The 57671-nt window shown below is 32.1% G+C and carries 57 protein-coding genes and 1 tRNA gene (1 of these 58 running past the window's edge); 26 read left to right on the forward strand and 32 right to left on the reverse strand.

The window, feature by feature from the left end; translation table 11 throughout:
• Nucleotides 1-330 precede the first annotated feature (330 nt).
• The 6 genes from IAI56_RS00625 to IAI56_RS00650 form a co-directional block, all read right to left on the reverse strand.
• Nucleotides 331-837: a DUF2480 family protein gene (locus IAI56_RS00625; protein ID WP_187656033.1), complete on the reverse strand. Its 507-nt coding sequence runs from the start codon at nucleotides 835-837 to the stop codon at nucleotides 331-333.
• A 68-nt stretch (nucleotides 838-905) separates the two neighbouring features.
• The gene (locus IAI56_RS00630) at nucleotides 906-1229 is read right to left on the reverse strand and encodes an SUF system Fe-S cluster assembly protein (RefSeq protein WP_187656034.1); all 324 of its coding nucleotides are present in this window, start codon (nucleotides 1227-1229) and stop codon (nucleotides 906-908) included.
• On the reverse strand, nucleotides 1230-1877 hold the full coding sequence (locus IAI56_RS00635; RefSeq protein ID WP_187656035.1) for a hypothetical protein: 648 nt from the start codon (nucleotides 1875-1877) through the stop codon (nucleotides 1230-1232).
• A 74-nt stretch (nucleotides 1878-1951) separates the two neighbouring features.
• On the reverse strand, nucleotides 1952-2374 hold the full coding sequence (locus tag IAI56_RS00640; RefSeq protein WP_187656036.1) for a SufE family protein: 423 nt from the start codon (nucleotides 2372-2374) through the stop codon (nucleotides 1952-1954).
• A complete protein-coding gene (locus IAI56_RS00645; RefSeq protein WP_187656037.1) occupies nucleotides 2371-2811 on the reverse strand; it encodes a hypothetical protein in 441 nt (146 codons plus the stop codon). Before IAI56_RS00645 ends, IAI56_RS00640 begins: the two co-directional genes overlap by 4 nt.
• Nucleotides 2812-2821: 10 nt before the next feature.
• Nucleotides 2822-4036, reverse strand: coding sequence for an aminotransferase class V-fold PLP-dependent enzyme (locus IAI56_RS00650; RefSeq protein ID WP_187656038.1), 1215 nt, complete (start codon nucleotides 4034-4036; stop codon nucleotides 2822-2824).
• A 256-nt stretch (nucleotides 4037-4292) separates the two neighbouring features.
• Here IAI56_RS00650 and IAI56_RS00655 point away from each other — a divergent pair, with 256 nt between their 5' ends.
• A complete protein-coding gene (locus tag IAI56_RS00655; RefSeq protein ID WP_187656039.1) occupies nucleotides 4293-5651 on the forward strand; it encodes a serine hydrolase domain-containing protein in 1359 nt (452 codons plus the stop codon).
• Between the two features lie 73 nt (nucleotides 5652-5724).
• Here the strand turns inward: IAI56_RS00655 and sufD are convergent, their stop codons facing one another.
• The 4 genes from sufD to IAI56_RS00675 all read right to left on the reverse strand — a co-directional run bounded on the left by sufD (nucleotide 5725) and on the right by IAI56_RS00675 (nucleotide 9693).
• Nucleotides 5725-7041: a Fe-S cluster assembly protein SufD gene (sufD, locus tag IAI56_RS00660; protein ID WP_187656040.1), complete on the reverse strand. Its 1317-nt coding sequence runs from the start codon at nucleotides 7039-7041 to the stop codon at nucleotides 5725-5727.
• A 68-nt stretch (nucleotides 7042-7109) separates the two neighbouring features.
• Nucleotides 7110-7859, reverse strand: a complete 750-nt coding sequence (sufC, locus tag IAI56_RS00665; RefSeq protein WP_187656041.1) for a Fe-S cluster assembly ATPase SufC — start codon at nucleotides 7857-7859, stop codon at nucleotides 7110-7112.
• A 51-nt stretch (nucleotides 7860-7910) separates the two neighbouring features.
• A complete protein-coding gene (gene sufB, locus IAI56_RS00670; protein WP_187656042.1) occupies nucleotides 7911-9359 on the reverse strand; it encodes a Fe-S cluster assembly protein SufB in 1449 nt (482 codons plus the stop codon).
• A 4-nt stretch (nucleotides 9360-9363) separates the two neighbouring features.
• Nucleotides 9364-9693: a HesB/IscA family protein gene (locus IAI56_RS00675; protein ID WP_133532390.1), complete on the reverse strand. Its 330-nt coding sequence runs from the start codon at nucleotides 9691-9693 to the stop codon at nucleotides 9364-9366.
• 141 nt (nucleotides 9694-9834) lie between these two features.
• Between IAI56_RS00675 and IAI56_RS00680 the strand changes: the two genes are divergently transcribed.
• Both IAI56_RS00680 and IAI56_RS00685 read left to right on the forward strand, forming a co-directional pair.
• On the forward strand, nucleotides 9835-10689 hold the full coding sequence (locus IAI56_RS00680; RefSeq protein ID WP_187656043.1) for an MBL fold metallo-hydrolase: 855 nt from the start codon (nucleotides 9835-9837) through the stop codon (nucleotides 10687-10689).
• 220 nt (nucleotides 10690-10909) lie between these two features.
• On the forward strand, nucleotides 10910-12493 hold the full coding sequence (locus IAI56_RS00685; protein ID WP_187656044.1) for a S8 family peptidase: 1584 nt from the start codon (nucleotides 10910-10912) through the stop codon (nucleotides 12491-12493).
• A 175-nt stretch (nucleotides 12494-12668) separates the two neighbouring features.
• On the opposite strand, the gene IAI56_RS00690 is transcribed toward IAI56_RS00685, so the two are convergent.
• From IAI56_RS00690 to IAI56_RS00700, 3 genes are read right to left on the reverse strand one after another with little or no spacing between them, the layout of a single operon-like run.
• A complete protein-coding gene (locus IAI56_RS00690; RefSeq protein ID WP_187656045.1) occupies nucleotides 12669-13118 on the reverse strand; it encodes a hypothetical protein in 450 nt (149 codons plus the stop codon).
• Nucleotides 13118-14167, reverse strand: a complete 1050-nt coding sequence (locus IAI56_RS00695; RefSeq protein ID WP_187656046.1) for a hypothetical protein — start codon at nucleotides 14165-14167, stop codon at nucleotides 13118-13120. Before IAI56_RS00695 ends, IAI56_RS00690 begins: the two co-directional genes overlap by 1 nt.
• Nucleotides 14168-14205: 38 nt before the next feature.
• Nucleotides 14206-14436 carry a hypothetical protein gene (locus IAI56_RS00700; protein ID WP_187656047.1) on the reverse strand — a complete coding sequence of 77 codons (231 nt, stop codon included), beginning with the start codon at nucleotides 14434-14436 and terminating at the stop codon, nucleotides 14206-14208.
• 109 nt (nucleotides 14437-14545) lie between these two features.
• Here IAI56_RS00700 and IAI56_RS00705 point away from each other — a divergent pair, with 109 nt between their 5' ends.
• From IAI56_RS00705 to IAI56_RS00730, 6 genes are all read left to right on the forward strand, one after another.
• Complete coding sequence (locus IAI56_RS00705; RefSeq protein ID WP_187656048.1) at nucleotides 14546-14896, forward strand: helix-turn-helix domain-containing protein; 351 nt, start codon at nucleotides 14546-14548, stop codon at nucleotides 14894-14896.
• 13 nt (nucleotides 14897-14909) lie between these two features.
• Nucleotides 14910-16772: a M1 family metallopeptidase gene (locus IAI56_RS00710; protein ID WP_187656049.1), complete on the forward strand. Its 1863-nt coding sequence runs from the start codon at nucleotides 14910-14912 to the stop codon at nucleotides 16770-16772.
• Nucleotides 16773-16850: 78 nt separating this feature from the next.
• Complete coding sequence (locus IAI56_RS00715) at nucleotides 16851-17264, forward strand: hypothetical protein (protein ID WP_187656050.1); 414 nt, start codon at nucleotides 16851-16853, stop codon at nucleotides 17262-17264.
• Nucleotides 17265-17266: 2 nt separating this feature from the next.
• Nucleotides 17267-17650, forward strand: coding sequence for a ribonuclease P protein component (gene rnpA, locus IAI56_RS00720; RefSeq protein WP_187656051.1), 384 nt, complete (start codon nucleotides 17267-17269; stop codon nucleotides 17648-17650).
• 45 nt (nucleotides 17651-17695) lie between these two features.
• Nucleotides 17696-19333 (forward strand): S41 family peptidase, encoded by a 1638-nt coding sequence (locus IAI56_RS00725; protein WP_187656052.1) that lies wholly within the window; start codon nucleotides 17696-17698, stop codon nucleotides 19331-19333.
• Between the two features lie 2 nt (nucleotides 19334-19335).
• Complete coding sequence (locus tag IAI56_RS00730; RefSeq protein WP_187656053.1) at nucleotides 19336-20148, forward strand: OmpA family protein; 813 nt, start codon at nucleotides 19336-19338, stop codon at nucleotides 20146-20148.
• Here the strand turns inward: IAI56_RS00730 and IAI56_RS00735 are convergent.
• The 4 genes from IAI56_RS00735 to IAI56_RS00750 form a co-directional block, all read right to left on the reverse strand.
• A complete protein-coding gene (locus IAI56_RS00735; protein WP_187656054.1) occupies nucleotides 20145-20591 on the reverse strand; it encodes a GNAT family N-acetyltransferase in 447 nt (148 codons plus the stop codon). The two genes, IAI56_RS00730 and IAI56_RS00735, sit on opposite strands and share 4 nt — an antisense overlap.
• Before the next feature lie 2 nt (nucleotides 20592-20593).
• Nucleotides 20594-21568, reverse strand: coding sequence for a DUF4837 family protein (locus tag IAI56_RS00740; protein ID WP_187656055.1), 975 nt, complete (start codon nucleotides 21566-21568; stop codon nucleotides 20594-20596).
• 40 nt (nucleotides 21569-21608) lie between these two features.
• On the reverse strand, nucleotides 21609-23888 hold the full coding sequence (locus IAI56_RS00745) for a LysM peptidoglycan-binding domain-containing protein (protein ID WP_187656056.1): 2280 nt from the start codon (nucleotides 23886-23888) through the stop codon (nucleotides 21609-21611).
• A gap of 88 nt (nucleotides 23889-23976) precedes the next feature.
• Nucleotides 23977-25164, reverse strand: a complete 1188-nt coding sequence (locus tag IAI56_RS00750; RefSeq protein WP_187656057.1) for a phosphoglycerate kinase — start codon at nucleotides 25162-25164, stop codon at nucleotides 23977-23979.
• 214 nt (nucleotides 25165-25378) lie between these two features.
• Between IAI56_RS00750 and IAI56_RS00755 the strand changes: the two genes are divergently transcribed.
• From IAI56_RS00755 to IAI56_RS00770, 4 genes are all read left to right on the forward strand, one after another.
• A complete protein-coding gene (locus IAI56_RS00755) occupies nucleotides 25379-26527 on the forward strand; it encodes a DNA polymerase III subunit (protein ID WP_187656058.1) in 1149 nt (382 codons plus the stop codon).
• A 4-nt stretch (nucleotides 26528-26531) separates the two neighbouring features.
• Nucleotides 26532-26915, forward strand: a complete 384-nt coding sequence (locus IAI56_RS00760) for a DoxX family protein (RefSeq protein ID WP_187656059.1) — start codon at nucleotides 26532-26534, stop codon at nucleotides 26913-26915.
• A gap of 66 nt (nucleotides 26916-26981) precedes the next feature.
• On the forward strand, nucleotides 26982-27221 hold the full coding sequence (locus IAI56_RS00765) for a hypothetical protein (RefSeq protein ID WP_187656060.1): 240 nt from the start codon (nucleotides 26982-26984) through the stop codon (nucleotides 27219-27221).
• Nucleotides 27218-27511, forward strand: coding sequence for a type II toxin-antitoxin system RelE/ParE family toxin (locus IAI56_RS00770; protein ID WP_187656061.1), 294 nt, complete (start codon nucleotides 27218-27220; stop codon nucleotides 27509-27511). The genes IAI56_RS00765 and IAI56_RS00770 overlap by 4 nt, the downstream gene beginning before the upstream one ends.
• Here the strand turns inward: IAI56_RS00770 and IAI56_RS00775 are convergent, their stop codons facing one another.
• The 6 genes from IAI56_RS00775 to IAI56_RS00800 form a co-directional block, all read right to left on the reverse strand.
• A complete protein-coding gene (locus IAI56_RS00775; protein ID WP_187656062.1) occupies nucleotides 27512-29770 on the reverse strand; it encodes a helix-turn-helix domain-containing protein in 2259 nt (752 codons plus the stop codon).
• A 103-nt stretch (nucleotides 29771-29873) separates the two neighbouring features.
• Nucleotides 29874-30461 carry an OmpH/Skp family outer membrane protein gene (locus tag IAI56_RS00780; protein WP_187656063.1) on the reverse strand — a complete coding sequence of 196 codons (588 nt, stop codon included), beginning with the start codon at nucleotides 30459-30461 and terminating at the stop codon, nucleotides 29874-29876.
• Nucleotides 30462-30707: 246 nt separating this feature from the next.
• The gene (locus IAI56_RS00785; RefSeq protein ID WP_187656064.1) at nucleotides 30708-31553 is read right to left on the reverse strand and encodes a class I SAM-dependent methyltransferase; all 846 of its coding nucleotides are present in this window, start codon (nucleotides 31551-31553) and stop codon (nucleotides 30708-30710) included.
• A 132-nt stretch (nucleotides 31554-31685) separates the two neighbouring features.
• A complete protein-coding gene (gene mnmG, locus IAI56_RS00790; protein ID WP_187656065.1) occupies nucleotides 31686-33554 on the reverse strand; it encodes a tRNA uridine-5-carboxymethylaminomethyl(34) synthesis enzyme MnmG in 1869 nt (622 codons plus the stop codon).
• 253 nt (nucleotides 33555-33807) lie between these two features.
• Entirely contained in the window at nucleotides 33808-34227 is a 420-nt protein-coding gene (gene ybeY, locus IAI56_RS00795) for an rRNA maturation RNase YbeY (RefSeq protein ID WP_187656066.1), read from the reverse strand.
• Nucleotides 34220-37645: a coiled-coil domain-containing protein gene (locus IAI56_RS00800; protein ID WP_187656067.1), complete on the reverse strand. Its 3426-nt coding sequence runs from the start codon at nucleotides 37643-37645 to the stop codon at nucleotides 34220-34222. The genes ybeY and IAI56_RS00800 overlap by 8 nt, the downstream gene beginning before the upstream one ends.
• Before the next feature lie 168 nt (nucleotides 37646-37813).
• Here IAI56_RS00800 and gltX point away from each other — a divergent pair, with 168 nt between their 5' ends.
• Nucleotides 37814-39325 (forward strand): glutamate--tRNA ligase, encoded by a 1512-nt coding sequence (gltX, locus tag IAI56_RS00805; RefSeq protein ID WP_187656068.1) that lies wholly within the window; start codon nucleotides 37814-37816, stop codon nucleotides 39323-39325.
• Nucleotides 39326-39398: 73 nt separating this feature from the next.
• Here gltX and IAI56_RS00810 read toward each other — a convergent pair whose 3' ends face one another.
• The gene (locus IAI56_RS00810) at nucleotides 39399-40043 is read right to left on the reverse strand and encodes a PorT family protein (protein ID WP_187656069.1); all 645 of its coding nucleotides are present in this window, start codon (nucleotides 40041-40043) and stop codon (nucleotides 39399-39401) included.
• 79 nt (nucleotides 40044-40122) lie between these two features.
• Here IAI56_RS00810 and IAI56_RS00815 point away from each other — a divergent pair, with 79 nt between their 5' ends.
• Nucleotides 40123-41106 carry an SPFH domain-containing protein gene (locus IAI56_RS00815; RefSeq protein WP_187656070.1) on the forward strand — a complete coding sequence of 328 codons (984 nt, stop codon included), beginning with the start codon at nucleotides 40123-40125 and terminating at the stop codon, nucleotides 41104-41106.
• Between the two features lie 28 nt (nucleotides 41107-41134).
• Here the strand turns inward: IAI56_RS00815 and IAI56_RS00820 are convergent, their stop codons facing one another.
• The 4 genes from IAI56_RS00820 to IAI56_RS00835 all read right to left on the reverse strand — a co-directional run bounded on the left by IAI56_RS00820 (nucleotide 41135) and on the right by IAI56_RS00835 (nucleotide 44043).
• Nucleotides 41135-41389 carry a DUF6327 family protein gene (locus tag IAI56_RS00820; protein WP_133532353.1) on the reverse strand — a complete coding sequence of 85 codons (255 nt, stop codon included), beginning with the start codon at nucleotides 41387-41389 and terminating at the stop codon, nucleotides 41135-41137.
• A 3-nt stretch (nucleotides 41390-41392) separates the two neighbouring features.
• Nucleotides 41393-41743 carry a competence protein gene (locus tag IAI56_RS00825; RefSeq protein WP_133532352.1) on the reverse strand — a complete coding sequence of 117 codons (351 nt, stop codon included), beginning with the start codon at nucleotides 41741-41743 and terminating at the stop codon, nucleotides 41393-41395.
• Nucleotides 41743-42072, reverse strand: coding sequence for a YtxH domain-containing protein (locus tag IAI56_RS00830; RefSeq protein WP_187656071.1), 330 nt, complete (start codon nucleotides 42070-42072; stop codon nucleotides 41743-41745). Before IAI56_RS00830 ends, IAI56_RS00825 begins: the two co-directional genes overlap by 1 nt.
• 285 nt (nucleotides 42073-42357) lie before the next feature.
• Nucleotides 42358-44043 (reverse strand): glutamine--tRNA ligase/YqeY domain fusion protein, encoded by a 1686-nt coding sequence (locus IAI56_RS00835; RefSeq protein WP_187656072.1) that lies wholly within the window; start codon nucleotides 44041-44043, stop codon nucleotides 42358-42360.
• A 116-nt stretch (nucleotides 44044-44159) separates the two neighbouring features.
• Here IAI56_RS00835 and folB point away from each other — a divergent pair, with 116 nt between their 5' ends.
• Nucleotides 44160-44519: a dihydroneopterin aldolase gene (folB, locus tag IAI56_RS00840; protein ID WP_133532349.1), complete on the forward strand. Its 360-nt coding sequence runs from the start codon at nucleotides 44160-44162 to the stop codon at nucleotides 44517-44519.
• A 54-nt stretch (nucleotides 44520-44573) separates the two neighbouring features.
• Nucleotides 44574-44644: transfer RNA gene (locus IAI56_RS00845), tRNA-Cys, on the forward strand.
• 63 nt (nucleotides 44645-44707) lie between these two features.
• On the opposite strand, the gene IAI56_RS00850 is transcribed toward IAI56_RS00845, so the two are convergent.
• The 3 genes from IAI56_RS00850 to rnr form a co-directional block, all read right to left on the reverse strand.
• Nucleotides 44708-45394 (reverse strand): LysE family translocator, encoded by a 687-nt coding sequence (locus IAI56_RS00850; protein WP_187656149.1) that lies wholly within the window; start codon nucleotides 45392-45394, stop codon nucleotides 44708-44710.
• Between the two features lie 111 nt (nucleotides 45395-45505).
• Nucleotides 45506-46171 carry a head GIN domain-containing protein gene (locus IAI56_RS00855; RefSeq protein ID WP_187656073.1) on the reverse strand — a complete coding sequence of 222 codons (666 nt, stop codon included), beginning with the start codon at nucleotides 46169-46171 and terminating at the stop codon, nucleotides 45506-45508.
• Nucleotides 46172-46225: 54 nt separating this feature from the next.
• Nucleotides 46226-48406, reverse strand: a complete 2181-nt coding sequence (gene rnr / locus IAI56_RS00860) for a ribonuclease R (RefSeq protein ID WP_187656074.1) — start codon at nucleotides 48404-48406, stop codon at nucleotides 46226-46228.
• 111 nt (nucleotides 48407-48517) lie between these two features.
• Between rnr and IAI56_RS00865 the strand changes: the two genes are divergently transcribed.
• The 4 genes from IAI56_RS00865 to IAI56_RS00880 all read left to right on the forward strand — a co-directional run bounded on the left by IAI56_RS00865 (nucleotide 48518) and on the right by IAI56_RS00880 (nucleotide 52343).
• Nucleotides 48518-48751 carry a DUF2007 domain-containing protein gene (locus tag IAI56_RS00865; protein WP_187656075.1) on the forward strand — a complete coding sequence of 78 codons (234 nt, stop codon included), beginning with the start codon at nucleotides 48518-48520 and terminating at the stop codon, nucleotides 48749-48751.
• A gap of 659 nt (nucleotides 48752-49410) precedes the next feature.
• Nucleotides 49411-49842: a ribose 5-phosphate isomerase B gene (gene rpiB / locus IAI56_RS00870; protein WP_187656076.1), complete on the forward strand. Its 432-nt coding sequence runs from the start codon at nucleotides 49411-49413 to the stop codon at nucleotides 49840-49842.
• Nucleotides 49843-50184 (forward strand): hypothetical protein, encoded by a 342-nt coding sequence (locus IAI56_RS00875; RefSeq protein ID WP_187656077.1) that lies wholly within the window; start codon nucleotides 49843-49845, stop codon nucleotides 50182-50184. It begins immediately after the preceding gene.
• 32 nt (nucleotides 50185-50216) lie between these two features.
• Nucleotides 50217-52343, forward strand: a complete 2127-nt coding sequence (locus IAI56_RS00880; protein WP_187656078.1) for a Tex family protein — start codon at nucleotides 50217-50219, stop codon at nucleotides 52341-52343.
• 75 nt (nucleotides 52344-52418) lie between these two features.
• Here IAI56_RS00880 and tatA read toward each other — a convergent pair whose 3' ends face one another.
• The gene (gene tatA / locus IAI56_RS00885; protein ID WP_169524505.1) at nucleotides 52419-52601 is read right to left on the reverse strand and encodes a twin-arginine translocase TatA/TatE family subunit; all 183 of its coding nucleotides are present in this window, start codon (nucleotides 52599-52601) and stop codon (nucleotides 52419-52421) included.
• A 160-nt stretch (nucleotides 52602-52761) separates the two neighbouring features.
• Here tatA and IAI56_RS00890 point away from each other — a divergent pair, with 160 nt between their 5' ends.
• From IAI56_RS00890 to IAI56_RS00910, 5 genes are all read left to right on the forward strand, one after another.
• Complete coding sequence (locus tag IAI56_RS00890; protein WP_187656079.1) at nucleotides 52762-53631, forward strand: M23 family metallopeptidase; 870 nt, start codon at nucleotides 52762-52764, stop codon at nucleotides 53629-53631.
• Between the two features lies 1 nt (nucleotide 53632).
• A complete protein-coding gene (locus IAI56_RS00895; protein WP_187656080.1) occupies nucleotides 53633-53998 on the forward strand; it encodes an SdpI family protein in 366 nt (121 codons plus the stop codon).
• A 4-nt stretch (nucleotides 53999-54002) separates the two neighbouring features.
• Nucleotides 54003-55487, forward strand: a complete 1485-nt coding sequence (locus tag IAI56_RS00900; protein ID WP_187656081.1) for a GH3 auxin-responsive promoter family protein — start codon at nucleotides 54003-54005, stop codon at nucleotides 55485-55487.
• Nucleotides 55488-55643: 156 nt separating this feature from the next.
• Entirely contained in the window at nucleotides 55644-56519 is an 876-nt protein-coding gene (locus IAI56_RS00905) for a carboxypeptidase-like regulatory domain-containing protein (protein ID WP_187656082.1), read from the forward strand.
• A gap of 42 nt (nucleotides 56520-56561) precedes the next feature.
• Nucleotides 56562-57671: the 5' portion of a DUF6909 family protein gene (locus IAI56_RS00910; protein WP_187656083.1), read on the forward strand. Its footprint extends 582 nt past the window's final position; the window shows 1110 of its 1692 coding nt (coding positions 1-1110); it begins with the start codon at nucleotides 56562-56564; its stop codon lies beyond the right edge, outside the window.

Here is a 57671-nt window from a genome sequence, read left to right on the forward strand (position 1 = left end):
GTAGCAAACAAAAATGTTATTGAAAGTAAAATTTTCTTCATTTTGTTAGATTTTAAATTTTCGGGTGCAAAGGTAACAATACATTTGGCTTGACCAAAATATTATTAAAATCTAACTTTCTAGCAACTAATTATTTAACATGATTTCGATTTTAGTTTTTTAAAATCAATGATTTTAAAAAACTAAAATAAATAGTTCCATTTTACAAAAAATTAAAAGTAAAAAACTAAAACCATTAAGAAATTAAGTTTCATTAAGTATTGTTGTGCTTAATTACCTTAACTTCTTAATGGTTTATAAAATCAATTAAAATTTTATGTTGAAAAGGAGTTATTTAGCTTTTTTGAATAATGGAACTGCCGAACAAGCTTCGCCATACATCACACTTTTAGCTACTTTTTGAAGTTCTTGAATAGCAAAGATATAAGCGCTTTCTGGAACAGGTTTTTTGGAACAACCTTTCAAGATAATGGGTTTGTCTTGATATTGCGTGTAATCAATTTTAGATAAAATCTCTTGATATAATGAAGTTTCCAAATCATTTATTGTTCCTAAAACCACTTTTTGGGCAAACGAAGAAACATGAGTTGTTACTAAAATACTTGCCCAAGCAGGCAAAATAGCATCGGTAGAACAATGAATGGCAACTAAATGATTTTGATATTGCGACCAATCGTGATTTTTCAATGCTTCGCGAAAGTCTTTTTCTTTAAGTAAAAAACCTTCATAAAGCCATTGGGAAATATCAATTTGTGTTCGAATTCCGATTGGATAATAATCTTCCAAATCGAAAACTTCGAGCGATGAATTGGCAACTTTATTGATGATTTCGTCCATTTTTTAGTTTTCAGTCGCAGTTTCCAGTCGCAGTTATCTGAATACTGTGACTGGAAACTGAATACTAATTAAAGCATTCCTAATTCTAATTTTGCTTCTTCACTCATTAAATCTTTGCTCCACGGTGGATCGAAAGTAATTTCTACTTCGCAGGATTTAACGGTGTCGATTTTTTGGATTTTTTCTTCTACTTCACGAGGTAACGTTTCGGCAACTGGACAATTAGGCGAAGTTAAAGTCATCAATACTTTTACATCGTTGTCTTCGTTAATCATTACATCATAGATTAATCCAAGTTCGTAGATGTCTACAGGAATTTCCGGATCATAAATGCCTTTTAAAACCTTTACTACATTTTCTCCTAAATTTATTTCGTCTTTAAATTCTTCCATTTATTTATAATAAACTGATTTTAGTTCAATTGTAACATCAATATTTTTTATTTTTTCTATTCCAAACTCATTATTAACAAATAATATTGGAGACACGAATTTAGGCAATCTTTTGTTAAAGAAAACCAAGTTTTTAATTATAAAATCTCCATATGAACTTGAATAAAAACCATGATTTTGACTTTCAATAAATTCAATTTTTTTTGAAATTTTACTAAATTCATGTTCGTAACTCACTCTAGGATAAGTTATTTTCTCAATTTTTTTTACAAAATCGAATTCTTGCCTATATCCAAAATTATAAAATCGTTCTCTAAAATATTTCTTGAAAATCAATTTTGTTTCATCATCACCTCTAACAACATTAAAAATTGTTTTCTTACTTACTACATAATGTATCGCATTTATAGTTTCATTGGAATGATAAATGATACTCTTTAGCTTTTTTCTATTATTATTTCCAAATCCTTTATGTGGAGAAAACCCACAAATAACTGTGGAGTCTGATGGATGTTTTTTCAAAATGTATTTTGTATCCGGAAAGTCTATTTGAAACAATAAAGTATCCGCAAAAACTCCTTCATCATTAATTATATAATTTGACTTTTGTTCATAAACAAAATGGATTTCTTGAACATCTTTTGGCATTTTTTCATAAACCAACTGTGAAAAACAATTCCAAAAAGAAAAAAAAATCATTACACTTAAAAACCTCTTATATTTCATATTTTTTTTACACTAAATGCTAAAGCATACATTTTTATTTGTTTTATCATTGAAACCAAACCGTTGGCGCGAGTTGGTGATAAATGTTCTTTTAATCCAATTTCGTCAATAAAATCAGTATTGGCATCCAAAATATCCGAAGCTTTTTGATTGGAAAAAGCACGAATTAAAATCGCAATTATTCCTTTGGTTAAAATCGCATCACTATCGGCAGTAAAAACTACTTTATCATCATTTTGCTCACCATGAACCCAAACTTTTGACTGGCAACCTTTAATGATGTTATCTTCAGTTTTATATTGTTCGTCAATTAATGGCAATGATTTTCCGAGTTCGATGATGTATTCATAGCGTTGCATCCAATCATCAAACATTGAAAATTCATCAACAATTTCGTCTTGTATTTCTTTTATTGTCATTCTTTTTCGTCGGTTAATGCCACAATTTTATTTACTAAACCTTCAATTTCAGCTGGTGGAAAACCATGATCAAAATCTACCGTTTCAAAGTTTTTATCCTGATAACGAACTTTCAAATCAGCAATTGCTGCACCATCATAATGGCGTTTTTGTGTTGGATCTTTTAAATCAGGAAAAGTTTCCAAATTTGTTTTTTCAAACAATGCAATCAACTCTTTCCAATCACTATCTGATATTTTCGTCTGAGTTTGTGTCATAGAATCTGGCGTTCTTCCTTTGGAAACGGTTGCCGTTTGATTGTTTACGATAATCTTCAAATGAAAACCACGTGTATGTGCTGAATATTGCAAAACTGCATTATTAATGTCATTTTGAGCTTCGTTACTGCAACTTTTTCCAAGGAAAATAGTTAGTAAAATCATTCCTATTGCTTTCATATTCTTAGTTTTAAGACAACATCATTTTCGCTTTTTTCACCGCTTCTACAAAAGTATCAATTTCTTCTTTAGTATTATAAAAAGCAAAACTCGCTCTTATTGTTCCAGGAATTTGATAAAAATCCATAATCGGTTGCGCACAATGATGTCCTGTTCGTACTGCTATTCCTAGTTTGTCAATAATTGTACCAATGTCATACGGATGAATTCCTTCTATATTAAACGAAATTACCGATGTTTTTTCTTTAGCCGTTCCGAAGATTTTCAGACCTTCAATTTCTAATAGTCTTTTTGTTCCGTATTCTAATAATTCGTGTTCGTAGGCTTGAATGTTTTCAAAACCAATTTCATTCAAATAATCAATTGCGGTTCCAAGCACAATTCCTCCAGCGATATTTGGTGTTCCTGCTTCAAATTTATGTGGCAAATCGGCATACGTAGTTTTCTCAAACGAAACTGTAGCAATCATTTCACCGCCACCTTGATATGGAGGTAATTTTCTAAGCCATTCTTCTTTTCCGTATAAAATGCCAACACCTGTTGGTCCGCAAATTTTATGTCCGGAAAACACATAAAAATCACAATCCAATTCTTGAACATCTGGTTTTAAATGTGGTACAGCTTGTGCGCCATCGATTAAAACTGCCGCGCCAACTTCATGTGCTTTATCAATAATATATTTTATCGGGTTTAAAGTTCCCAATGCATTCGAAATATGGTTTACAGTAACCACTTTAGTTTTATCCGAAAGTAATTTATCAAATTCTGAAATAATCAATTCACCTTCATCATTCATTGGAATTACTACCAATTTTGCACCCGTTTTTTCACAAAGCATTTGCCAAGGCACAATATTACTATGATGTTCTAATGCCGAAACCAAAACCTCATCACCAACTTTTAAAATCGATGCAAAACCATTAGCAATCGCATTAATAGAGTGTGTCGTTCCAGATGTAAAAATTACTTCATATGGGAATTTAGCGTTAATATGATTTTGAATTTTACCACGAGAAACTTCATAAGCATCAGTAGCTAATTGACTTAAGGTATGAACGCCACGATGAATATTGGCATTTATTTCTTCGTAATATTTTGTAATGGCATCAATAACCACTTTTGGTTTTTGCGAAGTAGCACCGTTATCAAAGTAAACAAGTTGTTTCCCATTCACTTTTTGAGTAAGTATGGGAAAGTCGGCTCTTATTTTTTGTATATCTAACATGAATTATTTAGAAAAAATCTAAATACAAAAGTACACATTTTGAAATGGTTTTTTATCAAACGTTTGTTAATAATTGTTGAATGTTTTTACAAACCATATAAGTCATATAAGTTCATTTAAGTTAAAGCATATTTATGTAATAATCTATTACTATTTTTCAATTTGAGTACAGCGAAATAAAATTACCAAATTCTTATATGTGCTTAAATACCTTATATGTTTCAATTTTTATAACTTGCATCAAAATCTATTTATCATGAAAAAATTCTTCAAAATATTCGCTGTTTTAGTCCTATTACTTTTAGTTTATCTTCGAATAGAAATTTATCCACAACTTGACTTAATATCTGGTTTCTCTGCTAAAAGTGTTGCTTCTGGACATTTTTTAGACAATCGTTCCTTGGAAACCATCCAACAAGGTGATAATGACATTGATAAAATAGACTGGGCAACCAACGAAATTAATGATACAGAACGATTTGTGACTTCAAAAGTTTACGGATTTAAAGAGCGAAAAGCCATTTATCGTGAAGGTTTGGGTGCAACTTTAATTAATGATGATTTTGATATTTCAAAACCTTATAATGTTCCGAAAAGAAACAAATTACAGAACGATTTACCTTTTCCTTATGGAAACAACGAACCCAAAGACACCGTTTTTTCAAATGTAAATTACGAAAAATTAAACGCTGCTGTTGCTAATGCTTTTGATAAAAAAGGCATAAAAGACAAGCGAACACGTTCAGTGATTGTGATTTATAAAGACAAAATTATTGCTGAAAAATACGATACAGGTTTCAACAAAAACTCAAGAATTTTAGGTTGGTCAATGACTAAAAGTTTGACTGCAACCTATTTTGGAATTCTTCAAAAACAAGGCAAAATCGATATTTCAAAACCAGCTCCAATTGCCGAATGGAAAAATGACGAGCGCAAGAACATCACTATCAACGATTTACTTCACATGAATTCTGGTTTAGAATGGGAAGAGAATTATTCTAAAATATGTGATGCTACCAAGATGCTTTTTATTGAAGAAGACATGACGCAATCTCAAATCAACAAACCATTGGTTGGAAAACCGAATGAAACCTGGAATTACTCATCTGGAACAACTAATTTATTGAGTGGAATTTTGCGAAAACAGTTTAAAACTCATCAAGAATATCTGGATTTTTGGTACAGTAGTTTGTTTGATAAAATAGGTATGAATTCTGCTTTGGTAGAAACCGATATGGCTGGAAATTTTGTTGGTTCGTCTTATGGTTGGGCAACTACAAGAGATTGGGCAAAATTTGGATTACTCTATTTACACAAAGGCAATTGGAACGGCGAACAAATCTTTGATGAAAGTTGGGCAAAATACGTGTCAACACCAACGAATACTTCAAATGGACAATATGGAGCACAATTTTGGTTAAATGTTGGTAAAAAATTCCCAAATGTTCCTAATGACATGTATTATGCAAGCGGTTATCAAGGGCAAATGGTTGCGATTTTCCCAAGTCACGATTTAGTAATTGTTAGAATGGGTTTAAAAGAAGACCCTGAATTTGATTTTAATGGTTTGTTGAGTGGAGTTGTTTCTAGCTTAACCGCAAAGAGCGCAAAGTAAAAAATCGCAAAGAGCGCAAAGTTTTTTAATCATTGCGCTCTTTGCGAATTCTTTGTGTGTTTGCGGTTAAACCCTACAAATCAAACCCTAAATTAACACCCAATTTATTAGCAATAATCTTAGTAATTCGTTGTTTTAATTCAGGTATTTTTATGCTTTCTATTACACTATTTGAAAACGCATACATCAATAGTGCTTTAGCTTCTTTCTTTGGAATACCGCGTTGTTGCATGTAGAACATGGCGCTTTCGTCTAGCTGACCAATTGTGCATCCGTGTGAACATTTTACATCATCGGCGAAAATTTCTAATTGTGGTTTGGCGTTTATTGTAGCTTTATCACCAATTAAAATATTGTTGTTTTGCTGAAAAGCATCTGTTTTTTGAGCTTCTTTTTCTACGTAAATTTTTCCGTTGAAAACTCCTGTTGAGCTGTCGGCAAGAATGGTTTTGTAGTTTTGATGGCTTTCACAATTTGGCGTTGCGTGATTTACAAGTGTGTAATGATCAACGTGTTGCTTGTCGCCAATAATGGTAATTCCTTTCAAAGTAGAATCAATTCTCTCTCCAAAATGATAGAAATTCAAGTTATTTCTGGTGATGTTTCCACCAAAAGAAAACGTGTGAACCGAAACTCTACTTTCTTGTTTTTGAGAAATATAGGTGTTATCAATTAGGTTTGCTGTTAGCAAATCGTTTTGAATTTTGTAATAATCAACGATAGCACGTTTTTGAGCAAAAATCTCAGTAACTGCATTTGTCAACACGGGATTTTCATTCAACGATTGATGTCTTTCAATGATTTGAACATGAGCATTTTCACCTACAATTACCAAATTTCGAGGTTGCACCATCAAAGCATTTTCAACTCCTGTCGAGAAATAAATAATTTCAATTGGTTTTTCAACCACTTTACTTTTCGGAACATTAATGTACGCACCTTCATTTGCGAAAGCGGTATTCAACGTAGTTAAAGTCTCGTCTTTACTAGCAATTTTATTGAAATACTCGTCAATAACCATTTTGTATTTTGGTTTGGTCAATGCCGATGACATTAAGCAAACATCCAATCCATCATGTGTAGTTGATGATAAAAACGAAGAGAATTTTCCATCCACAAAAATCACTTTATAGGTGTCAATTTCGTGAAGGAAATACTTCTTAACCTCAGCAAATTCAATAGCATTTTCGTGTTTTGGAAAAACGGTGAAGTCATTTTTTAAGATGGCGTTCAACGAAGTATATTTCCATGCTTCCTCTTTTTTGGTTGGGAAACCTTTATTTTCAAAGTTTTTTATAGCCGAAGTACGCACATCATGCAACTGCGAAGTCACATCGATTTGTTCTTCAAATGCCATGAAAGACGATACTAATTTTTCTTTTAAATCCATTTTTTCAGTATTCAGTCGCAGTATTCAGTCGCAGTTTCTGTAAACTGTGACTGAGACTGTAAACTCTTCTAGTTCAATTCAGTTTTAATCCAATCGTATCCTTTTTCTTCTAATTCGTAAGCCAACTCTTTTCCGCCTGATTTTACGATTTTTCCGTCCATTAAAACGTGAACAAAATCTGGAATAATATAATCTAACAAACGTTGGTAATGCGTGATTACTAACACTGCGTTGTTTTCGTTTTTCAATTTATTAACGCCATTAGCTACGATACGAAGTGCATCAATATCCAAACCTGAATCGGTTTCGTCTAGAATAGCGATTTTTGGTTCTAACATCGCCATTTGGAAAATCTCATTGCGTTTCTTTTCTCCGCCTGAAAAACCTTCGTTTAGCGAACGTGATAAAAACTTACGATCAATTTCTAATAATTCCGATTTTTCACGGATTAATTTCAGCATTTCGTTGGCTGGCATTTCTTCTTTTCCGTTGGCTTTTCTACTTTCGTTGATTGCCGTTTTCATGAAATTGGTAACTGAAACTCCTGGAATTTCAACTGGATATTGGAACGACAAGAAAACACCTTTGTGAGCGCGTTCTTCTGGTGCTAATTCTGAAATATCTTCACCTTCTAAAAGGATTTCGCCTTCAGAAACTTCATAATTTTCATTTCCTGCAATGATAGAAGAAAGTGTTGATTTTCCAGCACCATTTGGTCCCATAATTGCGTGAACTTCTCCTGCGTTTATCTCAAGATTAATTCCTTTTAATATTTCTTTGTCTTCAACTGAAGCGTGTAAGTTGCTAATTTTTAACATTTTATTCTTTTATTTTAAAACCATTTAGGGAATATAAGTTCATTTAAGTTTTTATCCTACCGAACCTTCTAACGAAATTTCCAATAATTTTTGTGCTTCAACAGCAAATTCCATTGGTAATTTATTTAAAACTTCTTTACTGAAACCGTTTACAATCAACGCAATAGCTTTTTCGGTTGGAATGCCTCGTTGGTTACAATAGAAAACTTGGTCTTCACCGATTTTAGAAGTCGTTGCTTCGTGTTCGATTTTGGCTGATGAATTTTTGCTTTCGATATACGGAAAAGTATGCGCACCGCAATTATTTCCCATTAAAAGTGAATCACATTGGGAGAAGTTTCTAGCATTATCTGCATTTGCACTAATTCTAACTAAACCTCTGTAACTGTTTTGTGATTTTCCTGCCGAAATTCCTTTAGAAATAATAGTCGATTTAGTATTCTTACCCAAATGAACCATTTTAGTTCCAGTATCCGCTTGTTGGAAATTATTGGTTACGGCAATCGAATAAAATTCGCCTATCGAATTATCTCCTTTTAAAACCACTGATGGATATTTCCAAGTAACGGCCGAACCTGTTTCTACTTGTGTCCATGAGATTTTTGCGTTTTTTTCGCAGATTCCTCTTTTGGTAACGAAGTTAAAAACACCACCTTTTCCTTCTTTATTTCCTGGATACCAGTTTTGAACTGTTGAATATTTTATTTCGGCATTATCTAAAGCAATAAGTTCTACAACAGCTGCGTGCAATTGATTTTCGTCACGACTTGGAGCTGTACAACCTTCAAGATACGATACGTAACTTCCTTCGTCGGCAATAAGAAGTGTTCTTTCAAATTGACCTGTTCCTGCTTGATTGATACGGAAATACGTTGATAATTCCATTGGACATTTCACACCTTTTGGAATATAACAGAAACTTCCGTCAGAGAAAACAGCCGAATTTAAAGCTGCATAAAAATTATCTCTTTGTGGTACAACCGTTCCTAAATATTTCTGAACTAATTCTGGATATTCACGAATTGCTTCAGAAATACTCATGAAAATAATACCTTTTTCAGCCAATGTTTTCTTGAAAGTAGTTGCTACCGAAACCGAATCGACTACAATATCCATAGCGATATTGTTCATCTTTTTTTGCTCATCGATAGAAATTCCGAGTTTTTTGTACATCGCCAAAAGTTCAGGATCAACATCGTCAAGAGTTTTGTTTGGATCGGCTTTTTTTGGCGCAGAATAATACGAAATCGCCTGAAAATCGGGTTTTTCATAATTAACATTTGCCCATTCTGGTTCCACCATTTCTTGCCAAGCACGAAAAGCTTCAATACGCCAATCGGTCATCCATTGCGGTTCATCTTTCTTTTTAGAAATCGCACGAACAATGTCTTCGTTTAACCCAATAGGAAACGTTTCCGAGTCTAATTCGGTATAAAATCCGTATTCGTATTCTTTGTTTTCTAATTCGACTTTTAAGTCGTCTTCAGTATATTTTGCCATAGTTTTATAACGAAAAGCTTTCTCCACAACCACAAGTTCTGCTTGCGTTTGGATTATTAAAAACAAATCCTTTTCCGTTTAATCCGCCAGAAAATTCTAAAATTGTTCCTGCTAAATACAAAAACGATTTCTTTTCTACGGCTATTTTCACATTATTATCTTCAAAAACTTTATCGTTTTCTCCTATTTCTTTGTCAAATTTTAATTCATATGACAAACCTGAGCAACCGCCACTTTTTACGCCAACACGAACATAATCGGTAGCCGCATTGAAACCGTCTTCTTCCATCATAGAAACGATTTTTTTACTTGCTGATTCAGAAACTTGTATCATGGTCTATTTTGATTTTGTCTAAATTAACTGCAAAGATACTTCATGTTGGCTATTTTGCAACATAATCTAACATTTTTATAACGAATGACTAAATAGAAAAAATTGATTTTATTCTATAAATTTGTAAAAAATAGTTACAAAATGAAAATCTACCCTATAGAAACCGGCAATTTCAAGCTTGACGGCGGAGCGATGTTTGGCGTTGTGCCAAAAACCATTTGGAATAAAACCAATCCAGCAGACGAAAATAATCTTATTGATATTGCAGCACGTTGCATGCTGATAGAAGACGGAAACCGATTAATCTTGATTGATACCGGAATGGGAAACAAACAATCAGAGAAATTTTTTGGTTATTATTCGCTATGGGGAAATGACTCTCTTGATAAATCTTTGGCAAAATATGGTTTTCACCGTGATGATGTAACTGATGTTTTTATGACGCATTTGCATTTTGACCATTGTGGCGGAAGTGTAAATTGGAACAAAGACAAAACTGGATATGAAGTCGCTTTTAAAAATGCGAAATTTTGGACTAATGAAAACCATTGGGATTGGGCAACAAAACCAAATGCTCGTGAAAAAGCATCATTCCTTTCAGAAAATATTCTTCCAATGCAAGAAAGCGGTCAATTGAACTTCATTAAAAGACCAAATGACGATTTTGGAATTTGTGATTTAGGATTTGATATTTTTTATGTTGATGGTCATACCGAAAAAATGATGATTCCGCATATTCAATATCAAGATAAAACGATTGTTTTTTGCGCGGATTTAATTCCAACTGCTGGACATTTACCTTTGCCTTATGTTATGGGTTATGACACGCGACCTTTATTAACAATGCCCGAAAAATCAAAATTTTTAACTGCTGCTGCTGAAAACAACTACTTTCTTTGGCTGGAACACGACGCTCACAATCCCATAATTACGGTAGAAATGACTGAAAAAGGTGTTCGATTGAAAGAACGATTTGAAATTCAGGAAATTTTGTAAAAGTGATTAAAAAGCAGTTTATATAAAACCAGTTTGTATTTATTCCCATAAAAGCATTTCTAAAATTCACTAAAATCAAAAGAGATAAATTATCTGATGTGGTAGCTTTATCATATTTTTGATTAATTCGCAATATTTGATACTAAAATATTGTTAATGCTTTTATTTGTTGGTGGAAAAGAAATTATTTTTACAACCATTCAATAAATTTTTTAAAAAAATGAAAGTTATACTTTATTCGCTTATTGCCAGTTTTTCGATATCAGTAGTTGCACAGGATGGAACGACTCGATATACCAAAAAAAAGCCTTTAACTGAAGCTGAACTTCAACGTTGGAGTCATCTCGATTTAGAAAAAGATTCCATTCCTGGAATGAGTGTTGATAAAGCATATGCCGAACTTTTGAAAGACAAAAAAGGACAAAAAATTATTGTTGCCGTAATCGACTCAGGAACTGACATAGATCATCCCGATTTAAAAGGTGCCATTTGGACCAATCCAAAAGAAATTGCCGGCAATAAGAAAGATGACGACAAAAACGGTTATATCGATGATATTCATGGTTGGAATTTTCTAGGCGATTCGTATAATGAAACTCTAGAAATGACTAGAATTTTGAAAAAAGGCGATGATGGTTCAGAAAAATATAAAAAAGCATTAGCCGATCATACCGCTGAATACAAGAAAATAATGAGCTACAAACAACCAGTTGACATGTTGTATGAAGCCGACAAAACCATTCGCGAAGAATTAAAAAAAGAAGATTATACGCTAGAAGAATTGAAAAATGTAGCTTCGGTAAAATATAAATTGTACCAAAGTAAAATGATGATGTTGTCTTATGCAGCTGATTATGGAGAAAAATTCAGAGAAGAATTAACTTCATTTAAAAACCATGTCTATGACAAGTTAAATTACAACTTGAACAAAGAGTTTGACGGAAGAAAAGTAGTTGGCGATAATCCAGAAGATTTCAACGACAGAAAATACGGAAACAACAAAGTTTACGGTTCCAATAAAGAAAACACCGAACACGGAACGCATGTTGCTGGAATTATTGCTCAAAAAAGAAATAACAATATTGGCGGCGATGGCGTTGCAAATAATGTAGAAATCATGGCAATTCGTGCTGTTCCAAATGGCGATGAATATGACAAAGACATTGCATTAGCCATTCGTTATGCTGTTGATAACGGTGCAAAAGTCATTAATGGGAGTTTTGGTAAAGATTTTTCGCCTCATGCCGAATGGGTTTGGGAAGCATTGAAATATGCCGAAAGTAAAGATGTTTTGTTTGTTCATGCCGCTGGAAATGATGGAAAAGATATTGATGTAGAAGAAAATTTCCCAACAGATACCAAAGATAAAAACACCGAAATCGTTTCTAATTTTCTGCAAATTGGAGCTTTAAACTATGAATATGGCGAAAAAATTATCGCAGATTTTTCAAATTATGGGACTAAAAATGTAGATGTTTTTGCGCCTGGAGTTAAAATTTATGCCACTTTGCCCAACGGAAAATACAAATACTTGCAAGGAACATCAATGGCTTCTCCAAATGCAGCTGGTGTTGCGGCGTTAATTCGTTCACATTACCCAAATTTGAAAGCTTCGCAAGTAAAAGAAATCATCATGCAATCGGGTACACCAATAGACATGATGGTAAAAGTAGGAGAAAATGGTGAAAGCCGAAAATTTTCGCAAGCATCCGTTTCTGGAAAAATTGTCAATGCATATAATGCTCTAAAAATGGCAGAACAAATTTCAAGTCAATCAACTATCAAACCTAAAATCAAATCCTAGTTATTGTAATGAAAAACAAAGTAACTTTAACTTTTCTTTTTGGAACTATACTTTGTTTTAGTCAATCAAAAAGTTATTGGCAACAAAAAGTGGTTTATAAAATGGAGGTTTAAAAACAAATAAAAAACTATTAAATATAAAAATGGAACAAAAATTATGAAGTTTTAAAATTTAACTAATTGATTTTTTTAAATATACCATTACTATAGCTATAACTTACTAATGTTGGAAATTCTTCCGTAAATCCTAGACCAAAATCTCTATAGAATGTGTTATTAAAATCTATTAAAAAGCTAACATTGTACATGGATAAGTTTTTATTGTAAAATTTTTTAAAATCAAAATTTTTTAATCCAACGGATATAATTATAAACTGATAATTTGAATATTTCTTATCCCTGATTATACTTTGAAACTTAACAGTACAACTTTCACAATCTGGTATAATATATAAAATTAATTTATTATTTTTACTGTCAAACACTTCTTGCAGTTTGAGCTCAGTATGATTTAAATCATAAAATTTAAATTCATTAATGTCTCTTCCATTATAATTAAACCTGAATGTTTGTACAATTATAAAAGAAATGATAACTATTACAATTCCTATTATATATTTTTTCATTATTTAAATTTTTTATTTATCCAATCGTATTTTTTAAAAGTTAAGCCATTTTGATTAATAGTTTGCTCATTGTAGAGTGAACATTCTAGTTTTGCGCCAATATGATTTCCTTTTGTTTGTATCCCATTTAAAACTCTACTAGAACTCTCCAGAAAATAACTATTATCTATCTTTTTAAATTTGAATTTAAAAGTATCATCCTTAATTTTATATTCGTATTTATCTTTCTTATCAAATGAATTAGTCCACCACGTGTTATTTTGACTTTTTGCAAGAGACATATTTAACTCAATTATCCCAAAATCATTTTTATCTATAATAAAATAACCATTATAAAGTAGCTTTGAATTCCTTTTTTTGGGGAAAAAATTCAATACAAAAAAGTCTTCTGATTCTTGTAGTTCGTAGTTATATAATTTAATATCAAATATTGGTGTTATTTCTTGACTCCCCAAACTACAGTAAACACCAGCGAAAATTGGTATTTCAAAATTATTGCTTTTTAACTCAAAGCCTTCTTGGAAATTATCATTTATTGTTTTTATAAATCCTTTATAAATCACTTTATTTTCATCATTAATCTCCAATCCTTCATTTAGAAAAATGATATTATTAAACAAAAAAATAGTTGTTGAGTCGAATTTAAAACTTATGTTTGATTGGTAAAAATTAAGATTTTTATGATTTTGATTAAATCTTGAAACTTTTATTTTTTCAAGTATTGAAGCAGCTGTTTCATTTGTTTTCTTGATAACGACCTCATCAAGCGAAATATATTTAATTGGATTGAGTTTAACTAAATAATTAATTTTTTCAATTTCTTCAAAACTCAATTCTAAATCATCATAATTTTCAATAACAAAAATAAGTTTATTGATTTTTTTGTCAATCTTGATTTGACCATCAGAATTTGACTTACCTAATAAATCATTTCCACTGTAGACTAATACATCTTGAATAGGTAAGTTATCGTTTTTTGAAATGATATATACAGTCTTAGATTGTGAGTAGGTAATTAAAGAAAATAAAAGAAAAATAAATTTTAACATAATAAAAAATAAGGGCTGTAAACAGCCCAATTAAACATTTACCAAATCCAGTCCCAATTACCATCTTTTGTACAAGATGTTGTGTAACTATTTCCAGTTGCAACTCCAAAAGAATCATATTCTGTATAGGTAATTTCAACTGAGTAAACAGTCAATATACCCAAAAAATTAACTCTTTTTTGACAAGTACTTCTAACTTGCCAAGAATTCGCAAAAGTTGATGAAACAGTCATTAATGACAAAACTGAAACCATAAATAATTTTTTCATAAATATAAGTTTTTTAATTGTTTAAAAAAGCAAATTTATTAGTTTTAAAAAAACAAGTTAATCATTATTTTTATGAATTTATTTATATTTGCAATAAATTATTTAAAAAATGAATAAAATAGGAGAAAAAATCAGAAAGTTAAGAGATTTAAGAGGTTTTTCACAAGAAAGTTTAGCTTTTGAACTTGGATTGACACAGCCTAGCTACGCTAGACTTGAAAAGTATGATGAAAGAATTAGTATAACTCGACTAATTCAAATTGCAAAAATTTTAAATACTACAGTCTCGGATTTGATTGAAGAAAAAACACAGAAAATAAGTCATCAATATAATAATGAAGTCGCTAATTCATATAATGTTGACACAATAAATACAATAATCAATGCTGATAAAGAGCATATAATTACGTTAAAGGAAGAAATACTTTTTTTAAAAAAATTGTTAGAAGATAAGTTTTAATTACCCATTAATTATGCAAAAAATATTTTTATCATTTTTGTTGCTTTTAAATTTTACAAATTTTTACAGTCAAATAAATTTTTACTGGCAACAAAAAGCCGATTATAAAATGGAGGTTTCTGTTGATGCCAAAAACTATCAATATAAAGGAAAACAAACGTTAGTTTACACCAATAATTCCAACGATACTTTAAAAAAAGTCTTTTATCACTTGTTCAACAACGCCTTTCAACCCGGAAGCGAAATGGACTTTAGAAACCAAAACATTGTCGATCCCGATGCAAGAATGGTTACTAAAACAAAAACCGATGACGGAAAAGAAATTAAAGAAAGTAGAATTGCCAAATTAAAGCCAAATGAAATTGGATATTTAAAAATATCTAACTTTAAACAAGATGGAAAAATTACTACTACAAAAGAAGTTGGAACAATACTAGAAGTAACGCTTTCAAAACCTATTTTACCCGGAAAAAAAACAACGTTTACACTTGATTTTGATGGTCAAGTTCCGGTTCAAATTCGTCGGTCGGGAAGAAATAATAAGGAAGGTGTTGAGTTTTCAATGGCGCAATGGTATCCAAAACTATGTGAATTCGATTTCGAAGGATGGAATACATCGCCTTATTTGGGTAGAGAATTTCATGGCGTATGGGGAAATTATGATGTAAAAATTACGATTGACAAAGACTACATTCTTGGCGGAACAGGTTATTTAAAAAACAACAACGAAATTGGTTTTGGCTATGAAGATGATGGAAAAAAAGTGACCAAAAACCCAAATAATCCAACTTTAACTTGGCATTTTATTGCGCCAAATGTTCATGATTTTGCTTGGGCAGCCGACAAAGAATATATTCACGATAAACTTGTTCGTCCTGATGGTGTAACGCTTCATTTTTTATACAAAAACAATCCGAAAATTTTTGATGTTTGGAAACAAGCACAACCTTTAACCTCAAAAATAATGGATTATTATAACGCCAATATCGGTTCATATCCTTACAAACAATATTCTGTTATTCAAGGTGGCGATGGCGGAATGGAATATGCCATGTGTACACTAGTATTGGGCGAAGGAAAATTAGACGGTTTCGTTGGGCTAATTGCTCACGAAATGGGACATTCATGGTTTCAACATGTTTTAGCAACTAATGAAAGTAAACATGGATGGATGGATGAAGGCTTCACATCTTTTATTGAGGATTTAGTTGTTAATGAACTTTCAAACAAAAAAGTGGAAAATCCTTTTAACGGTTCATACAAAAGTTATTCAAATTTAGTCAATTCAAATAAAGAACTTCCATTATCTACTCATGCAGATCGATTTGATGAAAACAGAAGCTATAGTATTTCTTCTTATAGCAAAGGTGAACTTTTCTTATCCCAACTAATCTATTTAATTGGAAAAGAAAACACTATGAAAACATTAAAACGCTTTTATAAAGAGTTTAAATTTAAACATCCAACACCAAATGATATAAAACGAACTGCTGAACGCGTTTCGGGTGCGCAACTCGATTGGTATTTAACCGATTGGACAAAAACCACAAACACTATTGATTATGCTATAAAATCATTTGAAAACAATACAATTACACTTGAAAGAATTGGAAGAATGCCAATGCCAATTGATATTTTAGTAGAATATACTGATGGTTCTAAAGAAAGTTTCCACATTCCGTTACAAATGATGCATTTTGTAAAAGAAAATCCAAATACTAACATTAAAAGAACTGTTTTAACAGATTGGACATGGGCAAAACCAACGTATAATTTCCCTGTTTCAAATCAATCATCGGTTAAAAAAATAACCATTGATCCAAGTGGTTTAATGGCAGATGTGAAAACCGAAAATAATATATTGGAAGTAAAATAATAGTAAAAGCGTTCTTAAAAATTGAACGCTTTTTTTTGGAATAGAATTTGTAGATTTACCACAAATATTTTCTCTATTATGAAATACATTAATTTTCTTTCTTTGTTTTTGCTATTCAGCTTTGCAATTCAAAAAAGCTATTCGCAACCCATTCGTTTTAAAACCAGCAGTGTAAGTTTTACCGATAAAAAAGCAAACGGCAGCTGGAACGAATGGTCGGATTTTGTTGATGCTAACGTATTGATAACACTTGATGCCAAGAAAAATACTATCACTATAAATTCTCAGGAAGTACAATCCTTTAAAATTAAATCCTACGGAGAAATTATCGATAATGATGACGTGAATATTGTACCGTTTGAATGTATGGACAATAAATTTTCCAAATGTCAAATCTTGATTATCACTAAGAAAAAAGAAAATAACCGAATGCAAGTTTACATCAATTACAACGAAGTAAAATTTGTGTACAACATTTACAATGATAAATAAAAATGGATTTTACATATCCAAAAGCCGAAAAACTTAAGAGTAAAAAAACGATAGATTCTCTTTTTACCAAAGGTAAATCGGTTGGAAAATATCCGTTGCGATTGGTTTTTATTCAAAAAGATTTTGAAGATGATGTTCCATTGAAAATGGGTGTTTCAGTTTCCAAAAAATATTTTAAAAATGCCGTTGACCGAAACTATTTCAAGCGAATTCTTCGCGAATGTTATCGGCTTAACAAACACATTTTGATTGAAAATTTAGACCAAAAATATTGCCTAATGTTTTTCTATCAAACCAAAGAAAAACTGAGTTATCAAGAAATTAATGAAAAAACCATTCAGCTTTTTGAAAAATTTGTACTTTCATTAAGAAAAAAAGAAGAATAGAATAACTAATTTCGTTAGAAATAAGGATTTATAAAATACATTTTCATGTTCTCAAAAATTAAAAAACGATATATCATCACCGTTCTTTTGAGCGGATTTTTCTTTGTTGGCGTTAGTTTCAAAGAAGATTTTTTTGAAATTGCTAAACAAATCGAAATTTTTACCAACATTTTCAAAACCGTAAATCAAAATTACGTTGACGAAACCAATCCATCAGAATTAATGGATAAAGCGGTAAAAAGCATGCTTGCCGATATTGATCCATACACCAATTATTTCAGCGAACAAGATGTAATCAAATTCAAAATCAACAATACTGGCGAATATACCGGAATTGGAGCAATGATTACTCGAAAAGACGACAAACTTATCATCAAAGAACCATACAAAGGTTTTCCTGCTGATAAAGCTGGTCTAAAAGCTGGTGACGAAATTACCCAAATAGGCGATGTGTTACTTTCTGATTTTAAAGACGATGCTTCGCAGTTGCTAAAAGGTGCAAAAAACACCAAAGTCGATATAAAATACTTACGATTAGGGAAACCAATGTCAACCCAAATAACATTGGACGAAGTAGAAATAAAAGCCGTTCCATTTTTTGCAAAAATTGACGAAAAAACAGGCTACATCGTTCTTTCTCAATTCAATAAAAAAGCATCTTCAGAAACCAGAGAAGCTTTGGAAAAACTAAAAAATGATGGTGTAACTCAAATCATTCTTGACCTTCGTGGAAATCCTGGCGGATTGCTTCACGAAGCTGTAAATATTTGTAATTTATTTGTACCAAAAGGCGAAATTATCGTTACCACAAAATCCAAAAACGAAAAATATAACAGCACCTATAAAACCACTCGCGAACCTATTGATACGCAAATTCCAATTGCTGTAATCGTAGATGGAAAAAGTGCTTCGGCTTCAGAAATTGTTGCTGGTGCGTTACAAGATTTAGATCGAGCTGTTGTTGTTGGTAGCAGAAGTTTTGGAAAAGGATTGGTGCAACGTCCGTTTGATTTAACTTATGGAACGCAAGTAAAAGTTACCATTTCAAGATATTACACGCCATCTGGAAGATGTATTCAAGCATTGAATTATAGCAAAAAAGACAAAAACGGAAAAGCTACCAAAACCGACGAGAAAAACTTTACCGCTTTTAAAACCAAAAACGGAAGAACGGTTTATGATGGTGGCGGAATTTTACCCGATGTAGAATTGGAAGAAACAAAATTGAGTTCGATTGCCGAAGCCTTGCAAAAAAACGATGCAATCTTCAACTATGTAACCAATTATTATTACAAAAATCCTTCTCTTGGAGATAAAATCCCAACGTTGACCGATGCTGATATGGCCGATTTTAAAGCATTCATAAAAAAAGAAAAAATTAGCTTTGATACTGAAACGGAATTGGCTTTAAAAACCACTTTGGAAAAAGCCAAAAAAGAAAAAATCGATGCGTCAATCGCTGCCGAATATCAACAACTTTTAACCGCTTTGCAAAAAAGTGAAGAGACTTTAATTGATAAAAACAGTAAAGAAATTAAGAATTTACTGCTAGACGAAATCATCAAAAGATACCAATACAAAGAAGGCTTGTATCAATATTACACAAAAAACAATAGCGAAATTAAAAAAGCTGTCACTTTATTCAATAACATTGCAGAGTATAACAAAATCCTAAAAATTTAAGAATGCGATTTTTACAACTTTTACTGCTATTCACATTTGGATTTCTTCACGCACAGGAAGAAGCGGTTCATTCTGTATATTTTGATTTTGATAAATCAACCATCAGCGAAAAACAAGGAGAAGAACTTATCTCTTTTATAAAAAAAACAGATTCTACTAGAATTGAGTCTATAGAAATTTTTGGTTATACAGATGATGTTGGTAAAGAAGCCTACAATTTTAAATTATCAACAAAAAGAGCTTCTGTTATTCAAACTAAAATGATTGAAAGCGGCATTAAAAACAAAATTATTGTTACCATTGAAGGAAAAGGAAGAATCCTTATTGACGATGATATTGTTGAAAATCTTCCTGAGAAACGCTCTAAAAATCGCCGGGTTGACATTGTTATCAATCTAAAACCATTGCCAAAAATTGAAATTCCAGGTTTTTATAATTCCATTCAAAAAAATCATATCGTTGGCGATCATATTTATCTAGACAACATTCTTTTTGACCGCGGAAGTAGTAAATTAACGTTCAAAGCCAAAACCGAATTAGATAAAGTAGCAAAGCTTTTGCACAAATACAAAAACCTTCAGTTTGAAATCCAAGGCCATGTTTGTTGCACGCCACCATATCAAAAAGAAGCGATTGATAAAGAAACGCGAAAAAGAGCACTTTCAACCAACAGAGCTGAATCTGTTTTTAAGTATTTAGCATTTAAGAAAATTCCAAAAAACCGAATGACTTTTAAAGGTTATGGAAATACTGTTCCGCTAGGAAAAGGCGCAGAATATGATAGAAGAGTTGAATTGGTGATTACGAAGATTTAACTTCTTTTCATCTCAATATGCGGAATATCGTCTTCTAAGTACATTTCGCTAGTTTGAATAAAACCATGACTTTCGTAAAATTTTTTCAGATATAATTGTGCCGAAATGGTGATTTTGCTTTCGCCAAAATAAATTCGGATGCTTTCAACGGCTTCTCGCATCAAGATATGACCAATTTTACGATCTCTAAAATCGGGATGTGTTACAACTCTTCCAATTGATGCTTCGGCGAAATAATCATTTGGTTTAAACAATCGTGCATACGCCACAATTTTGCCTTCAAACGTTCCCAAAAGATGTAATGCTTTCTCATCTTTGCCATCAATATCCAAATAAACGCAGTTTTGCTCCACGACAAAGACTTCGCTGCGTAGTTTTAACAATTCATATAGTTCAAGCGAAGAAAGCGTCTCAAATCGCTTTGTTTTCCATTCTAGCAACATGGTTATTTTGTTTTAGGTATTTTGATGGTTTTTATGATGGATTCCAGCTCAAACATTAAATCTCGTTTTTGTTTTGATGGCGCGTAACAAAATCCTTCGAGAACCAAAATTCTATTGTTTGCTTTGTCTTTTATTGCATAATTTATAAATGGTCCAGACATAAAATCGCTATTGATTTCCCAAGTTCCTTTGGTTTCATATACATTGTATTCATTCCAACGAATTTTAGAAAAATAAGGAAAATAAGCTTCTTCGGTTAACATTTTTGCGTTGTTACTTTTGGCATGAATGTATAATTTACCAATAGAATCTCTAACTTTTACAATATCGTTTACGGCATTTTTATCGCGAATACTGTTGTATGGAATTTGATAAATGATGATACTATTGTTTCCGCTGGTAATTTCTTTTTTGAGCCAAATAAAATTTTTCCTTCTTCTAACGTATTCATATTCTATCGGAATTGCTATATCGATATTGAATTTTTTCTTGATTTTATATGTGTTTTGAAGCGAATCTGTAATAATTTGCTGATTGGCTTTGATTTCCGTTTCTCTCATTCGCTTGATGATTTCGGCGGAATGTTTTTCTAAAAGAAAAAGGATTTCATTGGTCGATTTTCCAGTAATGTGAATAGAATTTTGCGTTTCGCCAAATTCATTTGCTTTGATTTCAAAAAGATTTTTATCGCTTTTTTTAACGATTATCATGTTCCGACTTCCTGTTGAAAATCCTTCAAAAAGTTTTACTGGAAATTGTTTTATGGTAAAAAGTGGTTCTTCTTGTGGCAATCCAAGAACAGGTGTCGCAAATTTGTTTCGAATGCTATCGCCAACTTCTGAATTCCATAATTGATCGTCGATAATCACGGAAATAGTGTTGATATGACTAGAATCATCTTGCTTTAACGTGTCCGTTTTTTTTTGACACGAAAACAAAATAGAAACCATTAGAAATAAAAAAAGGGTTTTATTCATGATTATGAAATAAAACCCAAATTTATAGAACATTTTCGGATTAACCGCTAATTTTAAGTTTCATACCTGGTTTTAAACTTTCGTTGTTTATTCCGTTCCATTTTTTGATGTCCGCAACAGTTACGCCAGGATGTTTTTTTGCAATGCTAAAAAGCGAGTCGCCTTTTTTCACGTAATAAAGTTTTACTTTTTCTTTTTCGCTATTAGCAAAAGTTTCTTTTTTGTTTGGTTTTGTATCGTTTACAATAAATAATTTTTTAGAAACTATTAGTTTTTCGCCTAACTTTATGTTGTTGTCTTCTAAATTGTTCCAATCTTTTAAATCAGAAACCGATGCGTTATATTTTTTAGCAATGTTTCCAAGATTATCGCCTGCTTTTACAACATATTCAACGATTTTTGTTTCCGTTTTTGCTTCGGTTACAACAGGTTCTTTTTCATCTGAATTCAAATTCATCAAAGCTAATTTTGAACCCATTTGGACGTTTCCGTCTTCAATTTTGTTCCATTTCTTTAAATCTTCAATGCTAACATTGAATTTTTTGGCAATGTAATAAAGGTTATCTCCTTTTTGAACTTCATAATAATCGCTAGGATTTTGTTTTGCATCTTCTTCATTTTCGTTAGAAGCGACGGCATCATTTTGAGTACTTTCAACAATTCTTGGTTGCTTAACTTCTTTTCTAACTGTTGTAACAACACGTTCGTTCTTAACGATTTTTAAATTTGCACCAAGATTAATATTGTTGCTTTTCAGTTTGTTCCATTTTTTTACTTCGGCAACAGTAACTCCGTGTTTATCGGCAATTTCCCCAAGATTGTCACCTTTTTTTACTTTGTAATATTTAGTAACATCTTTATAAGTAACTACTTTTTCCTCTTTGAAAACTTTAGCCGAATTTGATGCTAATGTTTCTTTTACTGTAGTTGTATCGGTTTTAACTTTGGCAACTTTAGTTTCAGCAACAGCAGTATTTTCTTGAGAAATGGCTTGTTGCGTATATACTTTTAGATTTCTTCCTAATGGTGCGGAATTACTTCTTAATCTGTTCCATTTTTTCAACTGCGCAACGGTAACACCATATTTATCTGAGATTTCGCCCAAACTATCGCCGCGTCTAACTTTATGATATTTCAATTTTGTAGTCGAATCGTTTGAAGCAACTGCCGATGCAAATCTTATATCAAAAGGTTTTTCTCTAAAACTGTCTTCATATTTTGCGTAAGCATAAATTTTATCTTCGTTTGATTCAAAAAGTGCTATTTTATCTAGAGGCAATCTTAAATAGTAATCGTTTCCAGATATTACAGGAACAACTTCTCTTTTATAAGATGGATTTAAAAACTGTAATTCTGCTACTGAAACGTCCAATAAATCAGCAATTTGCTTGAAAGTTAAAGCGTTTTTTACCTGAACAGTATCGGTTGCAAAATGATTGGCAACTGGTTTATGAGGAACAATTCCGTGTTCTTTGTGATATTCAAAAATGTACATCGTAGCTAAGAAAGCTGGAACATAACCTTGTGTTTCTTTGTGTAAATATGGTCTGATATTCCAATAATTTTGTTTTCCGCCCGAACGACGAATCGCTTTAGCAACATTTCCTGGTCCAGTGTTGTAAGAAGCCAAAACCAAATCCCAATCGCCAAAAATACTGTACATGTTTTTCATATACTGTGTTGCAGCTTTACTCGCTTTCATTGGATCGCTTCTTTCGTCAACATAAGTATCGATTTTCAAGCCATATTGTTTTCCGGTTTGGTACATGAATTGCCATAAACCTGTTGCGCCAGCTTTAGAAACTGCTCTTGGGTTTAACGCCGATTCCACAACAGCCAAATATTTAATTTCCAAAGGGATATTGTGTGCCGCTAATGATTCTTCGAATAATGGAAAATAGTATTGTGAAATTCCCATTAATCGCTCAAATCCTTTTTTACGGTTTTTCAAAAATGACTTTATAACATTTTCTAAACCAACATTATACTCGATATTGAAAGGAGATTTTTCGTCTAATTTCTTTAATCTTTCTTTTAATAATTCGGTTGGCAATTCATAATCAACTTTTTCATCAACATTGATGTTTTTAATGTCCAATGTCATTTCGTTGTATAAATCCAAACTCGCTAATTCCTTCATCCACATACTATCGATACACGAAGCTAAATTATCGCGAACAAAGGTCGTTTTGATAGAATCGAGATACTGTTTTTTGGTTAAAGGAACTTTTTCAATTTTAGCAGGAATGATAGTGTCTTGAGCAAAAGTTGCCGCAGAAACAAAGATTACTGCAAGTGAAGTTATTTTTTTTATAATCATAACTTTATTTTATTAAAGTTTCGTTTGTTTTTTGTTTGTATATGTTTACTAACGTAAATAATTGTAATATATTGTATTAGCAAAAAATTTATTCTAAAATAGCTGCAATTCCTGGTAAAACTCTTCCTTCAAGCATTTCTAACATTGCTCCGCCACCAGTAGAAACGTAACTCATTTTTTCTTCAAAACCGAATTGTTTCACTGCAGCAACCGAATCGCCACCACCAACAAGAGAAAATGCTCCATTTTCTGTAGCTTCTGCGATGAAATTTCCTAAAGTGATTGTTCCTTTGGAAAAATTTTCCATTTCAAAAACACCCAATGGTCCATTCCAAAGAATAGTTTTACTGTTTAAAATTACTTCTTTGAAATTCGCTAACGATTTTGGTCCAGCGTCTAAACCTTGCCATCCATCAGGAATTTCGCGAACGTCAACTATTTGTGTGTTAGCATCATTTGAAAAAGCATCGGCTGCAACAACATCAACTGGAATGTGAATTTGAACATTTTTTGCTTTTGCTTTTGACAAAATTTCCAATGCTAAATCCAATTTATCGTTTTCACAGATTGAATCGCCAACATTTCCACCCAACGCTTTAATGAACGTAAAAGTCATTCCACCGCCAATAATCATGTGGTCTACTTTGTCTAAAATATTTTCGATAACGGTAATTTTTGACGAAACTTTTGAACCGCCAAGAACTGCTGTTACGGGTTTAACTGAATTATTCAACACTCGGTTTAAACTTTCAATTTCTTTGGCTAAAAGAGTGCCAAAACATTTATCGTTTGGAAAAAACTGAGCAATTATGGTTGTGGAAGCATGCGCTCTGTGAGCTGTTCCAAAAGCATCGTTTACATAAATATCTCCTAGCGAAGCTAATTCTTTGGCAAATTCAACATCGCCAGCTTCTTCTTCAGCATAAAAACGAAGATTTTCAAGAAGTAAAACATCGCCGTTTTGAATATTTTTTACAGCATTTTGAGCAACTTGACCACGGCAATCGTCAACAAAAGTTACTGATTTTTCTAAAACTTGAGACGTTGTTTGAACAATATGACGAAGTGAATATTTGTCCTCTTTTCCTTTTGGTCTTCCAAGATGTGACATCAAAATTACGCTTCCACCATCGGCTAAAATTTTATCAATAGTTGGCTTTGCGGCTTCAATTCTATTGGCATCAGTTACATTAAAATTTTCGTCTAAAGGAACATTAAAATCAACTCTAATTATGGCTTTTTTGTTTTTGAAATCGAAATCTTGGATTGTTTTCATTGATTGTGACATTTTTATGAATCCTTGCAAATATAACAAAATTAAATTTTATGGTTCTTTTTTGTGTCTTTATCGATGATTTTTAAGAAAAATTTAAGTTATAAATCTTTTACTATCAACTTTTTAAAATTTATTTTTTGACCAATGCTATTTAGCAAAAAATCAGAATTAGTATTATTTTAAACCAATACAGTTTTTGACTTATATTTGCTTTATGCATTTTTCGGAAATTTTAGGACAAGATTATATCAAAAATCACTTATCAAAAAGCGCTTTGGAAGGACGAATTCCACATGCGCAGCTTTTTGTTGGTCCAGAAGGAAGCGGAACTTTAGCGATGGCAATTGCTTATGCTCAATTTGTTTTATGCCAAAATTTAGGAAGCGATAATTCGGGCGGAAACGAAAGTTGTAATTTAAAATTTCAAAATCTTTCGCATCCCGATTTGCATTTTATTTATCCAAATGTGACGAATGATGATGTAAAATCGAAACCAAAAAGTGCCGATTTTATTGCCGAATGGCGAGAATTTGTATTAAAAAATCCCTACGGAAGTTTATTTGATTGGTACAAACATCTTGGCGTAAAAAACAAACAAGGCGAAATTCGCGTTGATGATGCTCAAGATATTTTGAAATCATTGGCATTGAAATCCTACGAAGGCGGTTATAAAATCATGATTGTTTGGATGGCAGAAAAAATGAATATTGCTGCGTCAAATAAATTGTTGAAATTATTAGAAGAACCGCCAGAAAAAACACTTTTTCTATTAATTGCCGAAAACGAAGAAGATATTATCCAAACGATTCGTTCGCGTTGTCAAGTAGTTCATTTTCCAGCTTTGCCTGAAAAAGTTATTGCTGAAAAATTAATTTCTTCGATGAATTTGGAACACAATTTGGCACAAAAAATAGCGCATCAATCGCAGGGGAATTTCAACAATGCTTTACATCTTTTACAATCAGATGAAGATGAATTGCCTTTTGAAGAATGGTTTGTGGATTGGGTTCGAACCGCTTTTCGTGCCAAAGGAAATGCTGCGGCTATCAATGGATTGCTTTCCTGGAGCGAAACGATTGCTGGCATTGGAAGAGAAAGTCAAAAGCAGTTTTTGAATTTTTGCATAACGATGTTTCGACAAGCGTTGTTACACAATTATGAAGCCAAAAAATTGGTTTATCTTGAACCAAAAGTTGAAAATTTTACTTTTGATAAATTTTCTCCATTTGTCACTGGTGAAAATATTACCGAAATTTTTGAAGCGCTTTCCGATGCTATTTATCACATTGAAAGAAACGGAAATGCCAAAATTATTCTCACCGATTTATCTATAAAACTAACCCGTTTAATCCATAAAAATTAAGATTATGAACAATACAGCATCTATTTTGGTTTTAGTATTTCTTGCCGTAACTTTTATCCAATCTGCTTATGACAAAGTGTTTGAATGGAAAGGAAATGTGGAATGGCTAAAAGGTCATTTTGCTGATACTATTTTGAAAAACAATGTTCCATTAGCATTGGGAATCATCTTAATTTTAGAACTTGCAGCAGGAATTTTATCTTTAGTTGGTTGTGCCGAATTATTCATCAATGGCGGAAGAACTTTTGGATTTTATGGTGCCGTTATTTCTTGTATTACATTGATATTTTTACTTCTTGGTCAACGTTTAGCCAAAGATTATGATGGTGCAAGAACGATTGCCATTTATTTTGTTCCGGCAGTTTTGGCGGTGTATTGGTTGAGTTAAATTACTGCTTCAAAATCAATTTTTTGAAAATATTTTTTTACTTTTATAACTAAATTTTTCATTCAAATGAATATAGAAACACAACGTAAAAATATAGTTCACAGAATTTTAGAAGTTGAAAACTCAAAATTATTGAGCCAAATAGAAGCTTTGTTAGATAACGACATTTATGCCTACACAGCTTCGGGGAAATCTTTGACTATTAAAGAATACAAAGAACATTTGGACGAAATTATTATTGCTTCAGAATCAGGAGAAAAAGGATATCCTACTGATGAAGCTCGAAATAAAATTTCCAGAAAATGAAACCCGTCATTTGGTCAAAAAATTCCATTTCTTCCATTCAAAATATTTACGATTACATTGTTGAAGAAAGTCCTCAAAATGCTGATTTAGTTGTAAATACACTTTTTGATTTTGGCGATAAACTCAATATATTTCCCGAAAAAAATCCGGTCGAACCAATTTACAACAATAACTTTATCCGATTTTTTCCTAAATGGAATTTCAAAATTGTGTACAAAATTGAACCCGATAGAATTTACATTCTTGATGTTTTTTCTACTCGAAAAAGATTGAAAAATTTTAATCCGTAATTACAAACTCGCCTTAAACATTTTCAATTCATCCCAAGAGAATTTTTCGCCATATTTTTCTTTTAGTTCCGTAACCGAATTTCCTTCAAAACCTTTGAATGCTTCGGCTAATTCCATGATTTTATCTTCGGGTAAAACTTCCGAAATTTTGATGGCTTTTGCTTCGATTAATTTTGCCAAATGTCCGCCAATGGTTTGTTCCGTTAGTTTTCTTATGGAAGCAATTTCTGCAACGGAAAGTTGTTGTTGCCAAAGCTCAAAAGTTTCCTGAATTGTTGATTTTTTAGGTTCTTTCTTTTTTTCTTTTTTAGCATAACGATCAATATCTTCTTCGTCATCTATCAGTGTAATTTTTACTTTTTTGAATTCCTGAGTAACGGTTTCCATCTTGTTAATTCGATAGTATTTTATTTCATCCGAAGACAATTTTTCTTTGGAAATAGTTTCGCCTTTAACCAAAATTTCAATCATTAATTTGGCTTTCATCAATCGTAAAACGGCTTTGATTTGTAATTCTTCCAAAACCAATAATTCGTCATAATACGCTTTTACTTTTTTGATGCGTTTTACTTCTTCGAGTTTAAAAAGAATTTCGTAAACCAGATTATCCATTGGCAACAAAAAATAATTGAACGCTGCCTGAATTCGCTCGTTTATAAACTGTAAATCAGGGTTTTCAGCAAATAATTTTCGCAGTTGAAGAATGAATTTTTGTGATGGATCAATCAGTTTTTCCATTTCGTCTGCACATTTTTTTGCCCAAATAGCATGCTTGGATTTTTCTGAAATCTCCGATTTTTCATTGTACGTAAATCGATGATTTCGCCATTCTTGAGCCAAATCAGTCCAATCAAAACTGGAAATCAAAAAGTTAAGTATAAAATCTTTGGTGTCTTTTTGCAACGTTTTTTCCAAAAATTCAGTCGATGCTTTATTTTCGGAATAGTTCATAACATCTTGATCGTTAGAAATGCCATTCATTTGCAACGGAGAAAGCAAAATTAAGCCGTTTAACGAACGCAAACGCGAAAGTGCAACATAGGCTTGTCCGGGAAGAAAAACTTGCGAAACATCGAGCGCAGCTTTGTCAAATGTTAATCCTTGACTTTTATGAACGGTAATTGCCCAAGCCAATTTTATCGGATAATGCACAAAAGTTCCTAAAACTTCTTCTTCTATTTCTTTTGTATTTTCGTTTACGGTATATCGAATATTTTGCCATTCGTATTTTTCCACTTCAATCGACTTATTTTCATCTGGAAAATGTACCCAAATTTCCCTTTCAGAAAGCGATTGGATAATTCCCATTTTTCCGTTGAAGAATTTTTTTTCAAAAGATAAATCGTTTTTGATAAACATGACTTGCGCACCAACTTTAAGTTCCAATTTTTCTTCTATCGGATAAATTTTATCGGGAAAATCATCGGTAACTTCAGCTTTGTAAAACCTCGAATTTCCTTCTAAATCTTCAAGCGATTGCTGGTTTATCGAATCGGCTTTGGCATTATGTGTTGTTAAAGTAATGTAACCTTTGTTGGCTTTTAAATCGAAATTGGGTTTGACAAATTCGTTTAAAATTAAAATATCATTTTGGGTAATGGTATTGTTTCTAAGATTATTCAACACCGAAATAAATCTGTCGTCAGTTTGCCTAAAAATCTTAGATAACTCTATATATAATGGCGGATTTTGTTGCACGACATGCGCATGAAAAAAGAATTTTCCCGAATAATAATTTCGTAAAACACGCCATTCATCATCACGAATAACCGGTGGAAGTTGTAGCAAATCGCCAATAAAAAGCACTTGAACGCCGCCAAAAGGTTGGTTTCGTTTTCGAACCGATTGCAACATAAAGTCCATTGCATCAAGCAAATCCGAGCGCAACATACTGACTTCGTCAACAATCAACAATTCCATGTTTCGGATTACCGCTTTTTTTAAACCGCTCATTTTAAAATGCCTGCGAAGCGTTGCTCTACTTTCAAACTTGGAATTTTCATTGAATTGTGCCACCGAATTATCGGGTAAAAATCCACCAAAGGGCAACTGAAACATCGAGTGAATAGTAACGCCACCAGCATTTAACGCCGCAATTCCAGTTGGCGCAACAACGACACAATTTTTATGTGTGGTTTGAATAATTTCTTTGAGAAGCGTGGTTTTTCCGGTTCCAGCTTTTCCGGTTAGAAAAACGGAACGATTGGTTTGGTTGATGAATTGCAAAACATACTTTGCTTCGGCTGAGATAAATTCCATGGCTTATAATTTAGAAAAACAAATATAAGTGATTGTTATTCAATATACAAACAAAAAACGCCTTCAAAAATGAAGACGTTTTGTCGATTTGTAATAAATCAAATTATTTTTTTGCTTCAGCTTTATCTTCAGCTTTATTATCCGTTTTTTCTTCTTTTTTAGCCGATGATTTGTATTTATCGTTTACAATTTTGATAATATCTTTGGTAATATCATAACTATCTTTTGCATACAAAACGGTTGCGGTTTCACCTGTTCCATAGATATAATCATAGCCTTTTTCTTTACCATATTCTTTGATGGTATTTTTGTATGTCTTGATAACAGAGTCAAGTTCAACGCCACTTTCTTGTTGTAGTTGACGTAACATTGCTTCTTGTGCGTAAGATAATTCTTGCTCTCTTTTTTGCAATTCAGCACCTTTTTGTTGCGCCCAAGCCATTCCGTTTGCTTGTGCATTCTTTTGGAAATTAGCCGCATCCGATTTCCATCTAGCCACTTCAACCTCAAGTTGATTTCCCATTACTTTGGATTTGTCTTTGTATTTGGCTTCGATGTCTTTAGCTTCAACGCTTTCTTCTAATAATTTAGCCGTATCGATATAAGCGGTTTTAAACTCTTTTGTTTCTGAAGTTTTGTTGCATGACAAAATTGAAATAGCCAATGCAAAAAGAATAACTGTTTTTTTCATGTATAATTTATTTGTTAAAATAATTCGATTTTTAATTCTTAGTGTCAAAAGTAAAAAAATAAACTTTAAGTATTCCAACGAATAAAAAAAGTAATATTTATCTATCCATTATAAATAACTATGATATTCAAAATGATTATAGTTATTGATTATCAAAGTCGAAGGCAAATAAAGCGATTTAATCGATTATATCATTTTCTTGATGTATTGATATAAATCGGTTTATAATCGTAAATTCTGTCGGATTTATTCGCTTTTTATTACATAAATATGTGATGAATACTCTTTTTTACGGTTTCCATACTGATTTGATTTCAAACCAATCCAAAATGCTTTAAGGAAATTCATTTTTCCGTTTTTATATTTTTCCGAAAGCAAGCTGACATAAAAGCTGTCAAATTTCATGGGTAAAACTTCTACTAATTTTAAATTTTGTTTGGCAAATAATTTTTGAATAGCTGTTTTTGAAAAATGCCACAAATGTCTTGGCACGTCGAAAGCTGCCCAAAATTCTCCATAATATTTTGCATCATAGGATTTAAAATTTGGTACAGCAATAATTATTGTTCCCGATGATTTAATTAATCTTTTCAGCTCTGAAATATATTCTTCTAAATTGGGTACGTGTTCCAAAACGTGCCACATTGTAATAATATCAAATGAATTGCTTTCAAGCGAAGCAAAATCTTGAGCAAAATTAACTCCTTTTTTTATAGCAATTTCTTTGGCTTTTGTGCTTGGTTCAATTCCTACAGTTTGCCAACCATCACTATTTGCTACCGCTAAAAAATCTCCTGTTCCAGCACCAATGTCTAAAAGTTTTCCTTTTTGAGATTGAGAATTGATTAATTTCAATTTCTTTTTTAACGCAATTCCTTTGACAAAATGATACATTTTTTCAAAAACTGAACGCTTTCCGTCGGTATGCGAAATATAATCATCGCTTTCGTAATAACTCGGTAATTTCTCCAAACTTGGTTTAGGAAACGTAATTAGCATATCAAATTCAGGATTGTGATGCAAATCAAAAACTTCTTTTGACACAGAATGATCTACTACTTTATTGTAAAAAATATTATTCTGAAAACTCATAAATCTCTTTATTTATAGGACTTGACAAGGTTAGTTTCACGTGGAACAAGGCATTTTAGATTGTTGATTAACGAATTAAGATTGCTGATTTTTACTTGAAAAACAACAATCACTATTCTAAAATCTAAAATTCTATCTTCCCATATAGATTAATAAAACGGATATATCAGCTGGAGAAACACCGCTAATTCTAGAGGCTTGGGAAATTGTTACCGGACGAATAGCTGATAATTTTTGCTTTGCTTCTATCGACATTGATTTGATTTTATGATAATCAAAGTTGGTCGGGATTTTAATATCCTCTAAACGGATTAATTTTTCAGCATTATTTCGCTCTTTTTCGATATAACCTGAATATTTTACCTGAATTTCGGCTTGTTCGATGATTTCTTTGTCTAGTTCGTTCTCCTGAATGTAGTTTTGAACCTTTTCAAACTTCAACATATCGTTCAAATCAATTTGCGGACGAGAAAAGACTTTAAACATTTTATCCGATTGTGTCATTGGTGAACTTTCTTTTTCTTCCAATATCGGATTAGTTTCTTGTGGCGTAATACTCGTTTCTTTGAAGAAATCAACCATTTTTTCACTTTCGTTGAATTTATGCTCCATTCTGCGCAATCTTTTTTCGGAAGCTAAACCAATTTCGAAGGATTTTGGCGTTAAACGGAAATCAGCATTATCTTGACGCAATAATGTTCGATATTCGGCTCGCGAAGTAAACATTCTATAAGGTTCTTCCGTTCCTTTGGTAATCAAATCGTCAATTAAAACACCTATATACGCTTCATCACGACGTAAAATCAACGGTTCTTGTTCTTTTACTTTTAATGCTGCGTTAATTCCAGCCATTAAACCTTGAGAAGCGGCTTCTTCATAACCGGTTGTTCCATTTATTTGTCCAGCGAAATATAATCCGTCAACTAATTTAGTTTCTAACGTATGTTTTAGTTGCGTTGGTGGAAAATAATCATATTCTATGGCATAACCTGGACGGAAAAACTTCACCTTCTCAAATCCAGCAACCGAACTCAACGCTTTGTACTGAATATCTTCAGGTAATGACGTAGAAAATCCGTTGACGTAAACTTCAACAGTATTCCAACCTTCGGGTTCTACAAAAAGTTGGTGTCTTTCTTTATCAGCAAATCGATTGATTTTATCTTCAATCGATGGACAATATCTTGGTCCAATACTTTTTATTCTTCCGTTGAACATTGGACTTCTATCAAAACCTTCACGAAGAATATCGTGAACATCTAACGAAGTATAGGTCATGTGACACAATTTTTGATGAATTAACGGTTTCGTCTCATCAGAATAAGAGAATTTATCTGGAATTTCATCGCCTGGTTCTTCACGCATTTTTGAATAATCCAACGAACGTCCATCAACTCTTGGTGGCGTTCCGGTTTTCATTCGTCCAGCTTCAAAACCAACTTTTTTCAAATCTTCTGTAATTCCGAATGCGGCACTTTCTCCTGCTCTTCCACCACCGAATTGCTTTTCTCCAATATGAATTAATCCATTCAAAAACGTTCCGTTTGTCAAGACAACGGTTTTGGCCTTGATTTCAATTCCAAGCGAAGTTACAACGCCTTCGATTTTATTATTTTTTATCAAAAGTCCTTTGACCATTTCTTGATAGAAATCTAGATTTGGTGTGTTTTCCAACATTAATCGCCATTCTTCCGCAAAACGCATTCTGTCTGATTGAACTCGTGGCGACCACATTGCCGGACCTTTTGATTTATTCAGCATTTTGAACTGAATTGCCGTTTTATCAGAAACAATTCCGGAATATCCGCCAAGCGCATCGATTTCGCGAACGATTTGTCCTTTGGCAATTCCGCCCATTGCTGGATTGCATGACATTTGGGCAATGTTTTGCAAACTCATTGTTACCAACAAGGTTTTGCAACCCATATTGGCTGCCGAAGCTGCTGCTTCGCAACCTGCATGTCCTGCTCCAACTACTATTACATCGTATGTGTTAAACATTTTGATATTAGATTTTAGATTTCAAATATTAAATTTTAATATCTGAATATTTAATTGTTCCACGTGGAACTTTATTTTTTTTCTCGCTATGCTCGGAACATTCAAAAACTCAACCAAGTTTTTCTTTTAGCCCCGATTGAAGTGTAAATCCTTTTATTTGTTTTTTCAAAACAAATAAAAGATTGAAACGAAAAGCGGGAAAATGGACAACAAAAATTCGGAAAGAAACGCTCAAAATTTTTTAGTTGTTTAATCAGTGTTTCACGTGGAACATTTTGATTTTTTCGTCTTCCTTTTGTCGCATTACCTTTTCATCGCTTTCGGATTTATCTTTGTAACCGCAATAATGCAAAACGCCATGAACCATTACACGTTTCAATTCTTCTTGGAAAGAAACGTTGAAATCTAGCGCGTTTTCCTTCACTCTTTCGATGGAAATAAAAATATCGCCGTGTAAATCGTTTCCTATAGAATAATCGAAGCTAATAATATCGGTTAACGTGTCGTGATTGAGATATTGCTGGTTGATTTCGAGCAAATAATCGTCGTCACAAAATATATAATTGATTTCTCCTTCGGTTTTGTTTTCGGAAGTAATTACTTCGGAAAGCCAATCTTCGTATGATTGCTCGTCTTCGAGCGTGAAATCTAATTCGTAATTAAAACTAATCATTGGTTTTAAAATATTCTTGAACCTTTTGGTTAAAATTGGAGCGCAAAGGTAAGCTTTGTCTATTTAAAATTTCAATACTATTCAAATATTCTTGTAAACGCGCTGGTAACGCATTGGTTTGATTGTTGTATTCTTTTTTGTTGGTTTCGGATTGACGCTTTTTATTTTCGCCTTGTTCTTGGATGGCTTTTTCGAGTTTTAATAATTCGTATTTTAAATTCAATGCTTTTTGAATTACTTCGTTGTTGAAACCTTTGTTCAACAATTGCTTCTCGATTTGCTTCATTTGGTTTAATGCGTTTTGTCCGCTTCCACCAATTCCTTGTTTGTTTAATTCCTTTTGCAATGCTTCACGAAGTTGTTGTTGTTCTTTGTAAATCTCCATTATTTCTTTAGCATTTCCTTCGCCATCTTCGCCATTTTCTCCATCACGGTTTCCTTGTGAATTTCCGCTTCCGCCACCTTGACCGCTTTTGACGTTTTTACCATTCTTGCCCGAACCTTCTTTTCCATACTTTCCGTCCTTTCCTGAATTTCCTTCTTTTTGACCTTGACTTCCGCCTTCTTTTTCGCCTTGTTCACCTTCTTCGCCTTCGCCAGGTTTTTCACCTTTCTTTTGCCCTTTCTTCATCTTTTCGCTTAGGCTTTGTTGCTTTTGAATAATATCTGGCAATTGCATGTCGCCTTGACCTTGACCAGGTTTTGGTTTACCCATTCCAGAACCGGACATTTGCATTTGGTTTTGCATACTATTCAATATATCCGATAGCATATCTGCCAATTTATTAGACGAAGAAACCGAATAACGTTGGTGCGAATTTCCTTTGGAAATATTCATCTCAACCAAATTTTCAAGTGCTTTATCAACATTATATTGAACGTTGCCAATTTCGGTTGTGATGTTTTCGGCTATTTTTGGATTGCGCAAAGACAAAGCAAACAAACTGTCGTCAACGTGCTTGAACTGTTGTTTCAAATCCTGTTGTTTTTTAAGGTTTTTATTGAACGAAGGCGAACCACGTTTTAAACCTTTGAACTGATTCATTACATCTTCTTGAGAAAATGAATATGCCAAAAGATTATCTAAAATTTGACGCAACATGGCAATGTCTTCATCCATTTGTTCCAACTCGGCACCAGCCATCATTTCCATCATATCTTTGCTCATTTGCTTCATTTTCTTGGAAGCGTTTTTCTGTTTTGGCTTTGCTTTGTCCTTTTGCTGTTTTTGTAATTGGTCTTTGGCAGAATTCAAATCTTCTTTGATGCTTTTTTCTTTCTCTTCCGTTTTAGGCAAATCCATTGGAGATTTCAAGTCTTTATTTTCTTGCTCTAATTCGTTTAATTCTTTTTGAAGTTCATTAAATTCCTTATTGATTTCGACTTGTTTTTCAGTTGTATTTTCATTCGTTTTTTCAGAAAGCTTATCTTGCTTCTCTGACAGTTTATTTAACTTATCAGCGATTTGCTGTGTTTTCTTTTCGACATAATAACGCTTGGTTAGTTCAACTAATTGCTCCAAACTTTTCTTTTGATTTTTGCTGTTTTGTTGGAATTTCTCCATTTTATCGAAAAGTTCTTCTTTACTGATTTTCTCGTTCAGTTTTTGAAGTTCATCTAAAAGCTTTTGGTTTTTCTCCAATTCTTTTTGTGACTTTTCTAAACGTTCTTCAAGCAATTCTTTTTTCTCATCGTTTTTATCCGATTTGAATTTTTCCAAATTGTCTTTCATCTTTTCTGAAAACTCCTTCATCAATTCGTCTTGTTGTTTTTGACGTTGAAGAAAATCATTTACTTTTTGTTGGTCTTTGTATTCTAAATTATCTTTTTCTTTACCCATTTTTTTCAACTTATCCATTTCGGAAAGTTGTTTATCTTGTTCTTTTAAGGATTTGGCAAGCGAATTAATATTGTCATTTTGTTGTTGCAAAATTTGATCTTCTTTTTCCGTTTCAGTTGCGATTCTATTACTAAAAACTGACGATTTGGTACTCTTGAAATTATGAACGGCATCATTATCAAAGATTTCAAAATAGTATTCATAATTTACACCTTCTTCTACAGGAAGATTGCTTGGAAAAGAAAATACAAATTGATCATAAACGTCCTTTTTAACTCCAATAGTTCCACGTTTTGCAGCATTAGGCTTATCCTTTGGATAATAGACTATTTGAAGCTTAGAAAGTCCATAATCATCGGAAACTTGACCTAAGACAAAGTTTCTACCAATTTTTAAGCTATCTGGCGCGTTATTTACGGTTATTGTTGGGAATTGATCTTTGATAACAGAAATCTGATAGTTCAGTTTTTCGTAATTCTTAACTTTATTATTTGATGTTAGTATTTGATATTCAGTATTTTGAAGAATATTTTTTGAAAAAGAGAAAAGATTTTCACTTTTAGCGAATGTTTGCTTTCCGTTAGTATCAAGCCAATCTACTTTTTGCGTTGCTAACGTGTTCATTCGCCAAGTTACTTTCGTGCCTTCGGGAATTATTGCATTTCCTGTTCCTTTGATTACTTCTTGCTTTTTATTCAGATAATTTGGGAAATTCAGAACCATTTCAAAATTAGCAATCGACGGAACAGTGATTACTTTCAATTGATAGTCATTCGAAGAAACTTCATTGGCTTCAAAATGAAACTCGGTGTCTTCTGTAAGCTTCGGAATAACAAACTGAAATTCATCGGCATTGATTTTTTCCATAAAATAGCTTTCATCACCAATAAAAATCATCGTGTTTTCGGGAACGATTTTACCAACGGTTTTTACTTTTACCAAAAAATCTTTATTCTGTTCGGTCTGTAAATTAGTATTCAAAAGTTGAAACTCAAATGGTGCTGGAGGAAGAAATTGTTGTTTATAATTGACAACTCTATTCAAACTTTGGGTTATGAAATTACTATTCCCAGAAATGTAGAAAAAAGCAAAAAACAAAATCGGGATAATCGCTAAAGGCAAATACTTTTTGTTTTTACCAAAATTAACCGCATTACTAAAAGGAACAGGCTGAAGTGTATTTGCTTTTTGATCAATTGATGCTAAAAGCAATTCAGATTTATTTTTATCATCAGAAAGTTGCAAAAAATTAGTCAGCTTATCACCTACTTCACTAAAATGGCTTCCGATGATTTTTGACGCTTCGTTATAATCAATTCCTTTTTGGAGTTTGAACAATTTAAAAATCGGGAAAAGGATAAATCGTAATAAAAGGAAAAGCTCCACGGCAATAAATGTCCAAAACAAAACGGTTCTGGCTGTTGGTTTTAGCCAAAGGAAATATTCCACAAAAAGTGTGAAAAGAAAATACAGCAAACCAATTCCAACGAAGAAAATTGTTCCACGAAGTAATTCATTGGTGTAAAACTTTTTGATAAAAGCTTCTAGTTTGTCGTAAATAATGCCCGAATTGTTCAAAATTGCTACTCTTTTGTTAATAACCGATAAATGTACAATTTTTCCCGAATATGAAAACGTTAAAAAAAAGTCAATTTCAAAAGTCAATTTCAAAAGCAATCTTAAAAACTTCTAACTTCTGACTTCTGACTTCTAACTTCTGTTTATCTTTGCCAAAAATTTAATAAAATGTCAAAACCTGTTAGAGTTCGTTTTGCTCCAAGTCCAACTGGACCATTGCATATTGGTGGCGTTAGAACTGCTTTATTTAATTATTTATTTGCTAAAAAACATAACGGTACCTTCTATCTAAGAATTGAAGATACCGACCAAAATCGTTTTGTTCCTGGTGCGGAAGAATATATCATGGAAGCATTAGAATGGCTCGGAATTGCTCCAAGTGAAACTATTGGAAAAAACGAAAAATTTGGACCTTATCGTCAAAGCGAAAGAAAACATTTGTACAAACAATATGCTGACCAATTGATTGCTTCGGGAAATGCGTATTATGCATTTGACACGACTGAAAGCTTGGATTTTCATAGAAAACAACACGAAGAACAAGGAAAAACTTTTATATACAATTGGCATAACCGTGAAAAATTAGATACTTCATTGGTAATTTCAAATGAGGAAACCGAAAAAAGGATTGTAGCTGGCGAAGCTTATGTTATCCGATTTAAAACGCCTGTTAATGAAATTTTAGAATTAAAAGATATCATTCGTGGTGATATAAAATTTGATACTAATTTATTGGACGATAAAGTTTTATTCAAATCTGACGGAATGCCAACGTATCATTTGGCGAATATTGTAGATGATCATTTGATGGAAACGTCGCATGTTATTCGTGGAGAAGAATGGTTGCCAAGTTTGCCTTTACATTATTTATTGTATAGAAGTTTTGGTTGGGATGCGCCAGAATTTGCCCATTTACCATTGATTTTAAAACCAATCGGAAACGGAAAATTATCCAAACGCGATGGCGATAAAATGGGATTTCCTGTATTTCCTTTGGAATGGAAAACCGACGAAGGAATTTCATCTGGATATAGAGAAAACGGATTTTTCCCAGAAGCTGTTGTTAACTTTTTAGCTTTATTAGGATGGAATGATGGAACCGATCAAGAGCTTTTTTCGTTAGAAGAATTAGCTGAAAAATTTGACTTGAACAGAGTTCATAAAGCTGGAGCAAAATTTGATCCAGAGAAAAATAAATGGTTCAATCATCAATATTTGCAAAAGCAAAGTGATGAGAGTTTAGCGGAAGCGTTTGAAAAAAATGTAATTGAAAAAAATGGCAAGTGTGATTTCTCCTTCGTTGAAATGACAAAAATCACATCATTGATAAAAGAACGCGCTAATTTTGTTTCTGAGTTTTGGGATTTAGCTGATTATTTCTTTGTTGCACCAAAATCTTATGATGAAAAAGCGGCGAAAAATTGGAAAGAGGAAACGCCAGGATTAATGCAACAATTAATTACCGTTTTGACATCTATTGACGATTTTACATCCGTAACTATTGAAACTATTGTAAAAGACTGGATGACACAAAATGAAATCGGAATGGGAAAAGTAATGCAACCATTTCGTTTGAGTTTGGTTGGTGCTTTAAAAGGTCCACATTTATTTGATATTGTAGAATTGATTGGAAAAGAAGAAACCATCAAGCGATTGGAGAAAGCAATTGCTAGTTTATAGTTAGCTTTTTAAAAATTTTACCGCAAATTCGCAAATTAAGATAAATCAATTTATGAATTTGCGGTTTATTTTTTTACAAATTAATAATCACTTGACCGTTAATACAACCAAGGTTTCCTTTGAATTTATCACCGTTATTCAAGAGTTTTAAAGCATCGTCTTTGTTGAGTTTGTTCAGAATGTTGGTAAATCCGTATTCGTAGAAAAGAACTGCTCTAATTGTTCTACTTCCGGCAGAAACACCAAGGTAAAAGTTTCCACTTACGGTAGAAATATCTGCAATTTGGTCTGCTTGTAATAATGTTCCTTTCAAGATTTTATTTTCATCAGAAGTTGCAACTTTCATTTTTCCGTTTACTTGTAAAACTGGTCCAAAATCCAACGAAACATGATCTTCAACTACATTATAACTCAATAATAATCGAACTTTTACACCTTGAAGATTGTATTTAATTTTTTGGTCAAAATTAGATTCCAACGAAAAGTTATTGGAGAAAAATTGCATTCCATAAATCATGCTCCAATTGTTGTAATAATTTCCACGAACCGAAAGTCCGCCAGCAAAACCTAATTCAGGATTTGCAGTAAAATTATCTGTAAATAAAGTTGTTTGAGAAACTCCTGCAGAAATACCAATTCTATTTCCGTCTCTGTAACCGTATTGAGCAAATCCTATTGAGGAAATCAACAATAAAAGAAGGCTAATTTTTTTCTTCATAAAATGATAACTGATAATTTGTAACAAACATACATTTTTATCGTACAATAACTAATATAACCAATTAAAAAATATAAATATGGTGATTTTTATTGTCTTTATGGTCTTCGGGCTGTTTTTATTATTTGCTTCATTCTTTACAGTAAAGCAACAAAGTTCGGTTGTTGTTGAGCGTTTTGGAAAATTTCATAGTATTCGAAACTCAGGTTTACAACTTAAAATTCCTGTTATCGATAGTATTTCAGGAAGAGTTAATTTAAGAATTCAACAGCTTGATGTTGTTATCGAAACCAAAACAAAAGATAACGTGTTTATCAAAATGAAAGTTTCAGTACAGTTTAAAGTTATTCAAGAGAAAGTTTACGAAGCATTTTATAAACTAGAATATCCGCATGACCAAATCACTTCTTATGTATTTGACGTAGTTCGTGCTGAAGTTCCTAAATTAATTTTGGATGATGTATTCGTTAGAAAAGATGATATTGCTGTTGCTGTAAAACGCGAATTGAATGAAGCAATGTTATCCTATGGATATGACATAATCAATACTTTAGTAACTGATATTGATCCTGATATTCAAGTAAAAAATGCGATGAACAGAATTAATGCTGCTGATAGAGAAAAAACAGCTGCTGAATTTGAATCGGAAGCACAAAGAATTAGAATTGTTGCCAAAGCAAAAGCCGAAGCCGAAAGTAAAAAACTTCAAGGTCAAGGTATTGCTGACCAAAGAAGAGAAATTGCTCGTGGATTAGTAGAAAGTGTTGAAGTTTTAAATTCAGTTGGAATCAATTCTCAAGAAGCTTCGGCATTAATCGTAGTGACGCAACATTACGATACATTACAAGCGATTGGAGCCGATACAAATTCTAATTTGATTTTATTACCAAACTCACCTCAAGCTGGAAGCGATATGTTAAACAATATGGTAGCCAGTTTCACAGCAAGTAATCAAATTGGTGAAACGATGAAAAATCAACCAAAACGTGTTAAATCTAAAAACGATCACACTTCAACTGATTTTAATCCAAGTGATACTTCAAACCCTGAAGATGAAGTTTAATTCATTTTATTTCAATAAAAAAAGAGGCTTAATTGCCTCTTTTTCTGTTTATTAACCAATTTATTACATAAGGAATTAACATCTTAAAAATAGTACCATACGTTCCGGAAAATACTTTTTGATATAAATCGCCAACGAACGAAACGGATTTAGAAGGAACCAAACTTTCTTTAGTTTTATCAAAACTCAACTTCATTTTTTGATAATAAAGTTCTTTTTCGAGGTTTAGAATTTCCAAATCGCGTTCTATTTCGGCATAAGAAGAATATTTTTTTGTTTCCATAATTTAGTCGTTAAAAAATATTTCAGAGAATTTTTCCAAAATTGGACCTTCAACAATTTTGTCTTTTACTAAAAATAAAAGTAATGCTAAGACCAAATATATTCCAGCAATAATCAGAAAACCAATTGAATAGCTATCCATCATTTCTCCTAATGCAATTGCTCCAGCGATAGAAATAAAGAGTAAAAAAATCATCAAACAAATGCTTATCAAGAAAAACTTGAGAATCATTGTTGTTGATTTCATTGCTACTTTAAAACCCCAAAGTTTATAGTAAGAAATACTACTTTCTAAATAGGCTTTAGCATTTTCTTGAATGCTGTCAACATTTTCTTTTAGTTCTTCAAAAGCCATTATTTTTGAAGTTTAGCGTTTTGTTTTTTAAGCTCCGCCAGTTTTTCTTCCAAAAATGTAATGGCTTCTTCGGCTTTATAACTTGATTGCGAAAGCAAACTTTCTACTGTTTCTTTCAATTCATCTTTAGATTGTGAAAACTTCTCTTTGTCTTCTTCTTCAAAAGAACCAAACTTAGATTTTACACCATCTTTCAAATCGTCAAAACTGTTTTTTATTTTATCTCTCGTATTTGAGCCTTTATCAGGAGCAAACAAAATTCCAATTCCAACCCCAATTGCTGCACCAGCCAAAAGTGCCAAAATACTTTCACTACTTTTACTTGCCATAATTTCTATATTTTTAATTTTATTAAATATACGACAAAAAAATGGCAATTAGTGTTAATATCAGGTTAAAGAAACAAAAAACGTTTTTAAAGCGAAATAAAAGGAGTTTTTATAATTTATGTAAAAACACTTTAGCAATTTTTAAAAATGAATTAAAAACAAAATATGAAGGTCGTTTTTGATAATAAAAACTAATTAATTTTAAATTATTAATAACTTTTTATAATAATAGAAAAATCCCGAAGTGTTTCGGGATTTTGATTTATAAAACTTATAGTTTGATTTTTATTCTTTACTTTCCACTTTTGCCCAAGTGTCTCTCAAGCCAACTGTTTTATTAAAAACTAAGTTGGAAGGAGATGAGTCTTTATCAACACAAAAATAACCTAAACGTTGAAATTGAAATTGGTCTAAATTTTTTGCTGATTGTAAACTTGGTTCAACATATCCAGTAATGATTTCTAAAGAATTTGGATTGATGAACTCTTTAAAGTCGATTTCTTTATTTCCATCCGGACTTTCATTAGAAAATAATCGGTCATAACTGCGAACTTCAGCAGAAATAGCATGATTAATAGAAACCCAATGAATTGTTCCTTTTACTTTTCGTTGAGAAGCTTCTGTTCCACTTCCGCTGCGAGAATCGGTATCATACGTACAGTGAATTTCAGTAATAGTTCCGTTTTCATCTTTTATAACACTTTCTCCTTTAATAATATACGCATTTTTTAAACGTACTTCTGTTCCTAATGTTAAACGGAAAAATTTCTTATTAGCTTCTTCTTGAAAATCTTCTCTTTCGATGTATAATTCCTTGGAAAAAGGCACTTTTCTATATGTCATTACTTCTTCTTCCGGATTATTTTCGGCTTCAAGCCATTCTTCTTTTCCATTAGGATAATTGGTAATTACTAATTTTACTGGATTTAAAACTGCCATAACTCGTGGTGCGGTTTTGTTCAATTCTTCGCGAACGCAAAACTCCAAAAGTGAAACATCAATCAAGTTGGTTCGTTTTGCAATACCAATAGTTTTAGCAAAATTACGAATTGCCATTGGCGGATAACCACGGCGACGCATTCCTGAAATGGTACTCATTCGCGGATCATCCCAACCATTAACATGCTTTTCTTCAACTAATTGCAATAATTTTCGTTTAGAAACTACAGTATGAGAAAGGTTTCTTCGAGCAAATTCTCTTTGCTTTGGACGCACTTTTGTTTCGTCATAAACTTGGTCTAAAAACCAATCGTATAATTCTCTGTGAGGCAAAAATTCTAGTGTACAAAACGAGTGTGAAATTTGCTCTAAATAATCACTTTCACCATGTGCCCAATCGTACATTGGATAAATACACCAATCATTTCCTGTACGATGATGTTGTTTTTTCAAAATACGATACATGATTGGATCACGCATCAACATATTGTTATGTGACATGTCAATTTTAGCACGAAGAATATGTGTTCCTTCTTCAAATTCGCCGTTTTTCATACGTTCAAAAAGGTCTAAATTTTCTTCAACCGAACGATTTCTATAAGGAGAATTGGTTCCAACTTGAGTTGGTGTTCCTTTTTGTTTTGCCATTTCTTCAGAAGATTGACTGTCAACATAGGCTTTACCTTTTTTGATAAACTCAACAGCCCAATCATACAATTGTTGGAAATAATCAGAAGCATAACATTCATTTGCCCATTGATAACCCAACCATTCAATATCTTTTTTGATAGCATCAACATATTCCTGTTCTTCTTTGGCTGGATTGGTATCGTCAAAACGTAAATTTACTGGCGACTGATAATCAATTCCTAATCCAAAATTTAAACAAATTGCACTTGCATGACCAACATGCAAATAACCATTTGGTTCCGGCGGAAAACGAAAACGAAGCTTATCTTTTGATAAACCATTTTTCAAATCTTCCTCGATAATTTGTTCTAAGAAATTCAGTGATTTTTCTTCTGTTGACATAGATATTTTGTAATTTTAGCAAAGATAAAAAAGTTTGGAGTTTTCGGTTTACAGTTTATAGTTTTCTTTTATAAACTTGCAACTGAGACTGAAAACTGAGACTGAAAACAAAAAATATGGGAACAATAAAATTACAAAATATACGAACTTTTTCATTTCACGGTTGTTTGGTAGAAGAGGCAAAGATAGGTTCTGACTATCGAGTTGATTTGGAAATTAAAACTGATTTGAGGAAATCTTCTTTATCAGATGAGTTAAAAGATACGGTTGATTATGTGCTTCTAAATAGGATAGTGGAAGAAGAAATGGCAATTCGCTCTAAATTATTAGAACATGTTGCACATCGAATTATAAAAAGGATTTTTGATGAAATACCTTCTGTTTCTAGAATTCTATTAGCGGTTTCAAAACTAAATCCACCAATTGGCGGTGATGTTGAAGCGGTTACAATTGAAATGGAAGAATATCGAAATTAATTTTTAATTTTTAATTATAAATTATTAATTGTTTTATATATTTGCCGTCCAACTGGCATCGTGGCCGAGCGGCTAGGCACCGGTCTGCAAAACCGTATACTCCGGTTCGAATCCGGACGATGCCTCAAAAACCTTCTAAGAAATTAGGAGGTTTTTTTTATTGTAAATTTTTAGAAAAAATTAAAGAATTAGTCTTCTTTTTCTAATTGTTCAAAAGCAGAATTTACAATCTTTCTTTCTTGTGGAAACCAAGCTTGTGATAGTAAAACTACACCACAAATAATCAAAACAATACTGATAAATTTTTTGATTAAAAGAATGTTTTTTGGGTTTAGTTTATTACGTAATTGTTTAGCTAATAATATTTTAAAAATATCAGTAATAAAATAACTAACAATTAATGTGGAGAAAAAAGTAATCATTCGTGATGCTTTTAACTCTAACTGTGGACCAATTGTAATTAGAATTGCCAACCAAAATCCAAGTACACCAATATTGATAAAATTCAGGAAGAAACCTTTAATAAAAAGTGAAAAATAATTGGTTTTAGCGAGTTCTTTTGGATCAATTTCATCTAAACTTTTCTTGGATTCTTTTTTGTTTTTTACAAATGAAATAATTCCATAAGTAAGCATTACTAATCCACCAAAAATGAATAATGCAGGATCATCTTTTATACTTTGTATTAATCGATAACTACTGAAAAAAGCAATTAAAATAAAAACAATATCAGCAACAACAACGCCTAAATCAAAAACAACTGCTGCTCTAAATCCTTTAACGACACTTGTTTCTAGTAATACAAAAAAAACTGGTCCAATCATAAAACTTAGAAGGAAACCAAGCGGAATGGCAGATAAAATATCGTTTAATATCAAGTGATTGTTTTTTAGTAATTTGTAAAAAGTAGTTAGTAAATAGCAAATTTAATGTAAAAATAAAAATAAAAAAACTATTTACTAATCACTAATTACTCTTTAGTTATCTTATTTTGCTTCGCTTATATTTCCGCCAGCAACAACTTTTTGATTGATTTGTTTTGGCTTACCATAAATAGTAATATCGCCACCAGCACGAACTTTTGCATCAACAAAATCGCTTGCAAAAATATCCGCTTCACCGCCAGCATTTGCAGTAATAGTGGTTTGATTTGTCTTTAAATCTTTACCTTCATAAATTCCTCCAGAATTGGCTAAAACATCTTGATTTACAGCATTTCCTGAGACTTCAATTTTTGAACCGTTCGCCACTCTGGCGGTTAATTTTTGAACATCTAGTTTCAATTTAACTTCTGAACCTTCTTTTACTTTTATGTCAAATGCTACGGTTTTTATTTCATCGCCACAGGCAATTCTTGAACCTTCATTAGCTTCAACTGCGTCGATATTTTTATAATAAAGCGTTACCGAAATATCATCTCCTTTTAGCATTTTACTCAATGGCATTCTTATTTTTAATTCACCATTTTTATTTACAAATTCCACTTCGTTTGCTGCTTTTCCATCGATTACAGCTTTATTTTCGTTGCTTTTTACTAAGAAAACGTCTATTTGATCAAATGAAGTTACTTTAGTAAAATCACCTACATTTTTTTCTGTTTGTCCAAATGTTAATGAACTGAATACTAATAAACTATAAACTAACTTTTTCATAAATTTTGAATTTTATAAAGCACTTCGACTGCGCTCAGAATGACAAAAATATACCTATTCATTTCTTCTAATAAAGTGAAAATCCAATTGTTTTTTAACCAAATCGGCAGTTTTTACTTTTACATAAACTTCATCTCCAAGTTGTAGTAAACCTTTAGAAACTTGTCCAACCAATGCATACTGCTTTTCATCAAAAACATAATAATCTTCTTTTATTTCACGAATTCGAACCATTCCTTCGCATTTATTTTCGATAATTTCTACATAAATTCCCCATTCGGTTACACCTGAAATTACGCCTAAAAATTCCTGGTCTTTGTGATCTTGCATGTATTTAACTTGCATGTATTTCACAGAATCTCTTTCGGCTTGTGCAGCTAAACCTTCCATATCGCTTGAATGAGCACATTTTTCTTCGTAAATTTCAGCATCGGCAGATTTTCCTCCATCTAAATAAAATTGCAATAATCGATGCACCATTACATCGGGATATCTTCGAATTGGCGATGTGAAATGACTATAATAATCAAAAGCTAATCCATAATGACCAATATTTTCAGTTGAATATTTTGCTTTACTCATACTTCGAATGGTTAACGTATCGACTAAATTTTGTTCTTTTTTACCATTTACCTCATTCAATAAATTGTTTAATGATTTTGAAATATCTTGTTTGGATTTCATATTGATTGAATAACCAAATTTCGAAATAACTGTTTGAAGGTTTATCAATTTATCTTCATTAGGTTCATCGTGAATTCTATACACAAAAGTCTTCTTTTGTTTTCCAATAAATTCAGCTACTTTTCGATTGGCTAAAAGCATAAATTCTTCAATCAAATGATTAGCATCTTTAGAAACTTTAAAGAAAACGCCAACAGGTTCAGCTTCTTCATTTAAATTGAATTTTACTTCTACTTTATCAAACGAAATTGCGCCAGCTGCCATTCTTTTTCTACGAAGAATTTTAGCTAATTCGTCTAATTTTAAAGTTGCTTCAACGATTGGTTTTGGAACTTGATATTCCTTTCCGGTAAGAGAAATTTCAGCCGGAATTACATCTGTTTTAGTTTCAATAATTTGCTGTGCTTCTTCATAAGCAAATCGTTGATCCGAATAAATCACGGTTCGACCAAACCATTGATTGACAACTTCTGCTTTTGGAGTTAATTCAAAAATAGCTGAAAATGTATATTTTTCTTCATGTGGACGAAGTGAACAAGCAAAATTTGATAAAACTTCCGGTAACATTGGAACAACTCTATCCACTAAATATACTGAAGTTGCTCTGTTATACGCTTCATCATCCAAAATTGTTCCTTCTTGTAAATAATGAGAAACATCGGCAATATGAACACCAATTTCAAAATTTCCGTTGTCTAAAACTTGAAACGATAATGCATCATCAAAATCTTTTGCATCTTTTGGATCAATAGTAAATGTTAATACATCGCGCATGTCACGACGTTTTGCTATTTCATCAGCAGTAATTGAAGTGTCTAATTTATTAGCATAAGCATCAACTTCAATAGGAAAATCATAAGGCAAACCATATTCGGCTAGAATCGCATGAATTTCAGTGTTATGTTCGCCTGGTTTTCCTAGAACTTTAATAACGGAACCAAAAGGAGAATCGGCTTTTGCTGGCCAATCTTCTAGTTTTACTAATACAACATCACCGTGTTGAGCATCGGCTAATTTATTTTTTGGAATAAAAATATCAGTGTACATTTTAGCATTGGCAGTCGTGACAAATCCAAAATTCTTTTGAATATCAATAACACCAACAAACTCTGTTTTATGTCTTTCAATAATTTCAATTACTTCTGCTTCTGGTTTTCTAGAACTTCTTCTATTATAAACATAGGCTTTCACTTTATCGCCATCTAAAGCATGATTCAAATTTATAAACGGAATATAAACATCATTCTCTAATTCATCACAAACAAAATATCCTGCTTTTCTAGAAGTCATATCAACAACACCTTCATAATATTGCTGGCTAGATGCTTTAACTAAATACTTTCCAGGTTCGGATTCAATAATCAACTTTTGAGCTGCAAGGATTTTTAAATCTTTAATAATTTCGTTTCTACTTTTAGTATCATCGACTTCAAGAATAGCAGCTATTTGTTTGTAATTGAATGGTTTATTGGCATTTTTTGATAATATTTTAAATATCTTTTCGGAAAATGTTTTCTCTTTTTTTCCAAATTTTTTTGGTTTCTTACTCATTATATCTTTTCTAATATTGCTGAAAATTACGAAATAGTAATTAGTAAATTGTAATTAATGATTAGTTTTAATTAAAAAATAACATTTATTACCTTTATAAAAAATCATAAAATGAAGAATTTCATCACGATTGCAGTATTTAATTTTCCACAAGAAATTGTAGTTCTGAAATCTATTTTAGAAAACGAAGGTATTGTTCATTACTTCGAAAATGAAACGATTATTTCTGTTGATCCTTTTGCAAGCATTGCTTTTGGTGGAATTAAACTAAAAATTCATCCCAACGATATAGAAATGGTTCAAATGATATTAGATAACCTCAATTCTAATTTAGAAATTGTGTAAAATAAAAATTCATTTTTACTAAAATTTAAAAGTTGTCAACATATATTAAAAACAACAAAAAATAATTTTAAAAAATTTAAAAAAAATGATGGTTATTATAGTGTGTTAATAGTTACAATAACTTTTTTAGAAAATACATCTTTTAAAAGTTATCTATAGTTATAAACAGAAATTAACAATGTAAATAAATTGTAAAGTTCTAAAAATGAATTAAATTTTAGTTTTTATTAACAGTTGTTAACATATGAAAAAATAGTGAAAATGATAATAAGTTTAGTTGTTAATTTCTGTTGAAAACCATGTTGAAAATGCTGATAAATTTTCCAAAAAAAAGCGAAACTAAATTTGATTTTTTTAATTCAATTTTTGATTAGAAAAAAAAGAAATACAACCAAAAAAAACTTCTAATTTTCTATCCAAAGTTGTTAACAATTGATGTTAAATTAAGGTTAACTGAATATCAGATAATTACAAAACACTATTAACATACTATAATTTTAACATTTATTATAAATTTTATTTAATGATTTTGAGATAGTTATAAAAAATAAACAACGATAATTTTTTATTATATTTTAATTATCAAGTAGTTAGAATAAACATAAAAATAAACCAATACTTTACCTAAATTTGTAACATAAAACAACACACAAAATACAATGAAAATCTCTATTGGAAACGATCATGCTGGACCAGATTATAAAATCGCCATTGTTAACTATTTACAATCCAAAGGATACGAAATTTTAAATCACGGAACCGATACTTTCGATAGCGTTGATTATCCAGATTTTGGCCATCCAGTTGCAATTGATGTTGAAACAGGAAAAGCTGATTTAGGAATTGTAATTTGTGGTTCTGGAAACGGTATTGCAATGACTGCTAATAAACACCAAGGCATTCGTTGCGCACTTTGTTGGACAAAAGAAATTTCAGCGCTAGCTCGCCAACACAACAATGCAAACGTAGTAAGTATTCCGGCACGATTTACTTCTATTCAACAAGCTGTTGAAATTGTGGATACATTTTTAACTACCGATTTTGAAGGCGGAAGACATGCTAATCGAGTAAATAAAATAGCTTGTTCGTAAATGAAAGAATTTTTAAATAATATTGACAGTCAAATTTTAATTAGTAGAAAGATTGCTCTTTTTACTTTTTTATTAAGTTCTTTGATTATCACTACATATTATTTTACAAATTTTCATGGTATCATTTATTTAGGTCTATTTTTTTTATTAATCGCTGTACCAATAAATACGTTTATATCTTTTGTATTAATTATCAGTATTTTCAGGAATAAAAATGAAATTAAACCAATTCTATTTTCATTATTTTTAATTCTAATTAATTTACCGTTTGGTCTTTTTTACATGAAAATAGGATTTGATATATATGATGCAGTAACTTATTCCAATGGACTGATAAATTAATCTAATCAGTATTTAATACAATTTAACAAAGTATGACCAACATACAATTTATTCAAAACCAAATCAATGTTCCGATAAAAGGAATTGAAAATACCATTAATTTACTAAACGAAGATTGCACTATTCCGTTTATTTCTCGTTACCGAAAAGACCAAACCGGAAATTTAGACGAAGTTATAATTGAGCAAATTGCCAAACTTTCCAAGCAATACGACGAAATTGTAAAACGAAAAGAAAGCATTTTAATATCCATTGAAGAACAAGGACAACTTTCGCTAGAATTGAAATCTAAAATTGAAAAATCATTTGATTTACTAGAACTTGAAGATTTCTATTTGCCTTATAAAAAGAAGAAAAAAACACGCGCCGATGTTGCTCGTGAAAACGGATTAGAAACTTTGGCAAAAATTATAATGTCGCAAGCAAATGACGATATCGACTTCATTTCGTCAAAATATTTGAATAAAAATGTTACCAACGAAGACGAAGCTTTGCAAGGTGCGCGCGATATTATTGCCGAATGGGTAAACGAAAATATAGCCGTTAGAAAAAGCTTGAGAAGATTATATAATAGAAAAGCAATCATTGAAACCAAAGTTGTAAAAAAGAAATCGGAAGAAGAAGAAGCTCAAAAATTCAAACAATATTTCGATTGGTCTGAACCTATTTCAAAAGCGCCATCGCACCGATTGTTAGCCATGCTACGTGCCGAAAATGAAGGTTTTATAAAATTAAAAATTGAAACCAATCTTGATGAAGTTTATGATATAATTGATGAATTAGTTATCAAAAACGGAAACAGTCCTTCTATTAATCATGTTCAACTCGCAATTGAAGACAGTTATAAACGATTACTTCATCCAGCAATATCTAACGAAACGTTGCAAGAAGCCAAAGCTAAAGCCGATAAAACTGCCATCGATGTTTTTGCAAATAATTTAGGGCAACTTTTGCTCGCGCCACCATTAGGAGAAAAAAGAATTTTGGCAATCGATCCAGGTTTTCGTAGCGGTTGCAAAATTGTGTGTTTGGACGAAAAAGGCGATTTATTGTACAACGAAACTATTTATCCGCATGCTCCACAAAACGAAAGTGCAATGGCGATGAAAAAAATAAAATCGATGGTCAATGCATATAACATTGAAGCCATTTCTATTGGAAACGGAACAGCTTCTCGCGAAACTGAATTTTTCATCAAGAAAATTGCTTTCGATAAACCAGTTCAAGTTTTTGTAGTTTCAGAAGCTGGCGCATCAGTTTATTCAGCGAGTAAAATTGCTCGTGATGAATTTCCAAATTATGATGTAACCGTTCGAGGTTCGGTTTCTATTGGACGACGACTTTCCGATCCATTGGCAGAATTGGTAAAAATCGATGCAAAATCCATTGGAGTTGGACAATATCAACACGATGTTGACCAAACTAAGCTAAAAGAAGAATTAGATACAGTAGTTGTTCGTTGCGTGAATTCTGTTGGAATAAACATCAATACGGCGAGCAAATCGTTGTTAAGTTATGTATCTGGAATAGGCGAGAAGATGGCGGAAAATATCGTGGCTTATCGTTCTGAAAACGGACCTTTTGAAGATAGAAAACAAATCAAAGAAGTGCCGCGTTTGGGCGAAAAAGCATACCAACAAGCCGCAGCATTCATCCGAATAAAAGATGGAAAAAATCCGTTAGATAATTCGGCAGTTCATCCCGAAGCGTATTCCATTGTTGAAAAAATGGCTAAAGATTTGAAAATTTCTGTAAACGAATTAATCGCCAACAAAGAAAAAATCGCCTTAATAAAACCCGAAAATTACATCACCAACGAAATTGGAATTTTGGGAATAAAAGACATTCTAAAAGAACTTGAAAAACCAGGATTAGATCCAAGAAAAGCGGCAAAAGTTTTTGAATTTGATCCAAGCGTAACTTCCATAAAAAATGTAAAAACGGGAATGATTTTACCTGGAATTGTCAACAACATTACAGCTTTTGGTTGCTTTGTCGATATTGGAATAAAAGAAAGCGGTTTGGTTCATATTTCGCAACTCAAAGAAGGATTTGTTTCTGATGTAAATGAAGTGGTAAAATTACACCAACACGTTCAAGTAAAAGTAGTTGAGGTTGATGAAGACCGAAAACGTATTCAGTTGACGATGATACTTTAATAAGTAAAAAACAAAATTCCAAATTCCAATTGTTTACAAATGGAATTTGGAATTTTAAAAATTGGAATTTACTATTTATTTAGATTCTTCTTCTTTTTTAGAATTTGCAGGTTGTTTTTCTTCACCTTTTGAAGCGTCTTTAAATTCCTTAATACCAGTTCCAAGACCTTTCATTAATTCTGGAATTTTTTTACCTCCAAAAAGCAACAAAACAATCACTAAAATTACGATTATTTCGGTCATACCAAATCTTCCCATGATATAAATTTTTAAGCTTTCGCTGATTTTTATTTGAATAATGAGACAAAGGTAAAAAGAAAATGAATGTATTTGTCTTAAAACTATAATAAATGTGCCGAAACTACGTTTAAATTATAAAATATTTAATTTCTATATTTGTAAAACAATACTAAAAAACATGTCTGAAAAAAGACTGAAACGAAAAATCATCAAGAAAAAGCTATTCACAAAAAACCGTTTGGTTATTTTGAACGAAGACACTTTTGAAGAAATTTTTTCGTTGCGATTAACTTTAATGAATGTTTTTGTGGTAGCAACAGTTGGTGCTTTGCTGATTATTTTTGTGACTACATTCATCATTGCTTTTACACCACTTCGCGAATATATTCCAGGTTATGCTTCATCAAAATTGAAAAAAGACGCTACTGAATTAGCTTTAAAATCTGATTCATTAGCTTTAGCATTGAAAAAAAATGAAGCCTACATTGCATCTATCAAAAAAGTATTAACTGGCGATTTAGATTACACAAAATTCAGTAAAGACTCGCTTTTAGTTGAACCAATCCAACCTGTTGAAGAAACTGATGTAAAAGCATCTGAAGATGAATTAAAACTCAGAGAAACAGTAAATCAAGAAGACAAATACAATCTTTTTGAAAAAGCAAAACCAAAGGTTAGTATTGTATTATTTGCGCCAGCAAAAGGAATTATAACTGAAAAATTTAATCCAAAAAACAAGCATTTTGCAGTAGATGTTGCTTTGGCAAAAAACACACCGATAAAAGCTACGCTTAGCGGAACAGTCATTTTTGCCGATTGGACTCCGTCAACCGGAAATGTAATTATCATTCGTCATAATAACGGATTTATTTCGGCTTATAAACACGCGGCATCATTAACAGCAAGTCAAGGCGATACTGTGAAAACTGGAGAAGTAATTGCACTTGCCGGTTCCACCGGAAGCGAATCAACCGGAATTCATCTGCATTTTGAACTATGGAAAGATGGTTTCCCAATCGATCCAAGTATTTTTATAAAATTTGAATAACATGGAAGCAATTTTAATATATATAATTGAAAATCTGTTTTTTATGCCTTTTTTAATCGGTATTATTTTTGTCATTACGGCTTTAATTATGCTACGATTTCCGCCAAAAAATATCAATTATTTATACGGATATCGAACAGGAAATTCAATGAAAAACCAAGAAGTTTGGAATTTCTCTCAAAAGTATTCGTCCATTAAAATGATACAAAGCGGACTGTTTTTGGTTGCTATTTCGTTTTTAGGAATGGTATTTCATCCTGATGAAAAAGTTCAGTTAATCGTTGGAATTGGCTTATCGATTCTGGTTTGTGTTTTCTTATTTTATACAACTGAAAAAGCCATCAAAAAGAATTTCCCAAATCTTTAGAATTATGTCGATTAAGTCATTTGCAGCCCAATTATTTGCCAAACATATCCATAAAAAAACCCAAGCTTGGGCAAATAATCCTGTGGAAACCCAACGCAACGTTTTCCAAGAATTAATTCATCAAGCAAAAGATACCGTTTTTGGAAAAGACCATCATTTTTCCGAAATCAAAACCTTTGAAGACTTTGCCAAGCATGTTCCAATAAGAGATTACGAAGAACTTCGACCTTATATTGACCGAATGGTCAAAGGCGAAGAAAACATACTTTGGAAAGGAAAACCAATTTATTTTGCCAAAACTTCGGGAACAACATCGGGAGCAAAATACATTCCGCTGACCAAAGAATCAATGCCGTTTCACATTCAAGCAGCGCGAAATGCTATTTTAAGCTACATATACGAAACTGGAAAAGCAGATTTTGTTGATGGCAAAATGATTTTCCTGCAAGGAAGTCCAATTTTAGAAGACAAAAACGGAATTAAACTCGGGCGACTTTCGGGAATTGTAGCTCATTTTGTTCCAAAATACCTTCAAAAAAACCGAATGCCAAGCTGGGAAACCAATTGTATTGACGATTGGGAAACCAAAGTAGATGCGATTGTCGAAGAAACGTTCAACGAAGATATGAGCGTCATTTCGGGAATTCCGTCTTGGGTGCAAATGTATTTTGAAAAGTTAGAACAAAAAGGAGAAAAACCCGTTGGCGAAATTTTCAAAAACTTCAATTTGTTCATTTACGGTGGTGTAAATTATGAACCCTATCGAGCCAAATTTGAAAAACTCATCGGGCGAAAAGTAGATTCAATTGAACTTTTTCCAGCTTCCGAAGGATTTTTTGCCTATCAAGATTCGCAAAAAGAAAAAGGAATGTTACTGCTTTTAAATTCGGGAATTTTCTACGAATTTGTAAAATCAGATGAGTTTTTTACAACCAATCCAAAACGATACACCATTGGCGAAGTCGAACTTGGCGTAAACTACGTTTTGTTACTTTCTACCAACGCCGGACTTTGGGCTTACAACATCGGCGATACCGTTCAATTCACGAGTTTGAAACCATATCGCGTTATCGTTTCGGGCAGAATTAAGCATTACATTTCGGCATTTGGCGAGCACGTTATCGGCAAAGAAGTTGAAACAGCGCTCAAAGAAGCGATGGAAAATACAACCATCAGCGTCAACGAATTTACCGTTGCGCCACAAATCAATCCAAATCAAGGATTGCCGTATCACGAATGGTTTATCGAATTTGAAAGCGAACCCGAAAACATGAACGAATTTGCCTTGAAAATCGATAATGCCATGCGAAAACAAAATGTTTATTACGACGATTTGATTGTTGGCAACGTGTTGCGAACACTTGTAATTACAAAAGTGCCGAAAAACGGTTTCCAAGAGTACATGAAATCCATTGGTAAACTCGGCGGACAAAATAAATTACCAAGATTGAGCAACGACAGAAAAATTGCAGATTTTTTTACTAATTAGAAGCGAAAAGCTCGGGCATTTTTGCCAACCATTTTCCCGCTTTTCGCAGTATCTTTTTGTCACATCGTGGCATCCCGAAGTTTCGGGAGAGATGCAAATCGTCAAAAGACAAAAAGGATACTTGCTTCAATCAGGGCTAAAAAAGAAACAAAAGGAATGAAAATAAACATTTTTATAGTATTATTTTTTCTAAAAACAATTTGGCTTTCCGCTCAAACCAAAGGCATTGTCGTTGACGAAAACAACCTACAAATTCCTTATGTCAACATATGGGTTGAAGGCGAAAACATTGGAACAACATCCGAAGAAAACGGAACTTTCATCATCGACAGCAACGACGGAAACAAAAATTTGATATTCAACATTTTGGGTTTTGAGAAAAAAATAATAAAACTTTCCGAAGCCAAAAAAGTCGTTTTGCAATCACTAACCAACGAACTCAACGAAATTGTCATTGTCAATAAAAAAGAAACAAAAGAAATAGAAATTGGTCAAGTAGAAAATGCCATTCTTCAAGCTTTTGAAAACGGACCAAAAATTGACGTTAAATATTTTCCCTACAATCCAAAATACAAAAGCACAAGATACATCAAACAAGTTAGAATTCTAACCGACAGCAAACTCGAAACAGCAACACTAAAAATTCATTTTTATGCAGTGGACGAAAACGGATTACCAGGAGAAAAACTCTTGAAGAAAGATTTTATCGTTACCATCAAAAAAGGCGGAAGAAACAATAAAATCAATGTATCCAAATTCAATTTAGCAATCCCAAAAACTGGAATTTTTGTAGGTTTTGAAAAACTAATGATTGAAAGTAACAAAGAAGAAAAAACCATCACCGATCCAAATACCAAAGTAACCACAACCAAGCGAACCTATTATCCGTTGTTGCTTTACAATTATATTGACAGGGATTTTATCTACACGTTTTCGGGTGGAAAATGGATAAAAGAAACAGCAGAAACCAAAGGAATAACGACCAAAATTGACGCTTATCAACCAGCAATTAACCTTATCCTAACTAATTAAACCGCAAAATCAGTATATTTGCAGGTTAGAAAATAAAAATTAATGAAAGAAATTAAGAACATTTCGCGCTCACGAGCGCAAGAGTCGTCAGCAGCTATTGAACGACTGTACATTACCATGAGACATTTATTCAACAGAGGTTTTTATAAACCAATGGGTGTTTCGGGTGAAACTTTGAGAGAAGCATTGCTTTCTCTTCGACCAGAAATTTATGGAAGTATTGCCGAAGAAAAAGTAGAACTTAACGGTTTACTTTATGTTATAGAACGACTTCCTGTTGGTATTGAAGAATGTCGTTACATCAATTTAACTTCAGACGAAGGTTATTCAAAATCCCATTTTCAAGCAATTGTTCCGCCAAAAAGAAGACGTAATTGTTATCGAATTGACGAAGAACAAATGAATGTTGAAATCACTCGTGGACGTTCAGATATTTATGATATTTTGACGCATTTGACTTTTATTTTTATTGAATCGCATAAAATTAAAGATAGAGTTTTATTGGATGATATTGAAGTAGAAGTAACGCGTGATTGGCAAAAATTGGAGCAAGCCGTTCTTCAAAATAAAAAGCTTTCGCAAAAAGAAAAAGAAATTGCAATTTCTCATGCTGCTAATGTTTTAGGAAGAAGTTTTTCGGAAGTTTTGGATATTTATGACGCATTTGGAACTGCAGAAAAGCCAGATCGATTTTTGCACGTAATCTATTGGTTAGGAAAAATTGCTATTGAAGAAATCGTAGATAATAATAAACGAACAATTACGTTTAGTCCAATTTTGAGAGAACGTTTAGGACATCATATTCATGGTGAAATTTGGGCGCATTCAATAAAAAATAAGTTAAAAGACAACAATTTACTCGATAGACCAATTCATATAATCAGTGCTAATATGCATAGTGTTATGAATTCTGTTTTTGCGCCAAGTGTTTTAGCTGCAAAATATAAAGGAAAAGAAGAATATCAAATTTATGAAGATTTGAGCGCTTCATCTAACAAGGATTTACGCAAAAAAGTTGAAGATTTTGCCTTGCTAAATGGAATGATTTCTATTCCAGACGAATCGGGAACCAATATTGATGTTCAAATTTTTGATACGGCAAAATTCGATTGGAAAAAAACCGCTTTTCCATCAGCAAAAGTTGGAAAATTA

Origin of the sequence: Flavobacterium macrobrachii (assembly GCF_014486675.1) — a bacterium.
GTDB classification, from domain to species: Bacteria; Bacteroidota; Bacteroidia; order Flavobacteriales; family Flavobacteriaceae; genus Flavobacterium; species Flavobacterium macrobrachii.

Excerpts from the sequence above, each read along its gene's own strand:
- IAI56_RS00740 (WP_187656055.1), bottom strand. The coding sequence starts at position 21,568 with ATGAATAAAACCCTTTTTTTATTTCTAATGGTTTCTATTTTGTTTTCG.
- IAI56_RS00775 (WP_187656062.1), bottom strand. The coding sequence starts at position 29,770 with ATGGAATTTATCTCAGCCGAAGCAAAGTATGTTTTGCAATTCATCAAC.
- sufD (WP_187656040.1), bottom strand. The coding sequence starts at position 7,041 with ATGGATTTAAAAGAAAAATTAGTATCGTCTTTCATGGCATTTGAAGAA.
- IAI56_RS00755 (WP_187656058.1), top strand. The coding sequence starts at position 25,379 with ATGCATTTTTCGGAAATTTTAGGACAAGATTATATCAAAAATCACTTA.
- tatA (WP_169524505.1), bottom strand. The coding sequence starts at position 52,601 with ATGGGAAGATTTGGTATGACCGAAATAATCGTAATTTTAGTGATTGTT.
- IAI56_RS00765 (WP_187656060.1), top strand. The coding sequence starts at position 26,982 with ATGAATATAGAAACACAACGTAAAAATATAGTTCACAGAATTTTAGAA.
- IAI56_RS00640 (WP_187656036.1), bottom strand. The coding sequence starts at position 2,374 with ATGACAATAAAAGAAATACAAGACGAAATTGTTGATGAATTTTCAATG.
- IAI56_RS00645 (WP_187656037.1), bottom strand. The coding sequence starts at position 2,811 with ATGAAAGCAATAGGAATGATTTTACTAACTATTTTCCTTGGAAAAAGT.
- ybeY (WP_187656066.1), bottom strand. The coding sequence starts at position 34,227 with ATGATTAGTTTTAATTACGAATTAGATTTCACGCTCGAAGACGAGCAA.
- sufB (WP_187656042.1), bottom strand. The coding sequence starts at position 9,359 with ATGGCAAAATATACTGAAGACGACTTAAAAGTCGAATTAGAAAACAAA.
- IAI56_RS00785 (WP_187656064.1), bottom strand. The coding sequence starts at position 31,553 with ATGAGTTTTCAGAATAATATTTTTTACAATAAAGTAGTAGATCATTCT.
- IAI56_RS00680 (WP_187656043.1), top strand. The coding sequence starts at position 9,835 with ATGAAAATCTACCCTATAGAAACCGGCAATTTCAAGCTTGACGGCGGA.
- IAI56_RS00890 (WP_187656079.1), top strand. The coding sequence starts at position 52,762 with ATGTCTGAAAAAAGACTGAAACGAAAAATCATCAAGAAAAAGCTATTC.
- IAI56_RS00715 (WP_187656050.1), top strand. The coding sequence starts at position 16,851 with ATGAAATACATTAATTTTCTTTCTTTGTTTTTGCTATTCAGCTTTGCA.
- IAI56_RS00905 (WP_187656082.1), top strand. The coding sequence starts at position 55,644 with ATGAAAATAAACATTTTTATAGTATTATTTTTTCTAAAAACAATTTGG.
- IAI56_RS00875 (WP_187656077.1), top strand. The coding sequence starts at position 49,843 with ATGAAAGAATTTTTAAATAATATTGACAGTCAAATTTTAATTAGTAGA.
- IAI56_RS00625 (WP_187656033.1), bottom strand. The coding sequence starts at position 837 with ATGGACGAAATCATCAATAAAGTTGCCAATTCATCGCTCGAAGTTTTC.
- IAI56_RS00880 (WP_187656078.1), top strand. The coding sequence starts at position 50,217 with ATGACCAACATACAATTTATTCAAAACCAAATCAATGTTCCGATAAAA.
- IAI56_RS00685 (WP_187656044.1), top strand. The coding sequence starts at position 10,910 with ATGAAAGTTATACTTTATTCGCTTATTGCCAGTTTTTCGATATCAGTA.
- IAI56_RS00635 (WP_187656035.1), bottom strand. The coding sequence starts at position 1,877 with ATGCCAAAAGATGTTCAAGAAATCCATTTTGTTTATGAACAAAAGTCA.
- IAI56_RS00780 (WP_187656063.1), bottom strand. The coding sequence starts at position 30,461 with ATGAAAAAAACAGTTATTCTTTTTGCATTGGCTATTTCAATTTTGTCA.
- IAI56_RS00745 (WP_187656056.1), bottom strand. The coding sequence starts at position 23,888 with ATGATTATAAAAAAAATAACTTCACTTGCAGTAATCTTTGTTTCTGCG.
- IAI56_RS00710 (WP_187656049.1), top strand. The coding sequence starts at position 14,910 with ATGCAAAAAATATTTTTATCATTTTTGTTGCTTTTAAATTTTACAAAT.
- IAI56_RS00700 (WP_187656047.1), bottom strand. The coding sequence starts at position 14,436 with ATGAAAAAATTATTTATGGTTTCAGTTTTGTCATTAATGACTGTTTCA.
- rpiB (WP_187656076.1), top strand. The coding sequence starts at position 49,411 with ATGAAAATCTCTATTGGAAACGATCATGCTGGACCAGATTATAAAATC.
- rnpA (WP_187656051.1), top strand. The coding sequence starts at position 17,267 with ATGGATTTTACATATCCAAAAGCCGAAAAACTTAAGAGTAAAAAAACG.
- IAI56_RS00695 (WP_187656046.1), bottom strand. The coding sequence starts at position 14,167 with ATGTTAAAATTTATTTTTCTTTTATTTTCTTTAATTACCTACTCACAA.
- IAI56_RS00855 (WP_187656073.1), bottom strand. The coding sequence starts at position 46,171 with ATGAAAAAGTTAGTTTATAGTTTATTAGTATTCAGTTCATTAACATTT.
- IAI56_RS00865 (WP_187656075.1), top strand. The coding sequence starts at position 48,518 with ATGAAGAATTTCATCACGATTGCAGTATTTAATTTTCCACAAGAAATT.
- IAI56_RS00820 (WP_133532353.1), bottom strand. The coding sequence starts at position 41,389 with ATGGAAACAAAAAAATATTCTTCTTATGCCGAAATAGAACGCGATTTG.
- IAI56_RS00760 (WP_187656059.1), top strand. The coding sequence starts at position 26,532 with ATGAACAATACAGCATCTATTTTGGTTTTAGTATTTCTTGCCGTAACT.
- IAI56_RS00655 (WP_187656039.1), top strand. The coding sequence starts at position 4,293 with ATGAAAAAATTCTTCAAAATATTCGCTGTTTTAGTCCTATTACTTTTA.
- IAI56_RS00690 (WP_187656045.1), bottom strand. The coding sequence starts at position 13,118 with ATGAAAAAATATATAATAGGAATTGTAATAGTTATCATTTCTTTTATA.
- IAI56_RS00810 (WP_187656069.1), bottom strand. The coding sequence starts at position 40,043 with ATGAAGAAAAAAATTAGCCTTCTTTTATTGTTGATTTCCTCAATAGGA.
- IAI56_RS00815 (WP_187656070.1), top strand. The coding sequence starts at position 40,123 with ATGGTGATTTTTATTGTCTTTATGGTCTTCGGGCTGTTTTTATTATTT.
- IAI56_RS00725 (WP_187656052.1), top strand. The coding sequence starts at position 17,696 with ATGTTCTCAAAAATTAAAAAACGATATATCATCACCGTTCTTTTGAGC.
- mnmG (WP_187656065.1), bottom strand. The coding sequence starts at position 33,554 with ATGTTTAACACATACGATGTAATAGTAGTTGGAGCAGGACATGCAGGT.
- IAI56_RS00730 (WP_187656053.1), top strand. The coding sequence starts at position 19,336 with ATGCGATTTTTACAACTTTTACTGCTATTCACATTTGGATTTCTTCAC.
- IAI56_RS00705 (WP_187656048.1), top strand. The coding sequence starts at position 14,546 with ATGAATAAAATAGGAGAAAAAATCAGAAAGTTAAGAGATTTAAGAGGT.
- IAI56_RS00830 (WP_187656071.1), bottom strand. The coding sequence starts at position 42,072 with ATGGCAAGTAAAAGTAGTGAAAGTATTTTGGCACTTTTGGCTGGTGCA.
- rnr (WP_187656074.1), bottom strand. The coding sequence starts at position 48,406 with ATGAGTAAGAAACCAAAAAAATTTGGAAAAAAAGAGAAAACATTTTCC.
- IAI56_RS00630 (WP_187656034.1), bottom strand. The coding sequence starts at position 1,229 with ATGGAAGAATTTAAAGACGAAATAAATTTAGGAGAAAATGTAGTAAAG.
- IAI56_RS00825 (WP_133532352.1), bottom strand. The coding sequence starts at position 41,743 with ATGGCTTTTGAAGAACTAAAAGAAAATGTTGACAGCATTCAAGAAAAT.
- IAI56_RS00770 (WP_187656061.1), top strand. The coding sequence starts at position 27,218 with ATGAAACCCGTCATTTGGTCAAAAAATTCCATTTCTTCCATTCAAAAT.
- IAI56_RS00650 (WP_187656038.1), bottom strand. The coding sequence starts at position 4,036 with ATGTTAGATATACAAAAAATAAGAGCCGACTTTCCCATACTTACTCAA.
- IAI56_RS00750 (WP_187656057.1), bottom strand. The coding sequence starts at position 25,164 with ATGAAAACAATCCAAGATTTCGATTTCAAAAACAAAAAAGCCATAATT.
- gltX (WP_187656068.1), top strand. The coding sequence starts at position 37,814 with ATGTCAAAACCTGTTAGAGTTCGTTTTGCTCCAAGTCCAACTGGACCA.
- IAI56_RS00900 (WP_187656081.1), top strand. The coding sequence starts at position 54,003 with ATGTCGATTAAGTCATTTGCAGCCCAATTATTTGCCAAACATATCCAT.
- IAI56_RS00675 (WP_133532390.1), bottom strand. The coding sequence starts at position 9,693 with ATGATACAAGTTTCTGAATCAGCAAGTAAAAAAATCGTTTCTATGATG.
- sufC (WP_187656041.1), bottom strand. The coding sequence starts at position 7,859 with ATGTTAAAAATTAGCAACTTACACGCTTCAGTTGAAGACAAAGAAATA.
- IAI56_RS00735 (WP_187656054.1), bottom strand. The coding sequence starts at position 20,591 with ATGTTGCTAGAATGGAAAACAAAGCGATTTGAGACGCTTTCTTCGCTT.
- IAI56_RS00895 (WP_187656080.1), top strand. The coding sequence starts at position 53,633 with ATGGAAGCAATTTTAATATATATAATTGAAAATCTGTTTTTTATGCCT.
- IAI56_RS00835 (WP_187656072.1), bottom strand. The coding sequence starts at position 44,043 with ATGTCAACAGAAGAAAAATCACTGAATTTCTTAGAACAAATTATCGAG.
- folB (WP_133532349.1), top strand. The coding sequence starts at position 44,160 with ATGGGAACAATAAAATTACAAAATATACGAACTTTTTCATTTCACGGT.